At 42.6% G+C, this 57,544-nt stretch carries 57 protein-coding genes (1 of these 57 cut by a window edge); 25 read left to right on the forward strand and 32 right to left on the reverse strand.

Annotation, left to right across the window (positions count from 1 at the left end; all coding sequences use genetic code 11):
- Positions 1-130: 130 nt before the first annotated feature.
- Both ACI3E5_RS13755 and ACI3E5_RS13760 read right to left on the reverse strand, forming a co-directional pair.
- Positions 131-535 (reverse strand): MerR family transcriptional regulator, encoded by a 405-nt coding sequence (locus ACI3E5_RS13755; RefSeq protein WP_081116722.1) that lies wholly within the window; start codon positions 533-535, stop codon positions 131-133.
- 75 nt (positions 536-610) lie between these two features.
- Positions 611-1,591, reverse strand: a complete 981-nt coding sequence (locus tag ACI3E5_RS13760) for an aldo/keto reductase (RefSeq protein WP_081116723.1) — start codon at positions 1,589-1,591, stop codon at positions 611-613.
- Positions 1,592-1,762: 171 nt separating this feature from the next.
- Here ACI3E5_RS13760 and ACI3E5_RS13765 point away from each other — a divergent pair, with 171 nt between their 5' ends.
- Positions 1,763-2,167 (forward strand): HIT family protein, encoded by a 405-nt coding sequence (locus ACI3E5_RS13765; protein ID WP_179135462.1) that lies wholly within the window; start codon positions 1,763-1,765, stop codon positions 2,165-2,167.
- A gap of 67 nt (positions 2,168-2,234) precedes the next feature.
- On the opposite strand, the gene ACI3E5_RS13770 is transcribed toward ACI3E5_RS13765, so the two are convergent.
- The 3 genes from ACI3E5_RS13770 to ACI3E5_RS13780 are packed head-to-tail and all read right to left on the reverse strand — an operon-like array spanning position 2,235 to position 6,446.
- The gene (locus ACI3E5_RS13770; RefSeq protein WP_081116725.1) at positions 2,235-3,083 is read right to left on the reverse strand and encodes a PRD domain-containing protein; all 849 of its coding nucleotides are present in this window, start codon (positions 3,081-3,083) and stop codon (positions 2,235-2,237) included.
- Positions 3,084-3,103: 20 nt separating this feature from the next.
- Complete coding sequence (locus tag ACI3E5_RS13775) at positions 3,104-4,567, reverse strand: glycoside hydrolase family 1 protein (RefSeq protein ID WP_081116726.1); 1,464 nt, start codon at positions 4,565-4,567, stop codon at positions 3,104-3,106.
- Positions 4,568-4,613: 46 nt separating this feature from the next.
- On the reverse strand, positions 4,614-6,446 hold the full coding sequence (locus tag ACI3E5_RS13780; RefSeq protein ID WP_081116727.1) for a beta-glucoside-specific PTS transporter subunit IIABC: 1,833 nt from the start codon (positions 6,444-6,446) through the stop codon (positions 4,614-4,616).
- A 337-nt stretch (positions 6,447-6,783) separates the two neighbouring features.
- On the opposite strand from ACI3E5_RS13780, the gene ACI3E5_RS13785 reads away from it, so the two are divergent.
- From ACI3E5_RS13785 to ACI3E5_RS13820, 8 genes are all read left to right on the forward strand, one after another.
- Entirely contained in the window at positions 6,784-7,707 is a 924-nt protein-coding gene (locus ACI3E5_RS13785) for a dihydrodipicolinate synthase family protein (protein WP_081116728.1), read from the forward strand.
- Positions 7,697-8,356, forward strand: a complete 660-nt coding sequence (locus ACI3E5_RS13790) for an HD domain-containing protein (protein WP_081116729.1) — start codon at positions 7,697-7,699, stop codon at positions 8,354-8,356. The genes ACI3E5_RS13785 and ACI3E5_RS13790 overlap by 11 nt, the downstream gene beginning before the upstream one ends.
- Before the next feature lie 314 nt (positions 8,357-8,670).
- Positions 8,671-9,735 carry an ABC transporter permease gene (locus ACI3E5_RS13795; protein ID WP_201688910.1) on the forward strand — a complete coding sequence of 355 codons (1,065 nt, stop codon included), beginning with the start codon at positions 8,671-8,673 and terminating at the stop codon, positions 9,733-9,735.
- An 11-nt stretch (positions 9,736-9,746) separates the two neighbouring features.
- Positions 9,747-10,463: an ABC transporter ATP-binding protein gene (locus tag ACI3E5_RS13800; RefSeq protein WP_074535653.1), complete on the forward strand. Its 717-nt coding sequence runs from the start codon at positions 9,747-9,749 to the stop codon at positions 10,461-10,463.
- Positions 10,460-11,947 carry a phytoene desaturase family protein gene (locus ACI3E5_RS13805; RefSeq protein WP_005235239.1) on the forward strand — a complete coding sequence of 496 codons (1,488 nt, stop codon included), beginning with the start codon at positions 10,460-10,462 and terminating at the stop codon, positions 11,945-11,947. The genes ACI3E5_RS13800 and ACI3E5_RS13805 overlap by 4 nt, the downstream gene beginning before the upstream one ends.
- Complete coding sequence (locus ACI3E5_RS13810; RefSeq protein ID WP_081116731.1) at positions 11,937-12,860, forward strand: phytoene/squalene synthase family protein; 924 nt, start codon at positions 11,937-11,939, stop codon at positions 12,858-12,860. The genes ACI3E5_RS13805 and ACI3E5_RS13810 overlap by 11 nt, the downstream gene beginning before the upstream one ends.
- A 2-nt stretch (positions 12,861-12,862) precedes the next feature.
- Positions 12,863-13,423: a TetR/AcrR family transcriptional regulator gene (locus tag ACI3E5_RS13815; protein WP_010747950.1), complete on the forward strand. Its 561-nt coding sequence runs from the start codon at positions 12,863-12,865 to the stop codon at positions 13,421-13,423.
- Positions 13,424-13,522: 99 nt separating this feature from the next.
- Positions 13,523-14,101: a TMEM175 family protein gene (locus tag ACI3E5_RS13820; RefSeq protein WP_074535651.1), complete on the forward strand. Its 579-nt coding sequence runs from the start codon at positions 13,523-13,525 to the stop codon at positions 14,099-14,101.
- A 106-nt stretch (positions 14,102-14,207) separates the two neighbouring features.
- On the opposite strand, the gene ACI3E5_RS13825 is transcribed toward ACI3E5_RS13820, so the two are convergent.
- The 10 genes from ACI3E5_RS13825 to ACI3E5_RS13870 form a co-directional block, all read right to left on the reverse strand.
- A complete protein-coding gene (locus tag ACI3E5_RS13825) occupies positions 14,208-15,212 on the reverse strand; it encodes a sugar kinase (RefSeq protein WP_498821947.1) in 1,005 nt (334 codons plus the stop codon).
- 9 nt (positions 15,213-15,221) lie between these two features.
- The gene (gene dagF / locus ACI3E5_RS13830) at positions 15,222-15,971 is read right to left on the reverse strand and encodes a 2-dehydro-3-deoxy-phosphogluconate aldolase (RefSeq protein WP_081116733.1); all 750 of its coding nucleotides are present in this window, start codon (positions 15,969-15,971) and stop codon (positions 15,222-15,224) included.
- Positions 15,968-17,074 (reverse strand): DgaE family pyridoxal phosphate-dependent ammonia lyase, encoded by a 1,107-nt coding sequence (locus ACI3E5_RS13835; RefSeq protein ID WP_081116734.1) that lies wholly within the window; start codon positions 17,072-17,074, stop codon positions 15,968-15,970. The genes dagF and ACI3E5_RS13835 overlap by 4 nt, the downstream gene beginning before the upstream one ends.
- Positions 17,058-18,170: an amidohydrolase/deacetylase family metallohydrolase gene (locus ACI3E5_RS13840; protein ID WP_081116735.1), complete on the reverse strand. Its 1,113-nt coding sequence runs from the start codon at positions 18,168-18,170 to the stop codon at positions 17,058-17,060. The genes ACI3E5_RS13835 and ACI3E5_RS13840 overlap by 17 nt, the downstream gene beginning before the upstream one ends.
- Before the next feature lie 4 nt (positions 18,171-18,174).
- Positions 18,175-19,269, reverse strand: coding sequence for a DUF871 domain-containing protein (locus ACI3E5_RS13845; protein WP_081116736.1), 1,095 nt, complete (start codon positions 19,267-19,269; stop codon positions 18,175-18,177).
- A gap of 1 nt (position 19,270) precedes the next feature.
- Entirely contained in the window at positions 19,271-19,522 is a 252-nt protein-coding gene (locus ACI3E5_RS13850) for a hypothetical protein (protein ID WP_081116737.1), read from the reverse strand.
- A 28-nt stretch (positions 19,523-19,550) separates the two neighbouring features.
- Complete coding sequence (locus tag ACI3E5_RS13855; RefSeq protein WP_498821944.1) at positions 19,551-20,849, reverse strand: PTS sugar transporter subunit IIC; 1,299 nt, start codon at positions 20,847-20,849, stop codon at positions 19,551-19,553.
- 140 nt (positions 20,850-20,989) lie between these two features.
- On the reverse strand, positions 20,990-21,235 hold the full coding sequence (locus tag ACI3E5_RS13860) for a hypothetical protein (RefSeq protein WP_010747943.1): 246 nt from the start codon (positions 21,233-21,235) through the stop codon (positions 20,990-20,992).
- Between the two features lies 1 nt (position 21,236).
- Positions 21,237-22,541: a PTS sugar transporter subunit IIC gene (locus ACI3E5_RS13865; RefSeq protein ID WP_015509459.1), complete on the reverse strand. Its 1,305-nt coding sequence runs from the start codon at positions 22,539-22,541 to the stop codon at positions 21,237-21,239.
- A gap of 12 nt (positions 22,542-22,553) precedes the next feature.
- Entirely contained in the window at positions 22,554-23,945 is a 1,392-nt protein-coding gene (locus ACI3E5_RS13870; RefSeq protein WP_010747941.1) for a glycoside hydrolase family 1 protein, read from the reverse strand.
- A gap of 171 nt (positions 23,946-24,116) precedes the next feature.
- Here ACI3E5_RS13870 and ACI3E5_RS13875 point away from each other — a divergent pair, with 171 nt between their 5' ends.
- Positions 24,117-24,887, forward strand: coding sequence for a MurR/RpiR family transcriptional regulator (locus ACI3E5_RS13875; RefSeq protein ID WP_201705913.1), 771 nt, complete (start codon positions 24,117-24,119; stop codon positions 24,885-24,887).
- 23 nt (positions 24,888-24,910) lie between these two features.
- On the opposite strand, the gene ACI3E5_RS13880 is transcribed toward ACI3E5_RS13875, so the two are convergent.
- Together ACI3E5_RS13880 and ACI3E5_RS13885 are read right to left on the reverse strand one after the other, a co-directional pair.
- Complete coding sequence (locus ACI3E5_RS13880) at positions 24,911-25,648, reverse strand: MurR/RpiR family transcriptional regulator (protein ID WP_208769970.1); 738 nt, start codon at positions 25,646-25,648, stop codon at positions 24,911-24,913.
- 30 nt (positions 25,649-25,678) lie between these two features.
- On the reverse strand, positions 25,679-26,167 hold the full coding sequence (locus tag ACI3E5_RS13885) for a GNAT family N-acetyltransferase (protein WP_208769971.1): 489 nt from the start codon (positions 26,165-26,167) through the stop codon (positions 25,679-25,681).
- 168 nt (positions 26,168-26,335) lie between these two features.
- Here ACI3E5_RS13885 and ACI3E5_RS13890 point away from each other — a divergent pair, with 168 nt between their 5' ends.
- Positions 26,336-26,599, forward strand: coding sequence for a hypothetical protein (locus ACI3E5_RS13890; RefSeq protein ID WP_086294998.1), 264 nt, complete (start codon positions 26,336-26,338; stop codon positions 26,597-26,599).
- 116 nt (positions 26,600-26,715) lie between these two features.
- Here the strand turns inward: ACI3E5_RS13890 and ACI3E5_RS13895 are convergent, their stop codons facing one another.
- The 3 genes from ACI3E5_RS13895 to ACI3E5_RS13905 all read right to left on the reverse strand — a co-directional run bounded on the left by ACI3E5_RS13895 (position 26,716) and on the right by ACI3E5_RS13905 (position 29,119).
- The gene (locus ACI3E5_RS13895; RefSeq protein ID WP_005225698.1) at positions 26,716-26,886 is read right to left on the reverse strand and encodes a hypothetical protein; all 171 of its coding nucleotides are present in this window, start codon (positions 26,884-26,886) and stop codon (positions 26,716-26,718) included.
- 131 nt (positions 26,887-27,017) lie between these two features.
- Positions 27,018-27,893: a cation diffusion facilitator family transporter gene (locus ACI3E5_RS13900; RefSeq protein ID WP_086294996.1), complete on the reverse strand. Its 876-nt coding sequence runs from the start codon at positions 27,891-27,893 to the stop codon at positions 27,018-27,020.
- 200 nt (positions 27,894-28,093) lie between these two features.
- Positions 28,094-29,119: an NAD(P)/FAD-dependent oxidoreductase gene (locus tag ACI3E5_RS13905; protein ID WP_201688894.1), complete on the reverse strand. Its 1,026-nt coding sequence runs from the start codon at positions 29,117-29,119 to the stop codon at positions 28,094-28,096.
- A 266-nt stretch (positions 29,120-29,385) separates the two neighbouring features.
- Between ACI3E5_RS13905 and ACI3E5_RS13910 the strand changes: the two genes are divergently transcribed.
- Positions 29,386-30,111 (forward strand): alpha/beta fold hydrolase, encoded by a 726-nt coding sequence (locus tag ACI3E5_RS13910; protein WP_498821939.1) that lies wholly within the window; start codon positions 29,386-29,388, stop codon positions 30,109-30,111.
- Positions 30,112-30,113: 2 nt separating this feature from the next.
- Positions 30,114-32,660 carry a bifunctional lysylphosphatidylglycerol flippase/synthetase MprF gene (gene mprF, locus ACI3E5_RS13915; RefSeq protein ID WP_201688892.1) on the forward strand — a complete coding sequence of 849 codons (2,547 nt, stop codon included), beginning with the start codon at positions 30,114-30,116 and terminating at the stop codon, positions 32,658-32,660.
- Positions 32,661-32,726: 66 nt separating this feature from the next.
- On the opposite strand, the gene ACI3E5_RS13920 is transcribed toward mprF, so the two are convergent.
- Together ACI3E5_RS13920 and ACI3E5_RS13925 are read right to left on the reverse strand one after the other, a co-directional pair.
- Complete coding sequence (locus ACI3E5_RS13920) at positions 32,727-33,686, reverse strand: SPFH domain-containing protein (RefSeq protein ID WP_016610357.1); 960 nt, start codon at positions 33,684-33,686, stop codon at positions 32,727-32,729.
- Positions 33,683-33,958 (reverse strand): hypothetical protein, encoded by a 276-nt coding sequence (locus ACI3E5_RS13925; protein ID WP_016620494.1) that lies wholly within the window; start codon positions 33,956-33,958, stop codon positions 33,683-33,685. The genes ACI3E5_RS13920 and ACI3E5_RS13925 overlap by 4 nt, the downstream gene beginning before the upstream one ends.
- 185 nt (positions 33,959-34,143) lie before the next feature.
- Between ACI3E5_RS13925 and ACI3E5_RS13930 the strand changes: the two genes are divergently transcribed.
- Both ACI3E5_RS13930 and ACI3E5_RS13935 read left to right on the forward strand, forming a co-directional pair.
- Entirely contained in the window at positions 34,144-34,554 is a 411-nt protein-coding gene (locus ACI3E5_RS13930) for an organic hydroperoxide resistance protein (RefSeq protein WP_026008061.1), read from the forward strand.
- A 58-nt stretch (positions 34,555-34,612) separates the two neighbouring features.
- A complete protein-coding gene (locus ACI3E5_RS13935; protein WP_010747933.1) occupies positions 34,613-35,047 on the forward strand; it encodes a MarR family winged helix-turn-helix transcriptional regulator in 435 nt (144 codons plus the stop codon).
- 75 nt (positions 35,048-35,122) lie between these two features.
- Here ACI3E5_RS13935 and ACI3E5_RS13940 read toward each other — a convergent pair whose 3' ends face one another.
- The 5 genes from ACI3E5_RS13940 to ACI3E5_RS13960 form a co-directional block, all read right to left on the reverse strand.
- Positions 35,123-35,485: a hypothetical protein gene (locus tag ACI3E5_RS13940; RefSeq protein WP_074535637.1), complete on the reverse strand. Its 363-nt coding sequence runs from the start codon at positions 35,483-35,485 to the stop codon at positions 35,123-35,125.
- A 277-nt stretch (positions 35,486-35,762) separates the two neighbouring features.
- Positions 35,763-36,131: a DUF7006 family protein gene (locus ACI3E5_RS13945; protein ID WP_015509452.1), complete on the reverse strand. Its 369-nt coding sequence runs from the start codon at positions 36,129-36,131 to the stop codon at positions 35,763-35,765.
- A 679-nt stretch (positions 36,132-36,810) separates the two neighbouring features.
- Positions 36,811-38,973 (reverse strand): L-type lectin-domain containing protein, encoded by a 2,163-nt coding sequence (locus ACI3E5_RS13950; RefSeq protein ID WP_270274003.1) that lies wholly within the window; start codon positions 38,971-38,973, stop codon positions 36,811-36,813.
- Between the two features lie 18 nt (positions 38,974-38,991).
- On the reverse strand, positions 38,992-40,041 hold the full coding sequence (locus tag ACI3E5_RS13955) for a WxLIP family cell surface protein (RefSeq protein WP_498821936.1): 1,050 nt from the start codon (positions 40,039-40,041) through the stop codon (positions 38,992-38,994).
- Between the two features lie 16 nt (positions 40,042-40,057).
- The gene (locus ACI3E5_RS13960; protein ID WP_311904217.1) at positions 40,058-40,726 is read right to left on the reverse strand and encodes a WxL domain-containing protein; all 669 of its coding nucleotides are present in this window, start codon (positions 40,724-40,726) and stop codon (positions 40,058-40,060) included.
- Between the two features lie 92 nt (positions 40,727-40,818).
- Between ACI3E5_RS13960 and ACI3E5_RS13965 the strand changes: the two genes are divergently transcribed.
- A complete protein-coding gene (locus ACI3E5_RS13965) occupies positions 40,819-42,324 on the forward strand; it encodes a helix-turn-helix domain-containing protein (protein WP_270274002.1) in 1,506 nt (501 codons plus the stop codon).
- A gap of 82 nt (positions 42,325-42,406) precedes the next feature.
- Here the strand turns inward: ACI3E5_RS13965 and ACI3E5_RS13970 are convergent, their stop codons facing one another.
- Positions 42,407-43,294, reverse strand: coding sequence for an SDR family oxidoreductase (locus ACI3E5_RS13970; protein WP_201688884.1), 888 nt, complete (start codon positions 43,292-43,294; stop codon positions 42,407-42,409).
- A 572-nt stretch (positions 43,295-43,866) separates the two neighbouring features.
- Between ACI3E5_RS13970 and ACI3E5_RS13975 the strand changes: the two genes are divergently transcribed.
- Entirely contained in the window at positions 43,867-44,124 is a 258-nt protein-coding gene (locus ACI3E5_RS13975) for a hypothetical protein (protein ID WP_142437065.1), read from the forward strand.
- Positions 44,125-44,484: 360 nt separating this feature from the next.
- Entirely contained in the window at positions 44,485-44,670 is a 186-nt protein-coding gene (locus ACI3E5_RS13980; protein ID WP_201688846.1) for a hypothetical protein, read from the forward strand.
- Between the two features lie 51 nt (positions 44,671-44,721).
- On the opposite strand, the gene ACI3E5_RS13985 is transcribed toward ACI3E5_RS13980, so the two are convergent.
- The 3 genes from ACI3E5_RS13985 to ACI3E5_RS13995 form a co-directional block, all read right to left on the reverse strand.
- Positions 44,722-46,191, reverse strand: a complete 1,470-nt coding sequence (locus tag ACI3E5_RS13985; RefSeq protein WP_015509445.1) for a glycoside hydrolase family 1 protein — start codon at positions 46,189-46,191, stop codon at positions 44,722-44,724.
- Between the two features lie 91 nt (positions 46,192-46,282).
- Positions 46,283-48,184 (reverse strand): beta-glucoside-specific PTS transporter subunit IIABC, encoded by a 1,902-nt coding sequence (locus ACI3E5_RS13990; RefSeq protein ID WP_010747921.1) that lies wholly within the window; start codon positions 48,182-48,184, stop codon positions 46,283-46,285.
- Between the two features lie 170 nt (positions 48,185-48,354).
- Positions 48,355-49,197: a PRD domain-containing protein gene (locus ACI3E5_RS13995; RefSeq protein ID WP_005225677.1), complete on the reverse strand. Its 843-nt coding sequence runs from the start codon at positions 49,195-49,197 to the stop codon at positions 48,355-48,357.
- 1,062 nt (positions 49,198-50,259) lie between these two features.
- Here ACI3E5_RS13995 and ACI3E5_RS14000 point away from each other — a divergent pair.
- Both ACI3E5_RS14000 and ACI3E5_RS14005 read left to right on the forward strand, forming a co-directional pair.
- Complete coding sequence (locus ACI3E5_RS14000; RefSeq protein ID WP_142437064.1) at positions 50,260-51,123, forward strand: helix-turn-helix domain-containing protein; 864 nt, start codon at positions 50,260-50,262, stop codon at positions 51,121-51,123.
- A gap of 79 nt (positions 51,124-51,202) precedes the next feature.
- A complete protein-coding gene (locus tag ACI3E5_RS14005) occupies positions 51,203-51,385 on the forward strand; it encodes a hypothetical protein (protein ID WP_142437063.1) in 183 nt (60 codons plus the stop codon).
- On the opposite strand, the gene ACI3E5_RS14010 is transcribed toward ACI3E5_RS14005, so the two are convergent.
- Complete coding sequence (locus ACI3E5_RS14010) at positions 51,382-53,175, reverse strand: oligopeptide ABC transporter substrate-binding protein (RefSeq protein ID WP_142437062.1); 1,794 nt, start codon at positions 53,173-53,175, stop codon at positions 51,382-51,384. The genes ACI3E5_RS14005 and ACI3E5_RS14010 overlap by 4 nt on opposite strands.
- A gap of 376 nt (positions 53,176-53,551) precedes the next feature.
- Between ACI3E5_RS14010 and ACI3E5_RS14015 the strand changes: the two genes are divergently transcribed.
- The 5 genes from ACI3E5_RS14015 to ACI3E5_RS14035 all read left to right on the forward strand — a co-directional run.
- A complete protein-coding gene (locus ACI3E5_RS14015; RefSeq protein ID WP_081116754.1) occupies positions 53,552-54,853 on the forward strand; it encodes a DUF1576 domain-containing protein in 1,302 nt (433 codons plus the stop codon).
- Positions 54,850-55,200, forward strand: coding sequence for a hypothetical protein (locus tag ACI3E5_RS14020; RefSeq protein ID WP_005225673.1), 351 nt, complete (start codon positions 54,850-54,852; stop codon positions 55,198-55,200). The genes ACI3E5_RS14015 and ACI3E5_RS14020 overlap by 4 nt, the downstream gene beginning before the upstream one ends.
- Before the next feature lie 167 nt (positions 55,201-55,367).
- Positions 55,368-55,730, forward strand: coding sequence for a YxeA family protein (locus tag ACI3E5_RS14025; protein ID WP_010747916.1), 363 nt, complete (start codon positions 55,368-55,370; stop codon positions 55,728-55,730).
- 7 nt (positions 55,731-55,737) lie between these two features.
- Positions 55,738-56,490: an ABC transporter ATP-binding protein gene (locus ACI3E5_RS14030; RefSeq protein ID WP_005225671.1), complete on the forward strand. Its 753-nt coding sequence runs from the start codon at positions 55,738-55,740 to the stop codon at positions 56,488-56,490.
- Between the two features lie 13 nt (positions 56,491-56,503).
- Positions 56,504-57,544 carry the 5' portion of an ABC transporter permease gene (locus ACI3E5_RS14035; protein WP_201688842.1) on the forward strand. The gene runs 765 nt beyond the window's last position, so the window shows 1,041 of its 1,806 coding nt (coding positions 1-1,041); the start codon lies at positions 56,504-56,506; its stop codon lies off the right edge, out of view.

A 57,544-nucleotide genomic window follows, 5' to 3' on the forward strand; every position in this document is an offset into this window, starting at 1 on the left:
TTTTTTGGACTTAACTGTTATAAAATATTTTTTTGATTTAGCTAATTTTCACTTGACTCTATATAGTTAGTCTTTCTATTGGATTCCATTGAGCAGAACGTTTCAATTTCCATAGTAGCAAATTCAGTCATTAAGACTTAGTGACCAAATTGGCTTTGCGTTGACGCAGTCGTTCTTCAGTCGGCAGAACATGCTCGTCGTAATGTTCCAATTTGTATTCTAAACGTTCAACAGCTTCCGTCATATCTGAGATTTTCTCCCGCAAAACTGCAATTTGTTCGGCTAACAGCTGCTTGCGCTCAGGAACCGTCCCTCGCCCTTCTTCAAATAAAGCCAGGTAATGACTCAGGCCATCAATCGATAGTCCAGCGTTGCGCATTTGCCTAGTAAAGGTGATCCATTTTAAGTCGTCATCATCAAATTCACGAACACCGTTTTTATTGCGTTTGACCGCCGGGATCAGCCCAATTTTTTCATAGTAACGGATGGTATCAGCTGAGACGCCGCTCAGTTCACTGACTTTTTTGATATTCACGGCTTCACTTCCTTGTTTTGTATTTTTTCCTAGATCGTTTTGTATGCTACGAGCCAGAAGCCCTTTTGTTACTCATTATTCCGCTCCTACCACTGCATGAGGCAAGTAAGGCTCTTCCAAATACGCAATCTCTTCGGCAGTCAGCTTTAGATCAAGGGCAGGTAATGCATCTAATAAATGGCTTTCTTTTGTTGCGCCGATAATTGGTGCGACCACTTGTTCTTTTTGTAATAACCATGCCAAGGCGATTTGCGCACGTTTGCTTTGGTGTTTGTCAGCGATCTGTGCGACCCGCACCACGATCTCTCGGTCTTGTTCCATCGTTTTGTCGTACTTTTGATTGGCGGTTTTATCCGTTAAGTACCGTTTGGTCTCTGCACCCCAATCTCTTGTTAACCGTCCGGCAGCCAATGGGCTATATGGCGTCACGGCAATTTTTTGATCGGCACACAAGGGCATCATTTCTCGCTCTTCTTCTCGATAAAGCAAGTTCAAGTGATTTTGCATCGAAACAAATTTGGTCCAGCCATTTTTTTCAGCGACTGCTTGTGCTTTGGCAAATTGCCAAGCGTACATCGCAGATGCGCCGATATAGCGTACTTTTCCAGAAACTACCAAATCATGTAATGCCTTCATGGTTTCTTCAATTGGCGTATGGTAATCCCAACGATGGATGATATACAAATCAATGTAGTCCATTTGCAGGCGTTTTAAGCTTTGTTCGACTTGATAAAAAATCGCTTTTCGGGACAAGCCTCCACTGTTAGGTCGCTGTTTCATTTTAGAATATAGTTTTGTGGCAACCACGATCTCATCTCGTGGCGCAAAATCATTCAATGCTCGACCGACGATTTCTTCGCTCGCTCCATAAGAATAGACATTTGCCGTATCAAAAAAGTTGATACCCAGATCCAAGGCTTTTTTGATGACTTCACGACTGTCGTCTTCTTCTAACACCCACTCATGAAACCCGCTGTTGGGATCGCCAAATCCCATTGTCCCTAAACACAAAGGTGACACATCAAGTCCTGTATTGCCAAATTTTACATAGTCCATTTGTACGTCCTCCTGTTTTTTTAAGTTACACTAAGCATACAGGTTGAAGTGCACTCTAAGTCAAGCGAATCTATAAACTTTTTTTTATTTTACTGTCAATTGACTCAAAAGGACATGCTTTTTTTCGTGCGTTTCATTTCAAATCAGCTTTTGGTACACTAAAGATAAGTATTGATACGCTATCTAGCCGAGAAAAAGGAGCGAAAGATTTTGACTTGTATTTTTTGTACTGCCTCAAAACATGCGATCATTGAAAACGAACGCTTTTATGCGATCCTTGATAAGTACCCCGTCACCCCTGGACACTTGCTATTGATCCCCAAAGAACATCGAAGGGATTATTTTGTCCTCACCCAAGAGGAATTACAAGACTTGCAGGCTTTATTGCATGAAGGCAAAGCCTATTTATTGGAAACTTATCGACCAGACGGCTTCAACATCGGCTTCAATTGCGGGGAAGCTGCCGGACAGACGGTCTTTCATTGCCATTGTCATTTGATCCCACGCTACCAAGGCGACGTGGAGGAACCAAAAGGCGGCGTTCGAGGCGTGATTCCTGACAAGCAAGCCTACTAAATACAAACAAGCCGTTTCTTCCATCAAAGGGAAACGGCTTGTTTGTGTTTGTTAAAAATGAGGACGCTTAGGAATTGATCGCTGAATGATTCATCAACCGATTGATATGAACGCCTAGATAGACGATTTCATTGACAGGGATCTTCGTTTGATATTCTTTATCGATATAAGCTTTGACTTTTGTCGCGATCTCCATAGCATTTGGATAAAGAGCCCACATTTGACGGTATAGTCCTTCGTCTTCTTCTTGCAGCAGACCATCCAAAAAGAACCGGTCAACGAAGAAACGCACGTGGGTGATAAAGCGATTGTAATGGATCGAATTGGTGTTGACTTCTTGCTGGATCGAGTAGCGTACCATATTGACGATCACCCCGATCAATTTGGCTTTTTTCAACCCATCTTGATTTTCCTCGGTGTTCGACTGGGCATTGATCAAATGAAACGCGATATTGGAGGCTTCTTCTTCTGGCAGATCAATTTGATACTTCTCTTTCAACAAGCGTAGTGCCTGTTCGGCGGCTCGAAATTCCTCCGTATAGTAATTCTTGATTTCCCAATAGAGCCGATTCGTCACACTCAAGCCTTTTTGCTGACGTTCCACAGCAAAGTGCAAGTGATCCGATAAGGTAAGGTAAATCGTTGAATTTAGCGGATACGGCAGCATTTTTTGCGCCAGCTGAACGATTTCTTTGGTCATTTCAAAATAGTACAACGGAATCTCATCCACTAAATCGGCAAACTGACCCGATTTTTTTTCATCGATTGGCAGAAAAACTTGATCGATCTGGGTATCGGCTATGCTGTCGCCGACTTTCTTTCCATAGCCGATCCCCTTCCCAAGTGCAATCATTTCCTGGCCTTCCTTATCAACAAGTACGACACTTGAATTTAAGACTTTCTTGATGTAAATCATGCACTCTCGCTCCTCACTGATTATTCTGCCAAACTTGCGCCATTGGTAGCGATCACTTCTTTGTACCAATCGAAGGAATCTTTTTTCAAACGGTCATAACTCCCGTTTCCTTCATCATCGGCATCCACATAAATGAAGCCGTAGCGTTTCGTCACTTGTGACGTACCAGCACTGACCAGATCGATCGGTGCCCAAGAAGTATAACCAATCAAATCGACCCCTTCATCGATGGCTTCCTTCATTTGTTTGAAGTGTGCCTTGAAATAATCGACCCGATACGGATCATGCACTTGGCCGTCTTCAAGGACATCCACGGCGCCCATACCATTTTCAACGATCATTAATGGCACTTGATACCGATCATACAATGAAAGCAAGGAGATTTTCAAGCCTTTAGGATCGATCTGCCAGCCCCATTCAGTTGATGGCAGCTTGGGATTTTTTACCCCTAAAACCGTATTGCCCGGTGTCCGTTCGGCATTTGGATCACCTGATTCGGCCATAGACATATAATAACTAAAGGAAAGAAAATCAACGGTGTGATCTTTTAAGATTTGGCGGTCTTCTGGTGCCATTTCAATCTTGATGCCGCGTTTTTCCAGATCTTTTTCAATCATTCGCGGATAAGCACCTTTGACTTGAACATCCGCATAAAAATCATTTTCCAAGTTTTTCTTTAAGGTCAATTCAACATCCAATGGGTCACAAGTCAATGGATACGTCATCAACTTCGTGATCATACAGCCGACTTTGTTGTCGGGATTTATTTCATGAGCGATTTTTGTCACTAATGAGCTGGCCACAAATTGGTGATGGAGGGCTTGATACACGTCTTGCTCTTCCTTGCCTGCTTCTGATTGTTCTGGAATGATTCCTGCTGTTGTAAAGGGATGACGATGGATACTGTCGATTTCGTTAAATGTCAGCCAATACTCCACATACTCCCCAAATTCTTCAAAACAGACGGTTGCAAAGCGGACAAAGTCATCGATCACTTTGCGTTCCACCCAGCCATTGTACTTCAAGCTCAGCGCTAGCGGCATTTCATAGTGAGACAACGTTACGATCGGTTTGATTCCCAAACGCTGCATTTCTTGGAAGACATTGCGGTAAAAAGCGATCCCTTCTGGATTGGGTGTCGTTTCTTCCCCAGTTGGGAACAAGCGGGTCCATGCAATCGATAAACGCAATACTTTAAAACCTATCTCCGCAAATAAAGCCAAATCTTCTGGATAGCGATGATAGAAGTCGATCCCTCGGCGTTTTGGATAGATGGTATCCGTTGAATCCGCCATTGCTTCTTTGACGGCTTCAACAGTCACACTCATATGTGCTGCAAAGTTTTTCACGTCGACATGCGGTTTGTAAGTAGCCACATCCGCCACCGACAAGCCTTTGCCGTCAAGATTCCATCCTCCTTCTACTTGATTTGCGGCGATAGCGCCACCCCATAAGAAGTCCTTTGGAAAAGTTGTTTCAGTCATTTTTTCAATCCCCTTTTACATTGTTTTTGTTGCATTGCTCATTGGTTTAGACGATCGGTGCAATCGATAGAACGCCTTGTTCGTTGCGCTCATCGGTTGATTCGATCGGTTTGACAGTAAAGTTTTCTTGATTGGTGACCACACAGATCACGATTGGATCAAACCCAGCTGCTTTGATGGCATCTAGATCAAATTGGATCAGTGGTTGCCCTTGTTTCACTTGATCCCCCGCTTTCACGTAAGGGGTAAAGTGTTTGCCTTCTAATTGGACGGTATCCAAGCCGATATGAAAGAGCAATTCTGCGCCATTACGGGTTTTTAAACCGATCGCATGGTTGGTTTCAAACAACATCGTGATCTCGCCATCTTCTGGTGCGATCAATTCGCCAGACGTCGGGATGATCCCGAACCCTTCTCCGATCATACCGCTTGAAAAGACTTCATCGTTGACTTCAGATAAAGCTACCACTTGCCCATCTACTGGTTTGCTCAATACTTCGGCTTTGGGATCGGCAACCGTCGTCTTATTTTCTACCACTTTGTCCTTGAATAAGAAAAGGACAAGGACAAAGGAAACAGCAAAGGATACCCCTAACGTGACCAATGCCCACACAAGATTCATCGGGTTGGCTTCATCCACGAACATAGTGATACTTGCTAGACCAGGGCCAACTAATGCGAAGGCCTTGATGGCAAACAAACCAGCCACCGCTCCACCAACTAGGCTGGAAGCCATCACGCCGTAAAGGACTCGTTTATGCAGGATCGTCACCCCATACAAAGCAGGCTCGGTGATGCCAAAAAGGGCGGAGATGCCTGCAGAAACAGCGGTTGAACGAAGTTTTTGGTCTTTGGTCCGAACACTAACCGCAAAACAAGCACCAGCTTCTGCAATGTTATGTGCCAATGAGGCAGGCAAGTATAACAGCTCTGCCCCCATCTCACTCATGGACGAAACAGCATAGGGAATCATGGCTTTGTGCATACCAGTAACCACCATCAATGGTAAAACAGCAGCTAAGATCCCTGTTGCTACCCAACCTAAATGGGCATACAGCCAAATGATCGCTGCTGAAAAAATCGTTCCGACTTCAAAGCCTAATGGGCCTAAAATCAATAAAGCAACTGGAACCGTAATAACTAAGCTCATCATTGGAACAAAGAAGATACGGATCGGTTTTGGTGAAATTCGGGTAAAAAGCTTTTCAATTTGAGCGTAAAATAAAACCGTTAAAATTGCTGGAAATACTTGTGACGCATAGGCGATATTTTGTAAACCGAAGCCCATGAACGCTGCGCCATCTGTCAATAGTGTCGTTAGTTCAGGCAAAATCAAGGCACCGACAGCGGAAACCGCCACCAATTGGTTGACCTTTAATTTATTTGCCGTGGTGATCGCCACTAAAATCGGTAAGAAATACAATGGTGCGCCACCGATCAGATTCAAAATTTGATACGTCTGGCTCGTATTGTCCATCAATCCAGTGACAGAAGCAAGTAACAGTAAGGATTTCAAGACGCCCCCTCCAGCGACTGCTGGAATCAACGGTTGAAAAATCGAGATAATAAAATCAAGCAGGACCGCACCCCACGATTGTTTTTGTTTGCCTTCACTTCCTCCATCCGCTGTTAGCTCATGACCTAACACGTTCATCACCTCATCATACACTTCGACGACATCATTGCCGATGATGACTTGGCATTGGACATTTTGTCGCACCCCAATCACGCCATCGACTTTTTCCAAGGCATCTTTTTGTACGAGGCTATTGTCTTTTAAGGTAAAGCGCAAGCGTGTGGAGCAATGTTCCAAATGTGCGATATTTTCTTTTCCGCCAATCAACTCAACGATGGCAGTTGCCGTTTCTTTTACATTCATAATTTTCTTCTCCTTTAATTAGTTTTCCTTTGTTGGCCAAACAAAGAAAAAAGCAGGCAGCACCTACAAAAACATTCAACGGAATCCAACGATCCCTTCCATGTTTTTTATAGGTCCTGCCTGCATTACCAGTCACATGCCTGTTTTATTACTTGCATAATACCATACTTTATTTGAAAACGCAACCACTGTTTTAAAAAAATTTTCCTCAAGTCTTTTTCTGAATCTGGAAGTTTGCTACACTTAGTGGATAATCAGTTGTTCCGTCTTCCTTTGCTTGCACCAGAAGCAAGAAGAACATCGCTGGCTAAACGTATCACAAGAAAGGATGAATCGGATGACTCCATTGAATCACTCACTGCATGTTGCCGTCCCAACAGCATTTGATCATGCAGAAAGACTTGACACGAAAAGGACGATCGCTCATATCTTGCAACTGCAAAAGCAAGGGATCAAATCGGTTTTGGTGTGCGGCTCCACCGGTGAACAGCACTCATTGACCTTAACAGAAAAAAAACAGCTTCTACATGACTTAGCGCAAGAAACCAGCTGGGCAGCCGATTTCGAAGTCCTCTTCGGTTTAGCTGGCATCGTATTTCATGAAACGCTCGCGTTGGCAGAAGCAATCAGCAAAAATCCCCGAATCGATGGTGTGGTTTTAGGCTTTCCCCCTTATCTTTGCCTGACGCAAAAGGAAGCCGTCCTCTATGCTCAGGGATTGATCCATACTTGCGAAAAACCAGTTATTTTATACAACAATCCCCGCCGCACGGGCTTTGATTTATCTGCAGAAAGTCTCTTGACCCTGATCGCTAACCCTCGGGTGATCGGCTTAAAAGAAGCTGGCAGTAAGGAGCGAGTGCCTCAACTAAAAACAAAGACGGCTGCCGATTTTCGCTTTTATGCTGGTGGTGAAGCGGACTTGGCGGAAAAGGTCGCATTAGGGTTTAACGGTCTGTCATCAATGGCAGGCAACCTTTGTCCCAAGGAGATCCAGGTGATTTGGCAAGGCTTATTGAAAGGTGATGCAACGATTTCTCCGTCGAATGAATGGCAGAAAATGGAACAAGCAGCTGCTGGCGATCCAACAGATACCATCAGTTACCTTCCGTGGCTCAAGCAGCAAATCACCATTGATGGACAGCCCTTTGGCTTTTGTCGTCAGCCGCTAGGTCTAGAAACAATTGATCGGTTTGGCACTGGCTCAATTCCCCCTCATCTAGCACAAGAAAGGCAGGAGAACCAGACAAATGAAGATTGATGCACCGATTGATCCACAACTAAAGCACTATATTGAAAGCTCCATCATCCCGCAATACAACCAATTGGATAGCAGTCACTCCCCAGCGCACGTCCACCAAGTGATCCAAAATAGTTTTGAAATTGCTGAAACATTGCCCGTTGACCTGAATATCGTCTATACGGTAGCTGCCTACCATGATATCGGCTTGCTCTATGGCCGCAAAAACCACGAAAGCAATTCCCGCAAGATCGTTGAACAAGATGCTGTGTTGCCACGCTTTTTCTCTCCTCCAGTCATTTCAATGATCGGCGAAGCTGTAGAAGATCATCGCGCCTCGCTGCCCTATGAGCCTCGCTCGCTTTATGGCAAAATTATTTCCGAAGCCGATCGCGACTTAGATTTTGAGCGAATCCTCAAGCGAACCTTGCTTTTTGCTTATGAGAAAAAGCAGCTGACAGATTTAGAACAATTGCATCATGAAGCGTATCAGTACATTTCAAAGAAATACGGTCCTCAAAGTGAGCTGAAGGTTTGGTTGGATTATCGCAAAAACCAAGATGGTTTGGCGATCATCTATCAAAAATTAGCACAACCTGAAAGCTTCCGTCACTCCTTTGAAAAAATCGTGCCGTTAGTTATCGCTACAAGAAAAGAAACTGACGATTGACACTTTGATCCAGCACCAGACTTCAAATAGGAACCCTCTGATTCAGCGCCGCAGTTGTGTCTGCACTGAATCAGAGGGCTTTTACTGTTATTCTAAACGTTCTTTCTCCACTAAAATCCCCCGCCCCTTCGCTGCTCCTACGCTCCTATTCAAATCAAAGGGCAGCAAGTGGTTTTCTTCAATCAACAGACGCCCCTTCTAAATAACCTTCCTTTTTTCACCGAATTTACTCTTTGTAAGCAAGATAGTTTGCTGAAAATAAAAAAAATGGTATTTTTATTTTATCAAGTGATAAAATATTAGGAGGAATCGTTATGTTTTTGGCAATCAATGAAATACGCCATTCCAAATTGCGTTACGCCCTAGTCACAGGGGTCATGTTTTTAATCGCCTATTTGGTCTTTTTTTTAACTGGGTTAGCTTATGGGTTGGCTCAAGATAATCGGATGGCGGTCGACAAATGGGAGGCAGATCAAATTTTGTTGACCGAAGAAGCAAATGATAATTTAAACATGTCGATGCTTCCTCGCAGTCTTTATGATGAAGTCGATGCACCAGAAAAAGCAGTTTTGGCGCAAACCGCTGGAGTTGTGACCAAAGAAGACAACGGTGAAAAAGTCGATGTCACCTTTTTCGGCATTGATCCAGATCAATTTTTAGCACCCAATATTACCGATGGCGAGATGTTTGCTTCAGATGATGAAGCGGTCGCCGACAGCAGTATTGAGGAAGAATACGGGATTTCCATTGGTGACACCATCAAATTAGCAGGCAGTGACAAAAAATTGAAAATCGTCGGTTTTACAGATAACGCCCGCTTCAGTGTCGCTCCGGTCCTCTACACCTCGATCGGTGCCTATCAAGAAATTCGTTTTGAAAAAGAAGATAATTCAGAAAATGCCCGTATCAACGCGATCGTGACTCGTGGCAAAATCAAAGAAGTGCCAGATGATCTAGTCGCTACGGATATCAGCAAATTTATTAATGAATTGCCTGGTTACAACGCACAAGTACTGACCTTTGGCTTTATGATCGGGTTCTTGATCGTGATTGCTGCCATCGTTATCGGTATTTTTATCTATGTGCTAACGATGCAAAAATCAGAAATTTTCGGTGTCATGAAAGCCCAAGGGATCTCTAGCCGCTACATTGCTTTTTCGGTGATCGCCCAAACGTTCTTATTGGCAACCTCGGGTGTTTTAATCGGTGGTTTGGCAACGATCGGTACCGCCCTCGTGTTACCTGCGGCAGTGCCATTCCAAATCAATCTATTATTCTTTGCTAGTATCAGTATCATGATGATTCTGATCGCGATGCTAGGTGCTTTCTTCTCGGTGCGAACGATTGTAAAAATCGACCCATTGAAAGCAATCGGATAGGAGGAAAAAACATGAGTGCCATTGAATTCAAACAAGTCAAAAAAACATTTAAAGATGGGGACGCGACAATCGAAGCCTTGAAAGAAACCAACTTTTCAGTAGAAAAAGGCGAATTTGTCGCCATCATCGGTCCTTCCGGCTCTGGGAAAAGTACCTTTCTGACGATTGCCGGTGGTCTACAAGCCCCCTCTGAAGGCGAAGTGTTTATCAATGACGAACCCTTCAGTAATCAAAAAGAAAAGCAACGGGCAAAAACTCGTTTCAAAAAGATCGGCTTTATTTTACAAGCTTCCAACCTTGTCCCTTTTTTGACGGTCAAAAAGCAACTCCAATTGGTGGATAAGGTCAGCAAAGAACCCCAAGAGCAATCAGCTACTGAATTGTTTGAACAACTAGGGATTGAAAAGCTGCAGAACAAATACCCCGATGAACTATCTGGTGGAGAAAGACAGCGTGTGGCTATTGCCCGAGCGCTCTATCATGATCCCACCATCATTTTGGCAGATGAACCAACGGCGAGTCTTGATTCAAAAAAAGCCGTCGAAGTCGTCAAAATCTTAGCGAAAGAAACCAAAGAAAAACAAAAAGCCACCATTATGGTGACCCATGATACCCGTTTGACAGATTATTGTGATCGGGTCCTCGTCATGAAGGATGGCGTTTTAGAAGAAAAAGAACACACGAAAAAAGAAGCCGAATCAGATGATTCGCAGAAGGAGCAAGCATGAAAAAAATTATTGTTGTCGGTGCGGGCGTGTCAGGATTAGCTGCTGCTGTCCGTTTGCAAAAACTTGGCTATGACGTCACCCTCTACGAAAAAGAAGGTCAACCTGGGGGCAAAATGAATCAGATCAAGGAAAACGGCTTTACCTTTGATGTGGGCCCCACCATCGTGATGATGCCTGAAATTTATCGTGAAGTGTTTGAATTTGCTGGCGTTGATCCGAATGACTATATTCCTATGGAGAAAGTCGATCCGATGCTGCAGCTGTATTTTGCCCAAGACGAACCGCTGACCTTCTCAAATGACTTAGTAGAATTGACCAAAACGCTAGAAGCGATCTCAGAAGAAGATGCTCAAGGCTATTTTGCCTTTTTAGCAGATATTTACAAACGCTATGTGATCGCCAAAGAGTCCTTCATCACCAAGTCGTTTCGGACATGGCGAGATTTTTACAATCCCAAATCATTATGGGCAGGGTTAAAGCTGCGAACGTTTAGTGACGCCTACTCTTCCATTTCTAAATTTGTCAAAGATGATCGCCTGCGTAAATCATTGGCGTTTCAAACCTTGTATATCGGTGTCTCCCCTTACCAAGGGCCGTCCCTTTATACGATCATCCCTATGATCGAGTTGATGTATGGGGTCTATTTCATCAAAGGCGGCATGTATACGTTAGCCACTGGTATGGCACGTTTGTTCCAAGAATTAGGCGGTACGATCCATTACAATACGCCGATCGATGAATTATTGATCGAAAACAAGCAAACCAAAGGCGTTCGTGTCAATGGAGAAACGATCACCGCAGATGCCGTGATTTGTGCGGCTGATTTTCCTTATGCCATGGAAAGCTTGATTCCTGATGAATCAAAACGCGGCAAATACACCAATCAAAAAATCGCTTCGATGGATTATTCTTGTTCTTGTTTCTTGCTTTATTTAGGTCTGGACAAAAAATATGAGGATAGCGCACTCCACAGCATTTATTTTGCCAATGATTTCAAACGCAATGTAGACGATCTTTTCGAGGCTGGCAAACTGCCAGAAGATCCTTCCTTCTACTTGTATCGTCCAACCCTGAAAGATGCTTCCTTAGCACCTGATGGTCAAGAAGGTCTTTATGTTTTAGTCCCAGTGCCTGAATTATCTAAATTTGATCAATGGACGGATGAAACGATCCAAAGCTACCGCCAGCAGATCATTGGATTATTAAAAGAAAAAACGATCTTTACGGATATTGATGAACACATCGTGTATGAAAAAATGTATACGCCAGATACGTTCAATGATCGGTTCAATGCTTACAACGGTGCGACGTTTGGCTTGAAACCGACCTTGGCACAAAGCAACTACTATCGTCCCCATAATAAATTTGATTATGCAGAAGGCCTATACTTCTGCGGCAGCAGTACGCATCCGGGAGCGGGTGTGCCAATCGTGATGCAAAGTGCCAAGTTAGCTGTGGAGGAGTTGTTAAAAGATGACCGTTAAATCATTAAGCGTCTTTGATGAATACGACAACGATTTTTTATACTGTGAGGCCATCATAAAAAAGCATTCGAAAAATTTTCATACCGCCTTTTCTCAATTGCCAAAAGACAAAGCCCGCGCCGTCTATGCCGTCTACGCCTTTTGCCGACGTGCCGATGATGCCGTCGATGAAAAGCAAGACCCATTGTTGATCGAAGCCATGAAAAAACGCTTGGAAGAAATGCAAAAACAAGTATCAGACGATGCAATCGACTTGCCGCAAGCCATCCAGGAAGAAGATCCTGATGAAGCCATTTGGCGGGCATTGACCCTTTCTTTCCAACAGTTTGATCTGCAATTTCAACCCTTTTTCGACCTATTGGTGGGGCAAAAACAAGACCTTGACTTCCAGCAGCCCACCTCTGAAAAAGAGCTTTCTGACTATAGTTACTACGTAGCTGGCAGTGTAGGTCTGATGCTCTTGCCGATTCTCTCGCAAGCAGCCGCTGCGATTCAAGAGCCCGCCATCAAATTGGGTGAAGCGATGCAGCGCACCAATATTTTACGTGATATTGGCGAGGATCTGCGGATGGGCCGCATCTATTTGCCGCAAACGGTCTTGGCGCAATACAACCTTTCGCGAGAGGCTTTAGCCGCTGGCAATCAAAATCCACAGTTTATCGAGATGTGGGAACACGAGGCGCAACTGGCAGAGACGCTTTATCAAGAATCTTTTGTCATGATGCCGCAAATCGATGAAGATTGCCGTGAAGCTCTATTAGCAGCTGCTTTGATCTATCGGGAAATCTTGACTGTGATTCGCAAAAACAACTATCAAGTATTTGCTGAAAAAACAGCGGTACCGAAACAACGGAAAATCCAACTTTTGTTTACCGCGAAAAAAATGCTTCGTCAGGAACGTTGGGAGGGCTAACTTTGAACTTGCGAGAAAAAATATTACGAGTGGCAGAGAACCTGTTTATGCAGCAGGGGTATCAAGCAACTTCTACTAGACAGATCGCAGAAGCCGTCGGCATCACGCAACCCAATCTTTATTATCACTTCAAAGGCAAAGAAGCCATCTATTATGAAGTGATGGTTTCTTTGGCACAAGAGGTTTCTGGAAAGCTAAATCAGACCGTTGAAGATACTTCCTTGACGATCTCTGAAAAAATCTTGAACATGTTTCTTTTTTTAAGAAGTCGGCATCGGATCAATTTTTATATGATGATGCACGACATTCAGCATACCGTTTCTGAGGACACTTCTAAAAAACTGTACTTGCTTTGGCGGAAAAATTATAAAGAACCGTTTCTTGACTTGTTTCGTCGCAGTGATTCCAATCTCCGTTCGGATGTCGACCCAGAATTTGTCACCAGTCAATTGTTAGTACTGATGGCGGCTCATTTGGACTCACCAGAAAAAGAAGACAAGATGCCAGAAGCGATCGATTTGTTTTTATTCGGTGCACTAGGCAATGGGCCAATTGCGAAATAGCTGGAACGTTGGCTTTTGTCCCGAGAATAATCATTCGACGAATTTCTGACAATCGCGTACACTGATCCAGTAAACAGAAACTTAAAAGGATGGATGTACATGTCAAAAAATCGAATCGAAGCCTTTACCGATGCGGTCATTGCGATCGTAATGACCTTATTAGTATTGGAATTGCACCAGCCCGAAGGCGATACCTTTGCTTCTTTTTTAGGAGTGGAACAGCAATTTATTATTTATTTGATCAGCTTTGTGATGTTAGCGATCTACTGGAACAATCACCATCATCTGTTTCAAGTAGTGTCTAAAATCGACGGTTGGACCTTGTGGGCGAATCATTTGTTGATCCTGGCACTGACCCTCTTTCCTTTTGTAACGTCATGGGTCAGTCGTTATCCAGTCGCTCTTGCCCCTCAGCTGCTATACGGGGCTGTCATTTTATTGACGGATTTCAGCTATTTCCTTGTAGGAAAGTCCTTGGTGCGTGCCAACCCTGATAATCAAGCCATCGTAGAACTGTTTCGCGGATACAAGAAACTCTACTTTACGTTGTTTATCAACGTGCTGGCATTGCTCCTCGGCTGGCTGATCCATCCCCTATTCATCATCACACTGGATAGTCTCGTGCTATTGTTGTGGGTGATCCCTGAGAAAAAAGTAGAAGCCTTTTTAAAACAATAAAAACACTTGCGTCCTTCTCCTAAAAGCGGTGAATGATTGCGCAAAAGCAGCCGATTGGTGTACTTTTGCGCAGTCATCCATCAAGAGAAGGACGCAAGTGTTTTTTCTAGCGAATCAAGTCTTTCCCAGGTGCCTGTAAGACTTGTTCCACTTGTTCTTTGGTGGTTAAGGGGACATCTCCCAGCATCGTATGAGCCAATACTGCATTCGTGATAGCAAAATCAGCGGTGCGTTGGAGTGACCATTTTTCGGCGTAGCCTAATAATACGCCAGCAGCATAGGCATCCCCTGCCCCGATCCGATCCAATACTTGCAGCAGCTGCGGTGCCGTTTCATAGGCATCTTGTGCCGTAATGATCCTTCCGCTGATAAACTGCTTGTCTTCCACGGCTAGACGCCGTGTCCCGCAGAACCATTCGAGTTGATACTGGTCAATAAAGGATTGGATCAACGCAAGCTCTGCGCCTTCTGTTTCCTCTAAGGGATAAGCCAATAGCTCCTCCAAGTTACGGACAGAGCCGAAAACTAGGTCACAATAGGGTAGGATCGTTTCATACCGTTGTTTCAGTACCTCCCGATTTAATTCTTCATTCAAGCTTGGACGGAAGTTGAAATCAAAGCAGACGCGAATCTGCTTGGCATGGGCCTGTTTCGCCAAAGCCAAAGCTGTTTGCCAGGTTTTCTCAGTCAAACTAAGAGAGATCCCGCAAATATGAATGAGATCGACCGTTTCTAAAAATCCATCGATAGCATATTCTTCTGGACCAGAAACGCCAAAGGAACTATGATGGCGATTTTGATACGTCACATAGGTCGGACGAGCGCCGTAGCCGATCTCGGCGAAATAACTGCCGATATGACTGTATTTTTTGCCAACAAATGCCGTCTGGATTCCATAGGAACGCAAGCTGGCTTTTGCCGTATCTCCTAATCGGTTGGCTGGCACCTGTGTCAGCATCGACGTCGTCAAGCCGAAATGCGCCAAATTACCTAACAGATTGACCCCTGTTCCCGTAAAATCCATTCGCAAAGAGTGAGTCTGTTCCAATGTTCGATATTCTGGTGGCGTCAACCGCATCATTACCTCACCGTAAGCACCGATCCGCATCATTGATCCCCCCTATTTGGCTGCTGCCAACACCTTTTTCGTCATTTCTGCTAATGTCTGTACATCTCCAGGGCGTGTGTCCCCTGTTTCTCCATCGATGATCGAGCTGTAAATATGCGGAATGATTTTTTTCACGCCTGCATCAACAGCGATCTGCAAGATTTCTTCGAAGTTTTCTAAATCGATACCGCCGGTCGGTTCCAAATAAAAATCATTCGCAGCACAAGCCTCGGCTACCGCTTGATATTCTGCTTTATGAGCCAACCCTTTCATTGGAAAATACTTGATAGAACTAGCGCCCATGTCTTTTAATAAAGCGATCGCTGTTTCGACTGGGACTTCTGCAGCTGGAGTTTGTGAACTCAATGGACCAGTCGCAATATTGACATAGCCGACTTTTCCCGTTGGTGAAACCAGGGCATTGACGATCGTTTCAGATTGTCCTAGCAAAGCTCGTGAGGTCCCCGCTCCCGTGAACACTTGGTTAACATGCTGTGGTTGAAGAACAGCGGAAATTCGGGAGACCATTTCACTTTGATTGGGGTCGCCAGCACCAAGCCCTACAGAAAGGGCATTATTTGTTGCCGCTTGGTAGTTCTTCATGTCAGCGATAGCCGCCTCGTCACTATCATAGTTTTTTGATAAAACACCTAGGACGATGTTGCCCTCTGCTGCTTCGTAACAAGCTTTCGCATTGTCGATGGAGTTTGCTAACACATTTAGACAGACACGGTCAGCGAAATAATTGGGTGAAGTTTTCATTTTTTGGTTGCTCCTAACATAATTTCTTGTAAGCGATCAGTAATCACTGCCATTTCTTGTTCATTGACTGCTCGGATATCAAATTCAATAATGCCGTTATTGGCTTGGTATTCACGGGTATAAATCGCTGGTTCTCCCGCTTTTAGCGCGTCAATCACTGCTTTGGCACTTGGTTCTTTCACTTTGACACTCGCTCGATAAATGTCTCTGCCGGCGCTGTCTTGAACGATTTTTGCTTCGAAACCAGTGATTTGATTGATTGCCGCAATAAATGGTTGTAGGCGCTCTTGCATCGAAGCGCCAGATTCTGTTCCCTCCGCTAGATAATCCGTCACGGCTTGAGTAAATCCGAGAATATTGTCTTTACCGATTTTCATTGCTCGACCAATACCTTTGGATTGCAGGCGCACCCAAGAGACATAGGGCTGCTTGCCGATCACTAAGCCAGCACTTGGTCCTGACAGTGCTTTCGCACCTGAATAGATCACTAAATCAGCACCAGCTTGGGTATAGGCAAACAAATCTTCCTCAGCAGCCGCATCAACGATCAATGGAAGATCGTGTGCCTTGGCAACTTGGGCCGTTTCTGCTACCGTCAGCATACTTTTTTGAACGGTGTGATGACTCTTTATGTAGAGGATTCCCGCCGTTTCGGGCGTAATCATCTGTTCAATGTGCTCGGGTGTGCACATATTGGCATAGCCTGCTTCTACGACTTTCCCGCCGCCTTGCGCTACCATCACTTCCACCGGTGTGCCATAATCTACGTTGTGGCCTTTGGGCAAAATGATCTCCCGCTTGCTGATTTTCTCACTGTATGGGTGGTACAAATGATAGCTGTCTCCTTGACCGATGAGTGCCGCCACTGATTGGGCGATTCCCGCTGAAGCGGAAGAAACGATCTGCGCATCTTCCGTTTTCAACAATTTTGCTAAATAGGCACCGGTTTTTTCTGCTAGATCTGCCATTTCAAAGAAATGCTCCCCGCCATAGCGCTGGGCTGCAAGCACACTTTCGCTGACTTTCGAGACACCAAGAATCGTCATTTTGCCAGAAGCATTGATGACTTCTTTCAAGCCTAATTCTTCAATATTCAGTGTCAAAAAGTTTCCCTCCTATCACCGCTTTTTGCGGCACGATCTGTTGTGTCGTGATTCGGCGATTGCCGTTAGAATCCGTCAATTCCTTTTCGCCCGCTTCAAAGCGGAAAATCGTAAAATCAGCATCATATCCCAATGCGATCTCGCCTTTGTTTTGTAAATGAAATTGCTTCGCAGGGGCACTGGTCACCTTTTCGATGATCTCACGCCAATCATACCCTACGACCGCTAATTTTTCCATAGTCGTCGCTAAATCAAAGACTGGTCCATTGGTACGATTGCGAATGTAGATATCCGTACTAATGGAAGAAGCCTTCAGCTGATTGGCAAAGGCCGTCTCCGCCACATCAAAATTGAAACTGTCTGTCCCATGACCAATATCGAAGACCAAGCCTTTTTCATAGGCAGCAAAGACGAAAGGCTTGATGGTTTGGTTCGTCTGATCCAAAATCCCATTGGCTTTGCCGTTAAAGCAATGGGTCACCACATCGCCTACTTCCAATTCAGCGAGAATCTCTGCTAAATTCGGTGGTGCTGAGCCGATGTGAACCATCAGAGGCAGCGGTTGATTTTCAGCCTGGATCGCTTTCGCTAATTTCAACGGTGTGATGCCATTTTCGCCGATCACCGTTTTGCTCATTCGGGCTTTGATTCCGACGATAAAGTCAGGAAACTTCTGCAGCGCTTCTTTGACCAATTCTTTTTTGACTTTTGACAGATCCGCAAGTTCATCCTGCTCTACGATCCCCCATTTGGAAATATTGACTAAAGCAAAGACATTGGTTTTGGCTTCTTTGGCTAAATCATAAAACCGATGGATATTTTCGGCGCCAGTCGTCCCCGCATCGATAACGGTCGTGACGCCTTGTTTGACACCGATCTCGTCTGGATAATCATAATAGAGCGTCATTTCCTCGAAACAATGGACATGGTCATCGATCCAACCAGCTGACAAGAACTCCCCTTCTGCTAAGGTCAGCTCTTGTTTCGCCTGCTCCTGCAATGTGGGTGCCAGAGCAGTGATTTTGCCGTCTTGAATCCCAATATCAAATACTTCTTCATCGATTGTGCGAGCTTGACGAATAATCAAATCAAACATCTTGCTACACCTTCCTCTCTGTGAAAGTGAATTTCGACCAAGGATGGATAAATGGCAGCAAAACTAACTCTTGTTCGACGATTGAACCAATTTTATTTTTTCGTGGATCTGAGTGAGGCTCCAGCACTACTTGCAGCTCGTTTTTGTACTTGCCAAAACGATCATTGCCGATCACAACATCCCCTCGTTGAAAGACTCCTTCGTGGTCATGAGCAGGATTGTCATGGTTCTTATACTTTTTACGAACTTCTGTGGAACGGATCATCCGGTCAGTGATGTCGCCTCGGCGGTAATGCTGCTCGTCAAGGGCGATTCGGCGTTCAACTTCATTGATTTCAGGCACAAATTCAATAGCAAATGCCGTCTGGTAGCGATCAATCGCTCCTAGTGCCGCCAATTCTGCTTCCGAAGCATAAGCATTGCCGATAATGACATCATCGATCAACCCTGTGGCAAACAAATGTTTTGCGGCAGTTTCTACAGGCATTTTCCGGTGCATTTCTAAGGTCGGTAAGCCATCATTGATATCCCAAGGTCCGATCGTTCCCGTTTGAGAAGAGATAAATGCGGCGGTTCGAATGCCTTTTTCCTTGAAACGACGACTGCATTTTTCAAAGAAATCATAGGGCAAGGCAGTCCCTTCTTGCGGATAGAAATTGTGGCAGCCGTATAAGTAAGGAATGTTGGCTTGATAGGTCAATATATTGTCTAAATACGCCACATCATTGCTCATATTCAATTCAACAGCTAAGCCAAAGGGATTGTAGGTCAACATCGCTTCTTTATTGCCGTCAAAGCCTAAATCTAAACGAATTCCATCGGCACCTAGTTCATGGAAAAAGGTCAAATCATCATAGGAGATGCCTAGTTCAGAAAAGATGGCTGGTGCCACGTCTAAAATCGTTTCATAGCCTAATCCTTTGGCAAAATCAATCAACGCTTTAAATTTTTTCTGCACGTTTTCTTTGCCGTCACTCACTTCCAGCATACTCATAAAAATGCGGCTAAAGCCATAATCATGGGCTAATTGCAGATAGGCTTTGTCTGTTTCAAAATCACTGTGATCGGGATACACCGATACTCCTAGTTGTCTTTTCAACTTATCTCATCCTCATTTCTTCATAAAAAGCAGTAAAACGTGTCAGTAAAAGCGAACTGCAAACAATCGTCGCCGTTATCGTCAAAAATGGTCCCCACGGAAACTGACGGCTCAGTAGGATCACTGCAGCAACGCCAAGAATCCCGAACAAAAGCATCCGCCAAAACGGCACTTCTTTAATTTTTTTCCCTTGTGCTGATTTTGTTAACCAAATTTGACAACCAAAAAATAAACAAATGGCATAAATCCCCATGTTTGCACCTCACTCTTTTTTGTCTTGCTTAAGCGGCAGTTTCTTCTTCTTGTTCGCGGGCAATCTGCTGTTTCTCAAAGACTTTAAAGAATGGGTAGTAGATTGCGAGTGTGATAAAGAAGTTGACGAGCACTAAAATCGCTGCTGCGATACTCCAGTCCGTACTCATCCAGGCGGCGATTGGTGCTGGAATGGCAAACCCAAGTCTGGCAGCCATCATCGGTACGACACCCGTAATAGTCGCGAAGTAAGAAATCGTTGTCGTAATCAATGGTGCCACCAAGAACGGAATGCCTAAGATTGGGTTCATTACGATCGGTGCACCGAAAATCACTGGTTCATTGATATTGAATAAGCCTGGCAAGATGGACAAACGGCCCAATTGTTTCAAGTATTTTGATTTGGAGAAGAAGAACAAAACGACCAACGCTAAGGTCGTACCGGCTCCACCGATCCAGACGAACCATTGTAAAAATTGTTCCGTAAAAATATTAGGCAATTCATGCGCATTGCCAGATGCTTGGAACGCTTCCATATTTTCAGCAATGGAAATATCCCAGAATGGACGAATGACAGGACCCATGATGGCTGGTCCATGAATCCCCAGTACCCAGAAGAAACAGATCAAGAAGACAGTCAATAAGCCACCAAACAAGCTGTTACCAGCTAGCACGTCTTTTAACGGCATCAACAAGTTACTTAAAAAGCCATTGATGTCAAAGCCTAACATATGACGGATCACCCAGAACAAAATCAGGATCGCTCCTCCAGGAATCAACGCCATGAATGAATTCGTCACTTCTGGTGGCACGCCATCTGGCATTTTGATGGTAATGTTTTTTACGATAAAGAAACGATAGATTTCAACGGACAAGATTGCCGTGACGATCGCGCCAAACAAAGAGCCTGAGCCTAAGTTTGCCACATTGATATAACGTCCCGCATCAATGATGCCTTCCACAGAATCGAAGACTCGCAACGGTGGTGCAGCGGTTACAAGAAAGGACATCGTTGCTAAGATACCCGCAGTCAATGAATCCAGCTTGTAGCTTTTGGCTAGCGATGAAGCAATCCCATACGTTGCATACAATGCCAATAATCCGACTGTATAACGAAAGGGAATATCCAAAACTTCCCGATACGGTTCGATCACCGCAGCGACTGATTCGATGGGAAAATTCAGCAAGATCGTGAAGAAAGACCCAACGATCGTTAACGGTAACGTAGCGATGATCCCCTTACGAATCGCTACCATGTGCCGTTGCATCCCCACTTTATTTGCAATCGGCATCAACTTCTGTTCAATAAATTCTACAAACCCTTTCATAATTGCCTCCTTAGTTTATAACATTATAATGTTTATACAAGGATAATAGCACAGAGGATCTGGGTTCGTAAATAGTTTTTTAAACAGTAGATAGAATAATCTTTTCGCAATAACATTTCCTACAGTAACCATCAAGCGTCCTATCGTTGTCCTTTCGGTCGATACTGATACATAAAACGATTTTGGATGACGGTACAATTGATAATAAGTAACAAAATGAAAACTGGTGCCAAAGGAGTGCGGATCAACAAGAAAAACAAACTGAGTAAGAAAAGTAAGGAAACAAGTAATAGTTTCCAAAAAGCCAGCGTGATTTTGGCATTATTTTTTTCTAAAAGAAGATGGGTCAGAAAAATCAAGAGCAAACAACTCACTACTAGAACCATTCTACTCACCTTCTTTAGCTGTTTCTAGCTCTTGCGCCACTTGAAGTTTCTCAAATGCTTTAAAGAATGGATAGTAAATCGCTAATGAAACGAAGAAACAGACGAAGACCATCAAACAAGCAACCCAATTCCAATTTGAGGTAATCAATGCGCCAAGAGGTGCGGGAATCGAAAATGGTGGTTTGACCATCATCTTAGGCATCCAATCTAAAGCGGTAACGATATAGACTAAGATAGTATTAGCGATTGGCACAAGAATAAACGGAATTGCCAACAGTGGATTCATCACAATTGGTGTCCCAAAGATCATCGGTTCATTAATATTAAAAATCCCTGGTAGAATGGAAAGACGACCCAATTGTTTTAAATAGTTTGAACGAGAGAACATAAACAAAACAACCAATGCAAGCGTTGATCCAGTACCACCCATTTGCGCATACCATTGATAAAATTGTTCGGTAAAAAGATTTGGTAGATCAAAGGCAGACATACCGTTTTGGAATAATTCCGCATTTTCTAAAATTGCTTGATCCCAAAATGGACGAATGATGGGTCCTAAAACGGCATGGCCATGAATACCCAATACCCAGAAAACGCAGATAACAAATTGTGTGATGATACCGCCAACCAAATTATTGCCTGTTAAGAAACCTTTTAAAGGAGAGATGGCGATCGTCAGTAATCCATTTAAATCGAAGCCGAAAAAGTGGCGCGGAATCCAAAAGACTAAGATAACCAGCAAGGTTGGTAGGAGTGCCGCAAAGGATTCGCCTACAACAGGCGGTACGCCTTCTGGCATCTTGATTTCCAAGTTTTTTGCTTTTGTAAAATGATAAATCTCTACTGAAACTAGCGCCGCAATGATCGCACCGAATAATCCTTGTGATCCAAGTGAAGCGATGGGTAAATACCTTCCTGCAAGTACGGCATCTCCTGTCGTGCTGATGCCTTCCGCCAAATTGATCGGAACGACCATTAAAATCGTCGCTAACATGGATAAAAACCCACTTGTTATTCGATCGAGTTTGTAACTAGCACCTAAGTTGGAGCCAATCGTAAATGAGGCATAAAGAGACATTAGCCCCACCGTAAATCGAAAAGGAATGTCAAGTGCCGGCAAATAAGGAGCGACCCATTCGGTATAACCAGGAATCGGCAAATTTAAAATAATGGTGAAAAAAGAGCCAACGATCGTGAGCGGCAAAATAGAAATCAACCCATTTCGAATTGCCTGCAAGTGCCGCTGCTGTCCAATAGCATTGGCAATCGGTAATAACTTCATTGCAACCGAGTCTAAAACTTTCATTATAAAACCCTCCTAAAATTCGTTTGAAAAACCATTTTTTTGAATCACTTCTTTAAACCATAGACCAGACTTTTTCATCGTTTTTTCTCCCGTTTCTAAATCCAGACGATAAAAGCCATAGCGATTTTTGAACGCATTCTGCCAACTCCAACAGTCCACAAATGTCCACATGTGATACCCCAGACAGTTACTCCCCTCCATCATTGCTTGATGAAGCTCAATTAAATGCTCTTTTAAAAAAGCAATTCGGTAGTTGTCTTGCACTTGCCCCCCTTCGATAAATGTTTCTTCTCCCTGGATTCCGATGCCATTTTCTGAAACAAACCAATCAATATTCCCATATTCTAACTGGATTTTTTTAGCGATATCATACAAGCCATGAGGATAAATTTCAATCCCCCTTGAAGTATTCATTCTTCTGCCAGGCATCTCGTAATCATCGTAAAACCATTCTGGTGAGAAAACTCCCTCGGGATTAGGCAAAGATTCTTTGGCTTTCACTCGCCGTGGACGGTAATAATTGATTCCTAACAGATCAATCGTTGTTTCAGCAATCAAGGCAAGATCTTGTTCTTCCACTCGTGGCATTTGGTTGTAGCGCGTTAAAATAGCCTTTAACTCCTGCGGGTAACGACCTTTTAAAATCGCTTCATTAAGCGAGCGAGTATAGAAGAGGTCTGCCATTTCCGCTGCTTTTAAGTCGGCAGGATGCTGGCTTCTTGGGTAAACTGGAATCACATCCATAATGATACCGATTTTTCCTTGATATGTTCCTTGTCGAAAGACCTTAACTGCCTCACAGTGAGCAAGGATGATATGGTGAAGTACTTGCGCCGCTCGTTTAAAATCAACTACATAAGGATAGTGTCGGTCATGCAAATAGCCGGCTTCTGCTGGAATCATCGGCTCATTAAAGGTAAACCAGTACGCAACTTTCTCATGAAATAGATCAAAACAAATTTTTGCATACGCCCGATACGCTTCGATGACCTCACGATTTTCAAATCCGCCGATTTCTTGTAATTTCATTGGCATGTCAAAGTGATAAAGATTGATAAACGGTTTGATGCCTCTTTGATTTAACCCATCAAGCATTCTGGTATAAAAGTCAACAGCTTCTGGATTAACTTCCCCTGTACCTTCGGGAATAAGACGTGACCAAGAGATCGAAGTCCGAAAAGAATTAAAAGAAAGTGCCGCCATTCGATCCAAATCCGCTTCCATTTCCTGATAAAACCTTGATGTATGTTCTGTTGTAACTCCTTCAAAAAACCGATGGTTATAGTTTTTTGATGCATAATCCCAAATGTTTTCTCCTTTATTGTCTCCAGCAATCGTTCCTTCTGATTGTGTCGCACTTGTTGCTGCACCCCAGAAAAAGTCCTTCGAAAAATTATACGCCATGTCGCCCTCCTACAATTCCTTTTTTACTAAGCGAAGCATCCGCTTACATTATTGAACAACGAAAGTATAGCATGAAGTAAAATCAATATAATGTTATAATCCAAAATAGAAAACGTATTCATCCCTTGTCATTTGTTCCACAAAAAAAACACTTTGTTACGGAGGTGCATCATGCTTTTTCTTGACTACAATCCTGAACTTACTGCACTAGAATACGAGGTTTACCGATTTGTATCAAAAAACTTGGCTTCAGTGTCTAAAATGAAGATGAAAGAACTTGCCAAAGAGACTCATACCAGTACTGCTAGTATTAGCCGCTTTTGCAAGAAATTTGAATGTAATACGTTTACTGAATTTAAGATCAATCTGCGCTTTTACTTAGATTCTCTCGTAAAATCTAAAATATCCGATAGTGATGAATCCCAAACAATTGACTTCTTGAAGCGAGTAAACCAGCCCTTTTTATCTGAAAGAATCGATCGAGCAACAGAGATTCTTAAGAACAAAAGCTTCGTGCTATTTATTGGATCAGGCTTATCTGAAACGATTGCGGAATATGGCGCACTCTATTTTACTGACTTGGGAAAAACGGCATTAAAAGTTGACGATCCCTCAAATTATCCTATCGACTGGTTTCCAGAAGACATATTGTGCAAAACCGGTATCATTGTTTTGTCTATTTCTGGGGAAACACAAGAAATGATTCGATACTTACAAAAGTTAAATCAAAAAGATTGTCAGATTATTGCCATCACGAATACTGAAGATTCAACCATCAGCCAGTTATCCGACTTAACGGTGCCCTATTACATCGAAAGAGAGACTATTTATAAAGCCAGTCAGAAAAAAGAGAAAACCATCGAACTGACTTCTCAATTACCAGCAATCTATTTAATTGAAAAAATTGCCAAAAGAATACGCCTATCAGAAGAACTTCTCTGATAGGCGCAGGTAGTTTCATTTATTCAGCGATCTTCACAATCTGTAACTAAATCAAATAAAAGTTCCACCAAATAAATGGCTGGAATTTGTGAGGACAATGAATCAGCTGCTTGATTATCGGAAAAATAATAAGCAAAGTTTCGCTCAGAAAGTTTGGCAATTGACGTTGTTGAACGATTTGTTAGTGAAATGGTCGAAATTCCAGCGATGGTACATTCAGTAATCAAGGATTCAAGGAATGGATCGGCGCCTTTATTAGAAAAAACCAGCAACGTGGCTTCGCTACTTAAGGTTCGCCAAACAGATTTAATCGGTGCTGCTTCTTCCTCTACGCTCACGATCTTATCTAAACGTGCAAACTTTTGTTGGGCATAGGTCAAAGCAAATGTTGATTCCCTGTCACTGGCTAAGATCAAAAGTTTTGTTTTGCTTATTCGTTTAGCAATCGTTAATAATGTTTCTCGATAGAAGGATTCATCCATACGTTCAAAAAAATAGTGCAGGGCTTTTTTATCTTGTTTGAATAATCGATCAGTCTTTCCTTGTTTCTGTAACGTCTTTTTCAGCTTGATTTTAAATTCTGAAAAACCTTCGCAATCAAATTTTCGACAAAACCGTAGAACAGTCGTTGAGCTAGTTTTTGTTGCATCCGCCAACTCACGAATAGACATCGAACAGACTTCTGCTTGATGATTTAATACGTACTGAAATAGTTGCCATTCTTTCTTACTAAATGACTTATTCTCGGCAGTGAGTTCCATCAGTTTTCTCCTTGCTGCGCACCTTCGCCTTCAAATCATCTTCTTCTCATAAATAAAATCATCCATCACAAACCCCGAACCAATCGCAACGGTGCGTTCAGAAACACGCGTAAAGCCGCGATGCTCATAAACAGCGATCGCCTGCTGGTTTTGTTTGTTGACGTTTAAATGCAGCGTTTTGCCTGAGGCGATCTCCTCATACCAATCAAAGACTTGGCTGGCATAGCCTTTGCCTCTAGTAGATTGATGGAGATACAATTTACTTAAATAAATCTGTTGCTGCGTTTCTTCATACGCTGTATATCCTACTACTCGGTCTCCTTCTAATAACAAAAGATAGACTGCTCCTTGCTGGACTTCGTTTTGAATCGCTGCTGGTGATTGATAATGAGCCAGCATATACGCGACTTGGTCGGACCCAATGATTGGTGTAAACACTTCTGGCCAGATTTCTTTGATCAAACGATCCAACGTTTGGAAATCTTCAGGTGATTGAATGATTTTTTTTGTGATTGCCATAAGAACCCCTTCTTTCTGCTGCACGAAAAAAAAACTCGTTTTTAAATATCTCTATTATAAGGGATAAGAAAAAAAAAGAAAGGGCACGTGGAACAAAGACCCCAAAACGTCTCAAAAGATGATAAACTAGAAGTGAAAAAATGGTGACGAAAAGGAGGTAGCAACACGATGCAGCTCTTGCAACTACTTTTACTGGCAATCATTTTTGTTTCGTTCTTCATGGCGTTGATTGGCTGGGTTTTATCGATGACCAATGGCTTGATCTTCTCTCGTTCTCCTCAGCAATTTAAAGCGCATGCCCATGATCCTAACTATGAAAAAGAACGACAAGCAGGCAAGCGCTTGAAAGAGATTATATTCCGACGCATTGTTCCTCTAGGAATAGCCTCTTTGATCGTCTATGGGTTAATCGCACTATTAAACGTCCTTTAAAAGTTTTTAAAAAGACTCAAACAAATTAAAAAACAACCGGCATCTTTTCCTGTTGATCAATGCGCCTTTCGCTTTCGCTGGGGGGAACATCAATGCATAAGATGCCGGTTTGTTTTTTATTTACTTACTGCTGCTTTTGAGGCTTGAACTTTTTTCAGTAAAGCGAAGAGGACTTGGCTATCATCAATAGCCGCAATATATTGTTGGCAAAGTGCCATCATTTCTGTTTCATCCATTTTATCTAAAGAAATAACTAATTCATTTTCTACTACCTGCTTATTATTCATAGGGCTCCCTACTTTCTTCCTTTGTTACCTCTAGTTTGCCATGAATGAGCAGGTTCCGTAAGAACTTTTCAGTTTACAAACAGGAAACGGGTGGTTTACATCCTTGTCCTATCAAGGTTTTGCCAGAAAATTTATTCGGTAGCAGGCTCGATGTGGATGTCAGTATCAAACACCTGAAAACGATCAGCTAAGAGATCTTCAATAGCATCTGCTACGTTATGACTCTTTTCAACCGTCAAAGATTTGTCCATCGTCACGACGACATCGAGAAAAACATTGGCGCCATACATTCTTCCTCGAATCGATTTGACAGATTTCACTTCAGAAAAACCAGCGATTGCCGCTTCATACTCCACGACTAACGATTCATCAAACCCATCAGAAAGTGAAAAGGCACTCTCACGAAAAATATCGACGGCGGTTTTGATAATCAAAAAAGCTACCACGATCGCAGTCAAACTGTCCAACCAACCGATACCAAATGAGGCGGCAAAAATAGCGATCGCCGTTCCAATACTCGTCCACGCATCGCTGCGGTTATCTTTAGCAGCTGCTAGCAAAGCGGAGCTTTTTACGCGAGCGGATAATCGCTTATTATAGTAATACATGCCATACATCAAAATAGCTGAAATGATACCGACGACTGCCGCGATCATATCGGGACTTTGCGTTTCTCCGAGTAGAATCGTTTGAATGGAGGACCATAACACCTGCAGACCGACCGCCAGCATAATCAAGGATGTTACCAGACTTGCCACATTTTCTGCTTTCCAATGACCATATTTATGGTCTTCATCTGCTGGCTTTTGAGCCAAACGCAAACCAATCAAGACAGCGATCGACGCTACGATATCCGTCGCATTGTTCAACCCATCTGCCCATAGTCCTTCAGAGTTTGCCAAACGACCGATGGCAAGTTTGGCGATGGAAACCAAAATGTAAGCAACGATACTTAAGATGGCGCCTCTTTCTGCTTGTTTTAATTCTGCGTATCTTGTTTGATTCATGTCATCCCCTCCAAATAGTCAACTTGAAAATAATAGCTGAAATTTTCACAATTTGCATCATTTATTTGAGAGATTTTATTTTTTAGGAGCGGCAAACATTCACTTCTAGTGAAACGAATTTCTGTTCTGAGGATACCAAAAAAGCAGGACCCACTAGGGACTCCTGCTTTTTCTAATATTTCTTTCACAAAGAAGTATGGCTACTCATTCACCAACAACTGGCGATTTCTTTCACTGAATTTCTCGTTGTGGGAGGAAACCATCGCCTGTGGGACACTGGTCGGCTCTAAATAGTGTTTGATTTGGTTGACTGCTTGCGCAGCATCTTGAAAGGCTCCCGCCAATAGATTCACTTTGCCTTTGAAATAATGAATGTCGCCAGCTGCAAAAACACCTGGATGGCTAGTTTTTGTAGGAATCTCGCAATTGAGGTAAAAGTCTTCATGGCGTGCCAGATCAAAGGAAACTTTATCTAACAAGCCACTGTCACGGTCATACCCGTGTTGGATCAGTAGATGATCGCATAAAAAATCGATCGTTTCATGGTTGGCACTGTTTTTTAGTCGTAGAACCATATTGAATGTTTCTGCTTGATTCACCCCATCGATGGTGTGATTCATCAGCACTTGAATCCCTTCTGCTTTCATCTTCTTTACTTGTGCTTCATGGGCTTTCAATTTTTCTCCTCGGTAACACAGGGTGACTTTGGCACCATAAGACACTGCTTCGATCGCATAATCCACTGCCGCATCACCGCCGCCAGAGATCACTAGATGCTTGCCTTGGATCGCTTGCTGGTCAGGAAACTGATAGTGGATATAGTTGTCGACATTATTATGGATGAAACATGGCAATTTTTGCGGAGAAACGACACCGCCGCCGATACAGACTAAAACGGTGCGTCCAAGATGGGTCCTCCCTTGGTCATCCACTGCATAAAAAAGGTCGTCTTCCTTGGTCAATGCGATGATTTTCGTTTTCAGATAGACCGTTGGATCAAACAACTTGGCCTGTTCAATCAAGTGTTCTTTGACTTTCTTCCCCTTGGTTGGCGGTAATGCACCCACATCCCAGACCATTTTTTCAGGATAGAAATTGATCTTCCCGCCTAATTCGGCTTGTGCTTCAAACAATACGACCGATAGATCACGTAATCCAGCATAAAAACTCGCATAGAGCCCAGTGGGTCCTCCGCCGATAATCAGAACATCTGCTATAGTGGTCATTGGCTAGCCTCTCCTTCGTAAATGAAAATCATTCTCAATTAGTTAGTTCGATTATAGACAACGATCGTCCATTTGTAAAGAATTTTCTGAAAACAAATTAATTATGTTTACCAATTATTTTTCTTTACATTGTAAAGAAAAAAGCCTTTTCCTGAACTTCTGGTAAAAAAAAGATGAGCAGATTGTTATTTTTTCTCATTTTATCTAGTGATATATTTGTGATCGTCCCTGACTTCAAGGTATACTCTTAGAAAGTAGGTGAAAAAATGGAAGTTGAAAAATATTACGCGCCCTTACCGGACGGGTCTGTCCTCTATTACGAGAAAACCGGTTCAGGACGCCCTCTTTTTTTACTGCACGGAAATGGCGGCAGCAGTGCCTATTTCTCAAAGCAGGTCGACGCCTTGCGTCAAAAACATCAACTGTATTTAATCGATAGTCGAGGGCATGGCAAATCCACTAATACGCAGAAGAAAATCGATTTTTTTAAAATGGCAACAGATCTTTTAGCAATTATTCAGCAAGAAAAGCTAACGAAAATCGCCTTACTAGGATTTAGCGATGGTGCCAATCTGGCGATGGTCTTTTGCCATCTCTACCCAGAGCATGTCAGCTGCATGATTTTAAACTCTGGCAACACGGAACCGCGAGGTGTGAGGCTCTTTTCTCGAATCGGAAGTGTCTTGCAATATCTGATCGTTTGGCTTTGTTCCCCATTCTCCAAAGGCATGCGGGGCTTTCTGCCTATTTTGGGATTGTTGTTTCGTCCAATCGGTTTATCTACAGCCGATTTGAATCACCTCAGTGTGCCGACATTGATTTTGGTCGGCAAACGTGATTCGATCAAGCTTTCCCATTCTTTTTATATTGCAAACAGTATTCCTCAGTCCAATTTTATCGTCGTCAAAGGACAAGGACATAGTTTTGCACGAAAAAATCCAGAAGTATTTAATACGAAAGTTTTATCTTTTTTAGAAAAGGTCGGTGAATAACTATGAGAATCTTTACTTGGCTCCGCGACCACCGTTCACTGTTTAAAACCCTCTTCTTAATTGCAGTCGCCGTGATCGTGTTCGGCGAGCTGCTTTCTTTAAGCAAGACGATCTCGATTGATCAACTAAAACAATTGTTTGCGCAGCTATCCCTTTGGCGAGTGGCTTTAATGGCTGTCATTGGCTTACTGTGTGTTTTTCCCATGGTCTTATATGATATCGTCTTGAATCGCTTGCTAGGGGACAAACCTGATCGCCGTTATTTACTAGAAACCAGCTGGATCATCAATACCATGAACAATTTGATCGGCTTTGGCGGTTTCATCAGTATCGGGTTACGGTCGGAATTTTATGGCAAAGGAAAAAAAGGCAAAGACGTTGCCCAAGCAATATCGAAGATTTTTATCTACTTGATGTCTGGTCTTTCGATTTTATCGCTTGCAGCGCTGGCATTCGTCCTCTTCGGTCCCACGACCGATTATCTCCAACAGTATTGGATCTGGCTTTTAGGCGGCAGTCTTTATTTTCCAATCGTCTATGCGCTTAGTTTTTCCAAAAAAAATGCATACTTAGGTGGGCTGCAACGACGTGATCGTCTGCAGCTGATCGCCGCTTCCTTATTGGAATGGCTAGGTGTTTTTGCCGCCTTCTTTACGACGGGTCTGTTGATGGGTCTCTCGGTCGATGTGTTTCAACTGTTGCCGCTTTTCATCGCTGCTTCCGTGATTGGGATCGTCTCGATGATTCCTGGCGAACTGGGAACCTTTGATGTCATGATGATTATGGGAATGGGTTCACTACAGATTCCCCGTGAAAGTGTCATTGCCTGGCTCTTGCTGTTCCGTCTGTTTTATTACATCATTCCCTTTTTGATCGGTTTGCTTTTTTTCTCAAAAAATGTCGGTGTCTCCCTCAACCAGCGCTTTTCTGGTATTCCAAAAAGCTTGTTGTTGGAAGTGTTCCACAAGATCGAAGTGTTGCTGCTTTATCTGACTGGAACGATGTTGGTGCTTTCCGCCACGATCCCAGAAGCCTTTGATCAAATCAAATGGTTAGCCCACCTCAATCCGATTCGCTTGAATTTTGTGATGCAGTACCCGAGTATCTTTCTCGGCTATCTCTTTTTGATCGCCGGTCGCGGCATCTCTGCCCGTGTCAGTCGCGCGTATATGCCGACGCTTTTGTTGATTGCAGCAACGATCGGCTATGCTATTTTTGCGGGTTTCCGCTTTTCGACCATGCTGTTTCTTCTATTATTACTGGCGATCATGATTTTTTCAAAAAGCGAGTTATTCCGAAAACAACTGGTTTTCGCTTGGGAATGGCTAACGATCGATGGGTTGCTGATTGGTTCGTTGACGATCCTCTATGTCATTATCGGGGTCTACAATATGCCCCATATCAATCGGCATCCGACACATCACCATTCGATGGATTTTTTGCTTTTCCCTTCTGAAAAATTATGGCTCCAAGGCTTCGTTGCGATTTTATTCGTCGCCGTTGCGATGCTGTTGTTTGCACGCTACTTGATGGGACCAAAGCACCAACTCGGCGTCAGTGCCGCCACCGATAAAGTGAAGCATGTTTTGAACACTTATGGCGGCAATAGCGACAGCCATCTTGTCTATTTAAAAGACAAGCAAGTGTACGTTTATCCAGAAATCGGCGAGCCGACGGTCTTTTTTCAATTTACGACCTTTAATAATAAATGCTTAGTCATGGGTGATCCTTCTGGGAAGCAAGCAGACTTTCCCCAGGCACTGGAAACCTTCCTAACAGAGATGGATCAGTGGAATTACTTGCCAGTCTTTTATGAAAGTAGTGAAGAAATGGTGATGCTGCTGCATGAATTCGGGTATGACTTTATCAAATTCGGTGAGAAAGCCTATGTGGATCTGCCTAGTTTCACCCTCTCAGGAAAGAAAATGAAGGGACAGCGGGCTTTGAACAACAAGATCACCAAAGAAGGCTTTACCTTTGATGTGCTCACCCCACCCTTTTCAGCCGAAACCTTTGCAACACTTAAGGAAATTTCTGACAACTGGCTAGATGGACGGAAAGAAAAAGGGTTCTCCCTTGGATTCTTTTCAGAATCCTATCTGAGTACCGCACCAATTGCAGTCGTCCGTAATCAGCAACAAGATATCGTCGCGTTTGCCTCCTTTATGCCAACCTATCAGACAGGCTTAGCTTCCATTGATCTGATGCGTCACGATCCTGAAAAAGCCCCGAACGGAACGATGGATTTCTTGTTTATTCAGCTGTTTGACTATTTTAAAGAACAAGGCTACCAACAATTCGATTTAGGCATGGCACCGTTAGCCAATGTTGGTACTTTCCGCAGTAGTTTCTTGCAAGAGCGGATCGCCTATCTCGTTTACACGTTTGGTTCTCGCTTCTATTCTTTTGAAGGGCTACGAGAATACAAACAGAAATATGCCGCTTCTTGGTCCCCTCGCTACATCTTATATTCTCGGGACAGTTGGATCGGTTATGTCATGATTGCTCTGTTGATCGTCGATAATCAAGCGGCGGACAAAACGAAGTAAAAAAGCTCAAATGCGCCGGTTTATTCTCGGTGCATTTGAGCTTTTTTCATTTGTTGCGCTTAGAAGTTATTCTGCTGATTTAGATGGTGCGTTTTCCCAAAGTTGTTTGACGACTGGAATATTTCCTAGTTCCGTCATATTGGATGGCAGAATGACCGTGTTGGTATTGCTGTTGACCACGTCTTTAAAGGCTTCGATCCCTAGATAAGATAAGGAGCGCTCGTCTAGCTGGCTTTCTTTGATTGCTTCATTGATAGCTAAAATCCGTTTGCGTTCAGCTTCAGTGATTTTCGCGATTCGTTCCGCTTCTGCCTCAGCATCGATCCGTACACGTTTTGCCCGCGCCTCTGCATCGATTTGGGTTTGTTCTGCCCGAGCTTGCGCGTCGATCGTCATTTGAGAAGCTTTGGCTTCGGCACTTAAGACTGAAGAAGATTTCTCCCCTTGGGCTCTTGTGATCATGGATTCTTTGTCTCTTGAAGCTGTGATCAATTTATTCATTGATTCAATGATTTCTTGGGAAACTTTGATTTCCCCGATATTGATCCGGTCGATCGCTAACCCATAGCCAGCAGTGATGTCTTTGATCGAAGTAAATAGAGCCACGTTGATTTCTTCAGTTCCATTTAAAACTTCATTTAAATCCATTTTCCCGATGATTCCCCGCAAGTTCGATTGGGCATCTTGGATCATTGAAACAACGGAGTTTTCATTTTCGTAGACAAAGGCACGCACATCTGTGACATGGTATTTGATTGCTTCATCAATTTGAACGATTACATTATCTTTTGTGATTGCACTTTGGGGTTCGATCTCCAGAGGAATCTGTTTCAAGGACACTCTTTCTCGAACTGTATACAAAATCGGAACAAGAAAATGAAGCCCTGGTTCCAACGTTCGAACGTACTTCCCAAAACTTTCGACAACTTTGACTTCCCCTTGACGAACGATCACAGCAGTGCTTGCGATCAGCCAAATCAGAATCACTAATACGAAGATAACTAAAATAATTTGGATAATGATCATTGTAAAAACCCTCTTCCATTTTCAAATAATGTATTGTTTACACGGGTCAATAAGACACCGTTTTCAACCCCGATAATCTCTAACATGACATTTTCAGCAGGAATCCCTGCAATCACCCGATATTCTGTATAGGTGCCATAAAGCCGGATATAGCCTGAATAATGATCCGTCAACGATCGAAAATAGCGCCCTACCGCTCGTTTTTCCATATAATCTACGATGATTTTCACCCTCTTTGCCTTCATGCAGTAAATTTGAAGCTTCAAACTCATTTGTTAATCTATTACAAGTGTTACTAACTATGATAGCACGTTTCACCCAAGAGAACAGTAAACTTATGCAGATTCCGCTTTTTTTTAGAAAAAAAACATAGAACGAAAACCAATTCCTTGCATTTTCTCATTAAATTTCATACAATCTAATTGTACAAAATATAAAAAATAGGAGTGAAGAAATGATGAAAAAAATGTATTCTACTAAAATGATTAACACTGGTGGCCGTTCAGGAGAAGTACACAGTCCCGATCATTCATTTGAGCTAAACATCACTGCACCTGGCAAACGTGTTGAAAATGCCACCAATCCAGAACAACTTTTTGCGGCTGGGTTTAGTGCTTGTTTCAATAGTGCCCTTGAATTAGTGAAAAGCAACAAAGGAATCGACGGTGCTTCAACTGTCAGTGCACAAGTGACTTTATACGCAGAAAGTGAATCAAGCTTTGTTTTAGGCGTTGAGATCGAAGGTCAAATCGAAGGTTTATCAACAGAAGAAACACAAGAATTGCTTGAAATCGCTCATACCGTATGTCCTTACTCAAAAGCTACAGCTGGCAACATTGAAGTGACTGTCAAAGCCGTTAGCGAGTAGACTTTCGTTGAAAAAACAGCTATGATAAGAGGCGGATGTTAGAAAAAGGGGTGAAAACATGAATGTCTTAGCGTTAGAAAACCAATTGTGTTTTCCTCTATACGCCGCTTCAAAAGAAATTATCAAACAGTACAAAGACTTACTGGACCCGTTGAATTTGACCTATACCCAATATTTAGTGATGTTGGTGTTATGGGAAGATGAAGCGATCAGTGTCAAAGAATTGGGGAAGCAATTATGTCTAGATTCTGGTACACTGACACCGGTTTTAAAAAAGCTTGAAGCAAAAGGATACCTAGTAAGAAATCGAAATCAAGACGATGAACGTTCCTTGCGGGTCACTTTGACTGATTTAGGCAAAGGACTCCATGAACAAGCGCTAGAGATCCCCTACAAAGTAACTGAATTCTTGCCCCTTGAACCGGAAGAACTGTCAGTCCTCCACGAATTGACGACCAAAATGGTCCAAAAATTTCAAGAACAAGAAAAATGATCCGCTGTTTTCACAGTGGATCATTTTTTTATCTTTTAAACCTTCACTAACAAACAGCGAAGAAAACGGGATGACCTACGAAGCTTTGGTTTTCAATTCGCCAATAACACTTCGCAACTGAGTTAATTGTTCTGGGTCTTCAATTTTTTTGATCGCAATTTTTACCAGTTCAAAAATTTGTTCCTCCGTCAAACCACTTTGCAAAATCTCCAATTCGGTGACGGCTGGTTGGAAACGACGAGCCAAAACTGACCCACTCATCTTGATACTTGCGATCTCAAGTATCCCTTTATTGACTAACTTACGAATCACTGACAATGACGTGTTGCGATTCAAGCCGAAGCGTTCACTAAATTCGGTACAGCATAGCGGCTCATCCACAGCCCAAAAACAAACTAAGACTTCCCACTCTTTTTTTGAAAAACTCAAGTAATCCATAACTGCTCCTTTCCATGCCAATCAGGCTGGTTCTTATTTTCTAATCAAAACAATCGCAGCTATTGACATAAGCTATCTATCCTCTTCATTTTACGATTGTTTTTTCTTTCACTAAAAGGATTATATACCAATAATAATCTATTTTATTCATAATTTCAAAATAATTTTTATTTTAATGATAAATAACACGTTTAATTCACCTTCTTCTCCATAAAAAAAAAGCGACTAGATGCGCTAGTCGCTTTCTTTTCTATAAAGTGATCTTAAGAAGAACCGCTTATTGGATGTTGAAGATCAGGCTTTCGTGCTCTTTTTCTTTTAAGGAATAGCCACAAAACTCTTTATTCAAATTCGGATAATCGCGTTCGATCATCTGAATAACCTCGATTTCCGTCAAAAATTTGTCTTCCGACAATTGCAGCGAGTTCAACAAGACAAAGCGTGAATCATAGCCTAAAATCTCTGGCATCAATTGCCAAAAATTTGAGTGATCAATTTGTTGGATCGTTTCTTCAAAGTTAGCAATCAATTGTTGTACATGATCATAGACTTTGGGATAATCAGATTTTAACAAATCCAACAGTGCTTGATCGACCACCTTATCCAAATAAGCCTTTGTATCCGTATAGATTATTGAAGAAATCACTTATTTCATCAATCCTTTCATTCAAATGCCATATTCGACATCGTCAAGGATGGCTCCCTGTTCCTATATATAGCATACTATCGGTGATTTTCGTTCTCAGATTAAGGACAGAATCAAGAAAAAAAGGAGAAGTCGTTTTTTTGATTCCTCAATCTTACTCCACAATAGCAAAATTTTGCTGAACTGATAAGCAAAGCGAATCAGCAATATCTGAAAATGAGAAATTTGTCAGATTTCCCTCCTTTTTTAGATAGATTGCCTCTCTTCTATACGAAAAATCAGCCGCCAAGGATCGCATCCTTTAGCGCGATCGATTTGAAACAAACAACCAGCAGCCCTTATTGCCCTTCACAAAAAACGGAGACAGCATAATCTCAGACAGAACCTTCAGCAACATGTATAATTAAAGTAGAAAAAGTCATCAAAATAAACGAGACGAGGAGTGGAGCAAAGATGAAGAACCATTGTAAATGCGGCAAGAAGTTAACTGGCAATGAAAAAAGCTGTCCGGACTGCAAACGCAAAAAACAGCAAACTTTAGATTCCTTGGAAAAATTCGTTAAATACGGCAGTTTTGCTTTAGCAGGCCTATCATTAGTTTTAAAAATTGCGAAAAGTCGACAAAGTTAGCAGTGATCGATTGAGAACTTTAATAAAAAAAACGCCGTAATGGCGTTTTTTATTTGTCTACAATCGTACTCTCCAACTGCCAATTGACCGTACCTGAATAGGTACCAGGTTCTATTAAATCCAATTTGGGAACAAAGCGAAAGTAGCAATCATATTCCTGAAGATCCAGAGTTAAGTCCGTTGCTCCTGTTGGCTGCTGTTGGAAAATCACTTGTTCTTCAGAAGTGACAGAAGCCACCAGCTGATTGGTCACCGGATCATAGAGGACCAATTGGATTTCCTCCGCTAATTGTTGCTGATTTTGCATAAAATCAGTCATCTGGCCGCTTAACTGCCAGGTCCCTTCGCTGGTATTGCTGACAGACAAAAGGGCTTCTTGATCAAAAGAAATCGTTAAATAAGCAAAGCCATCGTCTCTGATGGATCGTGCGAGTTCATTCAAGGTCACTGCCGCTGTGATTGAAGCAGGCGCACGCTCAAATACCACGATCCCTCGAAAGTCAATGCCATAATAACGTGTCTCCGATCGATTGCCTTCTGTATCGATCACATAAGACGCAAGATAATAGGTTGTGCCCGGTTCTAGATCTGAGGTGTCTAGTGCCAATGTATCCGACAATGGCTCCGACAATGTTCCCCGTTCAACCAACGCAGCTTCAGAGAAATCCGTTTCGGTGATTGTCTTATCCTCCGTAAAGAAATCCGTGACATATATTTTGGCTTGGGTCGAATTTTGGTCATCAATCGTGATCGGTATGTAGGAATTGCGCTTTTGCCGCACGATCTGCAGGTCTGCTTTTGCTTCTGCCAATGACGCCGAACCTGTTGAAAGAGTCGGTGGAAAGGATCCGGTCATTTGATAATAATGAGTTTCTGGATCACCTGATGTCATACTGGAAACAAAAGCATTTCCATTAAAAACAGTTTGGACAGGGATGGCTACATCTAAATTCTGATCGAGCGGAGCTTCTGTGTAATTGACGGAAAAGTGAACGATGTATTCATTCCCTTTGACCATGTCGGGCAGTGTCACAACCAATTGTCCATTTTCAATGGCAAAGGGCAAGGCAGTTCCGCCTTCAGGCATGCCATTAACCATGATTTCACTGGCTTTCCCAAAATAAACCGCCTCGGGAACTAATGATAGTCCTTCTGGAAAAAGCGATGAGAGCAAGATTCCCGATTCCAAGTCAGCTAGATCACTGGTGCTTTTATAGGAGAGATAGGTCGCATAAGTAATGGTTTTGCTATTGTCGACAGTGGCTGGCTGGGCAAGTGTCGTACCAGTATCCAACAATAGTTTGACTGGGTCTTTTTCAAAAACACCGGTTCGCATATCAAGTTCTACTAGTCCTTCAACATCGACAAAGGCCACAGCTTTTTCTTGAACATAGCCCCCGTTTGCACCTGTAAAACCAAAATAGACCGGTGCACTATTGGTGAGATTCAAATTCGATTTGAAGGTGTCATCAACAGGAACCGTCACATCAACACCGAAATCTGGTACGGTGTAACGTAACATTTGCGTTGGCTGATCAAAGGCTACTGTAAAAATATGCCACTGACCATCGGAAATATCTGGTACGGATACCGTATCTCGATGGTTTAAGACTTTGTCAATAATCAGCCAACCATCGGTGGTATATGCGTCATTTGAACCTGGAAAATTCCAAGCGATATGATGGCCGGAAGGAACATCGCGATCCAACATACTCCCTCCAAGGGCAGTAGTAACATTGTTATGATACGTGTCAAATTCAATCGCAAAACTTTGCGGAATAGCCCCTGAACTTAGCGGATCAGTCCCACCTATATCCGCCCAAACTCCAATGGTTGGACCTGCTTGGCTAGCCAGCGCATTTAATCCGTTACTTTGCATCACAAAAGCTAATCCATCACTGTCCGTTGCTGTATTATCAATATAAAAAGCCATTTCTAAACGAAAAGATCGAGTAAAAGAAACTGGATTATTAAACCATACTCCACCACTAGAGTAAGTGGTAGTTCCATCATTGATCTGAACATAATTGAATCCTGACTCTCCTTGTGGCGAACCCGCTTGCCCCACAGGAGTGATCAAAGAGTCGTCAATCGCCAACGTAGGAAAATCCGGAACAGATACCACAGCATAGATTGTCTCTTGCCGCCAGCCCAGCAGAAAGAAACTAAAAAGAAGTACATAGAACCATCGTTTAATGCCAAACTTTTTCATCGCTCTTCCCTGCTTTCTTTATTCTGATTCTTCTTGCATTACCGGTGCATTATCTGCTTCTGCTTTTTTGCATCGCTTGTACAAAAAGAACAAAAGAAGCAAGACAAGCAGGAAGAGTAGTATCCCTAAAGCATAGAACCAGTACTGTTTTTGAAGATACGCTGCACCTAACGTTGTCTGACGGTTGACAAGGTGGGCTTGCTTGCGATCAACCACCACCGAATCCTCAAACACCCACGTTCCTTTAGGCGCATTCAACTCGATCCGTAACAGATAGGCCCCCGGTTCGAGAATGTTCTGATCAAAGGCACTAAACAGCTCCAAAACCGAATTTGGAGCTATTTGAAAATTCTCTGCAGAAAAACCACCAACTTTGTTGCTGCTGTCTTGCTCACGTATGATCGTTTTCACAGATATTTTGCCAAATGCTGTGGGCTGACTATTGCGGATACTGCTTTTGAGAGCAGCAGAACCATTTCTTTCCACCGCCTCAGAATTGATCAAAGACAATTGGGGATCAGGCAAGGTTGCCACATTCTGACGCAAGCGGACCCCTTGCTGAATTTTGTAGTTGGCTTGCAGATTTGTTTGCTGGCTTTCAGTTGTCTCTGATGGTTCTTCTTCAAAGGCAAACACACCAAGTATTTCTCCTGCAAAATCTGTTCCTTTCAATGAAAGGGTAAAATAAACCTGATAGCTTTCTCCAGGATCAAGCTTGATCGTCTGCCTTGGATTTTCAATCAATTCACTAAAAGAGATTCCTTGATTCTCTTCGGCGGTCTGTTCTGCTTGGTACGCAATGATCCCGGTAGAGGCCGTATAACTATTTAGTGCTGTTGCTTTAATGGTCAACGGGTCTGAACTTGTATTATGAAGGGCAACGGTCAAATTCTGTTCGGTCTCATGATTTACCAGTAAGTCGAAATAACTGACGTCACTGACTTGATTTTGGGGAAGTTCAGGGGTTACAGTGAACCGTGTGGTCTGTGCATGACCGGTGACTTTCGTAAAGCAACACAAACTGATAAAGAAACTAATGAGTACGAAGCACTTGATTTGTTTTTTCATTGTCGCCCTTTCCTTGCTATTCTGCTTGATAGGTGTTTGATAAGGTCCAAGTGATCGTTCCACTATAAGTGCCGCTGTTCACATTTTGTTTTGGTACGGTTAATGAAGCATTGGAAAAGTTAAAGTCATTGGTTGCTAAGCCAGTTGTGCCATTAGCAGAAGCAATCAGCGTTGGGTCTGTTGCCCCTACCATCAATTCGGTGCCCGATACTAGCGTTGCATCGCCTGAAGCCGTTGTACCATTTAAAGTGACTTTGGCATTTACCAGCTCGTTATCGCTAGCATTCGTCATTTTCGATAATTGCGCTGTCAACTGCCAGCCAGCTTGATTCGGTCCACGGTAATCCGTGATCGATGTCACTTCATTTGACGTTGTTTGAATCACTTGTTCATCGGTAGCGATCTCTTGGATACTGCTTGTACCGAAGTTAAAATTGCTCACCTGATCCAGTGACAAGATTCCTTGTTCGATGGTTAGAGTTGCTTGACTCGTCATTGAAGCCGTTGGATTCGCTTCTGCTGCAGCTGCCGCAGTTGGCGCCATTCCTAAACCCATTCCGACCAAACTTAACATTACTGCCTTTTTGTTCATTTTCATCTCTTCCTTCACTTTTTTTAATGAGAAACCGAGGGTAATCGAAAAAAACAGCCTTAAAAAATAATAATTTAATTGGTGTTTTTTCATTCTATTCTCATCTATCATAAGTATAATCCATCATGGTTATCATACGGTTCACAGATTTAGCGTAAAAATAACGCCAAAAAGGAGAATCCCTTATGTATCGAGAATTCATTTCTCCCGCAGAAGAAAAGAAATTAGAGATTTTCAAAGTTGTCTGCAATTCCAACGGAGTAACATTGGTCCAACTATCAGAAGTTTTGAATATCCCGCAAAAAAGCCTGCAAAAATATATTTATTTTTTAAATGAAGATTTGCAGTTGCTCTCCCCTCACCTGCTTCTATCAAAAAATCATTACAATCAGTATTTTGTTGATCGAGCAGAGGATGATGAACCTTTCTATGCAAAATTGATGTATCATTATTTGCTCAACTCCACACAATATACCTTAATCCACTACTTGATTGGGCGCCCGCAAATGACCTTGACGCAATTATGTTTGGATTTGCATGTCAGCCAATCGCATATGTATCGGTTGATCAAGAAAATCAACCAACTATTGGAAAAATTTCAAATCCAAATTCGAACAGACCTGAATAACCGCATCGTTCTTGCTGGAAAAGAGCTTGATATCCGTATTTTCACCTACAGTTTCTTGACCCAAAGTGCGCCTGCTGATTTGTGGCTATTGCCGAGTGTTTCCCATAAAAATGTCGAAGAATTTACAGCGTTCTTTGCTGTTTCTCACTTTGATCCGTTGACGAAAAATAAACTCGCTGCATTTTGGCAAGCAGTGGTCAGCCGAACGATCCAGAAAAAATATTTGCCAGTGATCCCTGAAAAATACATGGGATTGATGAATTTTTATTGTTTTTTACCAGAGGAAATCCTCGAATCGCTTTTTTTGAGTGCCGATTATGCCTCAGAAAAGACGCTTCAGTCAGAATATCTTTACTTAAATTTCTTTTTGCATGTGTTTTTGCCAGGAGTGATTCCCCAAGCGAAAAATCAAGCGATCATCCAAGAGATCAAACATTCTGATACCGATCTTGTGCGCTTTTTCACTGCAATGATCAAAGACTGGCACGATACTTTTGCTCCAAGTCAAGAAGTCGCCGAATTTGAAAAACTATTAAGCAGCTGTCTGCTGGTCTTCAATCTATCGATCATTATCGGCATCGATCTTCTGGAAGTGTGGCAGCTCGAACACCAACTGTTGACCGAAAACACTCCTTCGAAAGACAAAACCTATGAAGCAATCTGCAAGCTTTTACTGACCCATGTTGAAAGGTATCCATTTGCTGACTTGGATAAAGAGTATTTTGAACAGACACAGTTGCCTTATCTTGCGCATCTCTTGTATTTGGAAACACAGATGAATACGCCCCCGACCGTGTCGGTCTATATTCAAACGACGATCCAATACCGCACGAAGCAAATGATCGAGACAAGGATCCATTCGATTTATTCCAAAGCATCAGTGACTTTTATTAACCAGATGGAAGCAGCCGATCTATTGATCACCGATAGTTATGAAGAAGTGATTTTTTCCGAAAAATTAGTCTTACTGTCTAACCTGCAAGCCGAACAAGAGTGGGCAGCCGTTTTTGCAAAGATCAATCAACTGATGATGTCCAAGATGTTTGCCAAACAAGGAAAGTAAGCTGCCGATTCCATTTTCATCCCAAAAAAAAGCCCGAGCATCTTTGCTCGAGCTTTTTTCCTACAAATTTATCCAGGGATTGTTAAGCGAAGAAGCTACCACCCGTTACACTGTACACTTGACCAGTTACATAGCTTGCTTCATCAGAGGCTAGGAAAACGTAGACTGGTGCTAATTCGACTGGTTGTCCAGCACGTTTCATCAATTCTTTTTGACCAAATTCTGGGATCGCAGATTGTGGTTGTCCACCAGAAATTTGAAGTGGCGTCCAGATTGGACCAGGCGCAACGGTATTGACCCGAATGCCTTTTTCACTTAATTGCGCAGCTAGCCCTTTACTAAAGGAAGTAATGGCACCTTTCGTGGCTGCATAGTCTAAAAGATGGGCGCTTGGTTCCGCACTTTGGATCGAAGTGGTCGTGATGATGCTTCCACCAGCTGGTAAGTAATCCAATGCTTCTTGGACTGTCCAATACATCGAGATGATATTCGTTGTAAAGGTGTCTTGAATTTGTTGCGTAGTCAACTCTTTGATGTCCTTCACTGCTTGTTGCATCCCAGCATTTAGAACCAACGTATCTAACCCGCCTAATTCTTTGGCTGCTTCATGAACCAATTGACGAGCGAAGGTTTCATCTTTCAAGTCTCCTGGGATCAAGACGGCTTTGCGTCCAGCTTTTTCAATGACTGCTTTGACTTCTTGCGCGTCTTCTTCTTCAAAAGGAAGATAGTTGATTGCAACATCGGCGCCTTCTTTGGCAAAAGCGATCGCTGCTGCTCGACCAATACCAGAATCACCACCGGTCACTAATGCTTTGCGTCCAGCTAATTTGTCTGAACCTGAGTAGCTGTCTTCCCCGCAATCAGGTACTGGCTGCATCTTTCCTTGAATCGCCGGTGCTTCTTGCACCTGTTTTTCAAATTTGCCATCATAATACTTCGTTAACGGATTGTTGATTTTTTCTGACATGCTCGTTTCCTCCTTGATTATTTCTACTTCTTATTTGTCATCGTTTGTTATGACCTTACTTAAAAGTGTAAAGGAAGATGGAGGGAATGAGAAACGAAACGCTCACCAGAAAAAAAGCATCCGTAAGAAAACAGATGCTTAGTAAAACGAAAATGCTTCATGACTCAGTAGTGAGAACGCCCCCAGGCATCTCATCATTCTGCTGGGAAATCGTAGTGAAGTTTCTGTGTGCAGTGGTTGATTTTGCTATTTTTCTAGCAGTTCGAGGAGTGCCCGACGAAAGGCCTCCATCTCCTTTGCGGTCTGTAGAAAAACATCGGGATGACTGTGGTGGCTGTCGATCATCCAGTGTTTGGTGTCTGTAATATGTGCTGAAACTTTCTAAAGTAATAAAAAGCATGCTCGTTTTCTAAAAAAAATGCTGTTTATTCGCGGCACTAAAAACATTAGCGGGTCTTCACATACCCTTCTGATTATTAACTATTTTTTTCACAACCAATGGATATTATTTTAAAAAAATGAATATTTACGTTATCCTTTTACTCAAATAAGAAAGAATGAGGAGAGATAAAATGATCCAACTTGCTCGTTTGATCTTTTGGGTACCAGTCATCTTTTTTTCGTTAGGTTTGGTCTTCCTAACGAAACGACTGCCGCGTTTCACATGGGTTTCTTTAACGATCACTGTTTCTTTGATCATCTTTGTTTGTAAAATCTTAGAATACTCCTATGTCATGACAGATATGAAACTAACCGTTTATTTTATGGGTTTCTTGATTTCTGCTAGTCTGCTTGGGTATATTTTTTATTTGCGTAGTAGAAAACGTTGACTGCAGTTGCGCCTGACTCGCGCCAAAACACCCTCTTAATGCCTTTTGACTACGAACAAAGACGAGCTATACCTAAGAAACAGCTCCTTTCATCCCCTTCGTCAGGATTGCGTCTCATGATCCCCTTTCGAGGGGATTTTTTTATTATTCATCCTCACTCATTCTTATTCAGTCTGCTTTGATAAAAAAACACTTTTCGCCGATCACTGCGTGCCAAGCCTTTCTCTCTGATTCCTTTCGTTGTGACACTTGCGATCCCCTAGAACACATTGCCTTCCTAAATAATTAAATATATAATAAAATTGTAAATTACCACATCATAACAAAGAATCATCAAACCTCTTGAAAGGAGCGTTTCCTATGAACTGGCTGACCTTTGTCGTCCAACCACTGACCCTGCTATTTTTTCTCACGGTTTTTTCCCTTGTGTATTTGATGCCCGAAGCCGTTGTGCCTAAGCCCAAAATGAAAAAATGGGCGTTGACTGTTTCTTTGATTTATCTGGCATGGCAGCTGCTGATTCCCTTTTTCTTCTTTGTTCTCTAAACACAGCAAAAAAAGCGGCTCTCACAAAAGAGAGCCGCTTTGGTTTAGTTTTTAATCCTGTAACAAACTACCGCCATTGGTGGCAATGACTTCTTTGTACCAGTAGAAACTATCTTTGCGGGAACGGTCAAAGCTGCCGTTTCCTTCATCATCCGCGTCTACATAGACAAAGCCGTAGCGTTTCGACATTTCTGACGTGGAAGCCGATACTAAGTCGGTACAACCCCAAGGCGTATAGCCCATCAATTCCACACCATCTTCGATCGCTTCATACATTTGTTCGATATGCGCCTTCAAATAATCGATGCGATAGCTGTCATGGATCGAACCATCCTCTTCCACCGTATCCAAGGCACCTAAGCCGTTTTCAACGATAAACAACGGTACTTGGTAGCGGTCGTACAAGTTATTCAAAGTCACACGCAAGCCGATTGGATCGATTTGCCACCCCCAGTCAGAGGCTTCCAAGTAAGGGTTTGATTCGCCTAAAGAAAAGTTGCCAGCAGTTGCTTCGCCGCCTTCTTCAGGATTGTGGCGAGCAATAGAACTCATGTAGTAAGAAAAGGACATGAAGTCGACAGGGTATTGCGCAAGAATGTCTAAATCGCCGTCTTCGAAGGTCACTTCGATGCCGTTTTCTTTAAAGAAGCGCTTCGTATATGCGGGATACTTCCCACGAACTTGGACATCAGAGAAGAAGAGATTCTCGTGGTCACGCTTGATTTCTTCCATCACATCTGCTGGATTTGGTGTAGCTGGGTAAGCTTGCATTCGTGCCAACATCATCCCTACTTTGATGTCAGGATTGATTTCGTGGGCAAATTTTGTTGCTAAACTAGAAGCCACAAATTGATGATGCACGGCTTGATACATGTCAGAAAGGTTTTGTGTGCCGTCTTCGGATAACAAGGCACCACCAACATAGCCAGAGATCCCCATGATATTGATTTCATTGAAGGTCAACCAGTATTTGACTTTGTCTTTGTAGCGGGTCAACACAGTTTCTGCGTATTTGACGAACAAATCGATCACTTGGCGATTTTTCCAGCCGCCATAGTTCAACGCGATCCCGATAGGTGTTTCGTAGTGAGAGAGGGTCACTAAGGGTTCGATCCCGTATTTCGCACACTCATCAAACACATTGTCATAAAATTGCAAGCCCTCTTCATTTGGCTGAGCATCGTCACCATTTGGAAAAATTCTTGACCAAGCGATGGACAGACGGAAGGTTTTGAAGCCCATCTCTGCATACAAGGCGATATCTTCTTTGTAGCGATGGTAGAAGTCTGACCCCCAACGTTTTGGATACAAGCCTTCTTTGTCATTTAAGGCAAACAAAACTTTTTCCCGTGTCATTGGTGCAGCAAATTCTGCCATGTTTTTGCGGTCTTCTGGTTTGACAGCGATCGCTGTATCAGATGTCGCTGGACCACGTCCGCCTTCGTTCCATGCTCCTTCAAATTGGTTGGCTGCAGTGGCGCCGCCCCATAAAAAGCCTTTTGGAAATTGTTTTTCTGTCATGATTAGCCTACTTTCTTTTTCTTTAATGATCGACACAGCAGATCAGCAAGAAAGCATTCTTACTGATCCAGCGACGTGCCGTTAAACGCATTTATTTTACGACTTCGATCAAATCGTCCTGCGCTGTTACTTCTTTTGACTGTGTCGTTTGGATGTCACTGTAGTCGTTAGAGTTCGTGACGATGACTGGTGTCAGCAAGGAATAGCCTTCCGCACGAATCGCTTCTGTATCAAAAGAAATCAATTTTTGACCAGCTTTGACTTTGTCTCCTTGGTTGATGTAGGCAGTAAAGTGATTGCCTTCAAGTTCTACCGTATTCATGCCGATGTGGATCAATAGTTCTGTTCCATCTTCTGTCACTAAACCGATGGCATGTTTTGTTGGAAACAAGATTTTGACTTCTGCATCTGCTGGCGCAGTGATTTCACCGATCGCTGGTTCAACTGCGATCCCTTTTCCCATAGCACCTGAAGAAAAGACTTTGTCTTCCACATCTGCTAAAGCAACCACTTGACCGGTTACTGGGCTTTTGACTGTTTCGTCTTTGACGCTGGCAGAAACGGTTTTTGCTTCTGGCGCTGGCGCTGCTGGTGTTGCTTGACCGTCGACTGGTGAATCAACAGTTGTATACAATGTTGGTACTTTCAACAACATCATGATGATAAATGACGCTACGATCGCAATCACTGTACCAATCGCCAAGTGGATCACACTATGGAAGCTGCCTGTTGCTGGATCGATATATGCAGGATACAAGAAGATCCCCATACCACCCATTGCATAACCAGTGACGTTAAAGATTGACAAGTAGATACCGACGAAACCTGAAACTAAACAAGAAACGATAAATGGTGTTTTCATTGGCAACGTGTACCCGTAGATCGCAGGTTCAGTCACACCGAAGATCGATGAGATCAATGCTGGCATTGCGCCTTGTTTGACTTTTGGTTCTTTCGTTTTCAACCAAATCGCTGCTAACACACCCGTTTGCGTGAAACATGGTAGCACTGCTGCGGTCAAAATAATCGAAGAGCCGTTTTGCGCCATATCCATGATCGCCAATGGCACAAGACCCCAGTGAAGACCAAACATAACTAATACTTGCCATAATGCCCCTAAAGCAAAGCCGTAAATAATTGGGCTGAAATCATACACTGCTTGGAAAGCAACACCGATCCAGCTAGAGGCTGTATTTGCGACTGGACCTACTACAAAGAAGGTCAACGGCACAGTGATCAAAATCGTTACAAACGGAACCACAAACATTTTGACTACGTCAGGTGTGACTTTGCGCATAAACTGCTCAATTTTTGAAGCGACAAAAATCGCTAAAATAATTGGCAATACGCTGTTGAAGTAGCCGCCTGCTGGCAAGGTCAAGGTTAGACCGAAGACTTTGCTCGCTTCAGCCACACTTTCTGCTAAGCCAGGATAGACCATCGCACCTGCGATCGCTAATGCTGTATAGGTGTTCATCTTGAATTTCTTCGCTGCAGTGACGGCTAAGATCATTGGTAAGTATTGGAACAAACCATCGCCTAGAGTATTCATTACTACATAGATACCATTGGTCGCTTCCATCCCAGTTGCTGCCAGCAACGCCGTGATCCCTTTTAAGATACCGGCTGCCGCTAATGGACCTAAGAACGGTTGGAACAGGCTTGAGATAACATCGATAAAGCGGTCAAACAAGCTGCCTTTTTGCCCGTCGCCTTCATCGATATCAAGACTGCCACCATCGGCTAATCCGCCGACTTTCAACACTTCATCATAAACATCTGGCACATGATTGCCGATAACGACTTGGTATTGTCCGCCTGCTTTGACGACGGTCACGACACCGTCACGTTTTTGCAAATAATCAGTGTCCGCTTTGCTTTCGTCTTTTAAGTGGAATCGTAAGCGAGTCACACAGTGTTTTACAGATGAGACATTTTCTTTGCCACCAACGTGGGCCAAAATGTCTTGCGCTAATTCAGTATATTTTGCCATTTTGATTGCTCCTTTTTTATTGGTCATTTAATAAAAATAAAAAGACCAGCCATTTCTACAATAAACAAGCATGAGAGATCCCCTAAAAAAAGAGTGACAGGTTTCCTCATCGAGTATTGTAAGAAAGTGCAGGTCTTGCCAGCCGAACTGTAACGAATCCATTTCCATTCTTAGGTTAATTTTGAGTGAGCGGCTAAGTTACCGATATGCAGAATCAAATACATCAATTCCATATCGTTGACATGCCAGCCCTTTTGTTCAAATAAGTATTCTTTGATCGAATCTGCGGTTTCTTTTTCTTTTGGATAGCTGCTGAAGGCCAAGGCAATCATTGGATTTGCCAATACTGGCTCTTCTTTTTCTTGACTTTGTCGAATTAAATAATAGCGAATGTGGGTCACGAACCGTTGGAAGTAGGAAGAATTCTCATCAAACTCGATGTTCATGCTGTACTTAACGATCCGTAAAATATTGTTCGTCAACTCGGTGTGCTCATAAGCACTTTGATTGGCGCTTTTTTCAATTTGCGCATTGACGAAATGCAAAGTGATAAACGCAGCTTCTTCTTGTGAAAAATCGGGATACAGCTCTTTGCGGATCAACTCGACCGCTTGGACACTGACCGCATATTCCTTGGCATAAATTTTCTTGATTTCCCAATGCATGGGATTGGTCAAAACAATTTCTTGCTTTTGACGACTGATGGCAAACAAGATATGATCCATCAGTGTGAAATAAACATTTGGATTGAAATCGGTTCCAACACTATCCCGAAAAAGACGCACGATTTCATAAATGACGGCCATTTGTTTTTCGTCAGCCTTCGTCATGACTTTCGACATATGTTCCACTGTCAAATCATCTTCTGGATAGTATTTTTTTTCGATTCGCTCAGCTGGAATCGGGTCACCCGGTTTCGTTTGAAAGCCGATCCCTTTTCCCATTAGGATCACTTCAACTTCATCTTCTTTTGAAAGTACAACATTGTTGTTGATCCTCTTGATAATCTTCACGAACGATCCTCCTTGATCAGCATAGCCCGTAAAAAACGTTGCATCCTTTGACGTCTATGCAGAAGGTCTTGTATTTTTTTCTTTCTCTGACGTGCCGTTAAGTGACGAGGTGATTGACTGCTCTAGAAAGTGTTGCAGGCTATCGTCAAACCTAGCTGGCAGTTCATTGCGTTTTACTTCTCCCCTCCTTTGCTGATCAATGACTGGACCTTACCTTGGAACCGGTTCTTTTTTTAGCTATTAGAAATAATGGAGCAAAAAAAGAAGACCAAAGCAAAAAAGTGTACAACCCAAGAAACTTTGGGTAATCAACGCACTTTTTTCCTCTGGTCTTGCCTGCCGAACAGTAACGAATCCAGTAATGAGAACACTCTCATGTTCCGTTGAGATAATAGTACTCATTCTGAGAAAAAATGTCAACACTTTTTTTGCAAACGTTTTTCTTTTTTCGTTTTCGGCTTCGTTTCACTCTGATTTGCTCGTAGTTTTCTTAATGATAGTGAGGGGTTTTTCTGTATAAATTCTCTGTAACAGCTTGGGCATTTTTTATCCAACAGCACACAACACAAAAAACCGTAATCTTCGTACATTACGGTCATAGCTGGAAGTATGATGCTTGAAAGACGATCAATCACAAAGAATCAGAAAATTGGGGAAGGTCTGGTGCATGACAGACATTCAATGTGACTGACCGCTTTTAGCGATTCATGCGCTTCATGACTTCCACAAACGAAAAGGTGTCTTTGAGAGGGGGAAGCAATCAAATAACCTTTCGATTCTTCAAGATGTTGCTCGATCCTGCGATAAAAACCGCAGAGAGCGAGGAAAATGCTGTTCCTATCATAAAGGAAACAGTCACAAGACTTATCATTGAAAGGTCAACGATAAGGTTTCGCAGAAAAGGCAGTACTAGTTTTTAAATGGGTTGATTTCCCAAGGGCCGAATGGTTCAAATTCCATGAAAAACTACCTCCTTTATTATTTGCTATACCTTATTATATTTGATAACATGTTATTAAAATCACATTGTTCAGAAATGCGTCACAATTAAGGAGGTCCCCCATGAAACAGCAAGGCTCTTTAATCAAAAAACTGCGCACAGATCGCAAAATCTCGCAAGCCAAGCTTGCCGAAGGTATTTCCTCACGCACCACCCTTTCTTCATTCGAAAATCGTAAAACAAACCTCTCATCACAAACCCTATTTGACTACTTAGACAAAATGAATATTACAGTTCATGAGTTCAGTCTGTTGATCGACAGCGAAGTCACGGATCAGAAACGTCAGCTGGTGCAAGATTTCTATACCCGATACTATGAGCGAACACTGACTCTCGATTACTTGGCTAACCTAGAAAAACGCTACTTTGAGACACAAAATTTTTTCTATTATTCTTTGTATGTCCAAGGATTGCTGCTGCTCAACCGTGAAGCATTTCTGATGAATCAAGGAGCTTACACCCAAGAAGTGGAACTGGTAAAGCAATACTTGTTTGATATCGAAACCTGGGGGCGCTTTGAGTTAAATTTATTCTCAAATTTGTTATTTATTTTTGACCAAGAAACAATCAGTTATTACTTAGATCACGGGATCAAAAAAATCCTTCGCTACGCCAATGATCCATTTTATGCAAATCTGTTAAGTGTCGTGATCCTAAACGGCTGTGCCTTTGCCAGCGAAAATAAAGATGCCTATCTGCTTAACAAGTTTCTGCTCTTGTCTGAACCACTACCCAATACACCCCTCTATTTTTATTTAAAAATCCATCAAGTGCTGTATCAGGAAATTTACTCGTATTTACAATCCGCTCAGTTGAACAAAGAGATTCTTAAAAACACCTTAGTCGTTATTGAACAAGCGGGTTACCAGAACCATAAAGACGATCTCCAACAGTTGCTTGCTGCTGTTACCAATCGGGCGATTTAGCCGCTTATTAAATGGGCATTTATGTAATGTTATCTATCAAAAAAAGCTGATCTGTCAACGGAGCTCAGCTTTTTCGTCAATGTCATTCCAACCCGCCCACGAAACAGCCGCTCAAAATGAAGGGGTCAACATGCGACTTGCTTCTTCCGTCTGCATGGACCAAGAAAAAAACCAGTTAGGTTTTAGACCTAACTGGTTTTGTTTGGCAAAAGCAACGAGCATGCTGCTGCCGATTCATTTGTGTAATTTACTAACCGATTAACGAGATTCTGAAGTCACACCGATGGTTGCCCATGGGTTATGATCGGCGTCAAATGCCCAGGTAAAGTTTGCGACACGATCAGAGATCGGTAAGATTTGATTCCGATACAACGTTGGGATCGCAAAAGCTTCTTCAATCGCATATTCTTGCCATGCATCAAAAGCAGCCTTCCGTGTTGCTTCATCAAAGGAATCGATTGAATCGATCGCAGCTAACAATTCAGTATTTTCATCTGACTCAAAACGAGTGTAGTTAAATGCTGAATTTGGTCCCCATAAGCTGGTTGGTGATGGATCTGAACCAGTAGACCAAGCAGCTTGGAAGACATCGATATCTGGATCATCGTTTTTCAGCTTGTCGTAGAAGGCTTGGAAATCGATCAAACGACCTGTTGAATATTGAACATCTAAACCGATCTCTTGCCATTGTTGAACATAGTAGTCCGCCAATGGTTGGGCAACTTCCCCACCAGACATTGACGCAAAGTTGATGGTCAATTTATTGCCATCTGGATCTTCCCGGAAGCCATCGCCATCCACATCGATGAAGCCAGCGTCATCTAGAAGTTGATTTGCTTTATCCATATCTAAATGGTATCCTTCGGCATCACTATTGTGCAACGTACCATAAACAGGTGGGATCAATGTCGAAGCATTTGAACGCAAGCCGTGGTAGAAACGCTCACCGATCGCATCATTGTCGATGGCGTAGCCCATTGCTTGACGTAATGCTTTGTTCGCCATTTTTGCATTTGGATCAAAATCAACACTATTTGTTTCATCATTCCATGAACCTAAACTAAAGCCAAGATACGTGTAAGATTGTTCTGGACGACCTAACATTTGGTAGCCATCCATGTTTTGATACGTATCAAAGGTATCTGTTGGCATTTTTAAGACTAAATCGTATTGCTTCGCATTTAATGCTTCATTGATTGAAGCAGAAGGGACGTTACGCATCACGATTTTTTCTAAGGTCGGTGTATCGCCATAGTAATATTCATTCGGTACATATTCCACCGTTTCACCTGGTACGATATTACTCATTTTGTATGGGCCAAAACCGATTGGATTGGTTCGAACGGGATCACTTGAAGGCATATCTGCTACTTCAATGCCTTCAAAGGCATGTTTCGCTAGTGCAGAATGCCAGATCGCTCCACCGGATTGCTGCATACCTGGATGCATTTCTTTAAACTCGATTTCAACGACTTTGTCGCTGACTGCTGTGATCCCTGAGATCGTATCGGCATCGCCGCTGTGGTATTCTTCCATCCCAACGATATTCGTAAAATCATTGTTGTAACGAACGCCGTCATAGTCTTGATGTCCGATGACTTCATAAGAGAAGATTACGTCTTCAGCCGTTACATCAACCCCGTCAGACCATTTCAAATCCTCACGCAAAGTGATCGTTGCTTTGTTATTATCGACATCTAATTCTAAATCAGCTGGTCCACCATTTACAACTCGAAAATCTTCATCTTGTAGGAACAAATATTCATGGCTTGGCAACATGAAGTCACGGTCATAAGCATCCCGATAAAACTCCCATTGAAACAACCCTTGGAATTGCGTATCTGTTACTACCGCAACATCTAAGACGCCCCCATCGATCACTTCATCGTTATTTTCAACTGCAAGCTGCAAATCATTGATATCAAATCCAGCTGCCTCAGTTGATGATTCTTGTGTATCTGTCGAACCTGTTCCACCTCCGTTACTTTGTCCGCAAGCCCCTAAAACAAGCGCTGCCAATAAAGTAATCATGCCAAACTTCGTTTTCTTCATACTCTTCCTCCTTATTTAAATCCCTTCCTCGTGATTCAGTGACCACTCGATCTTCGAATAAAAAAACCAAGCAAACAGTTTTTTTATCTTAAAATGGCTTTTTTATTAGAAAATCTGAACGAGATTAACTAAATTATAACAATTTTCGTAAAATTCTTTCTGTCAATAATTTCACCGATTGATGAAATTATTGAAAAAAGGGCGATTCTCCTTGATACATCGCCGTTATTTTTATTCGCATTTTCTTAAATTTTTCTTTTTCTCCCTTTTTTGGTTCTCATTTCTCTTCTTCTCCCGCTACTTAAAACTGTCAAAAAATACTTTTTTGTCGCTAAAAGGTGTGATACTATGAAAAAAAGGAGCGTTCAATGAAACTATGGCAGATAAACGAGTTTTCTTACAAACAAAATCGAAACCCTTTGCACCTATCTCACAGCTCTTAACCCAGCGCTTGCTTTTGGCGTATAGCATCGTCTTGATCCTCATTGGCTTGGTTGCTTCCCCTCCTCAAGCTTTGTGGCAAGGCTCGCTGGCAATCTTAAATGCCCCAAGCAATTTGATTTCTGATTATTTTGCGATCGGCAATCTTGGAAGCGCCTTTTTAAACAGTGGCTTATTGACATTGATCAGTATCCTCCTTGCGAAAAAGCAAGGAACGATTATTAGTGGACCAATGATCGCTGCTTTTTTTACCATATCTGGCTTTTCTTTTTTTGGAAAAAACATCTTTAACTCGATTCCCATTCCACTTGGTGTCTATTTATACTCTTACATACAGCAACGCCCCGCAACACAATATTCACTGGTTGCCTTATTTGGCAGTGCCGCCTCGCCGGTGATCAGTTACTTAGCATTCGGTTTAGGGTTGCCTTTACCCGTCGGGATCGCTTTTGGTTATGGCATCGGTCTATTAATCGGTTTGGCGCTCCCTCCTCTAGCAGCTCAATTTTTACAATTCCACCAAGGTTTTTCTTTGTATAATATCGGGTTTGCTGCTGGCATCATCACTATGTTTTTCACGAGTTTTTTACGCCTGTTCGACTTGGAAGTCTATTCAAACAAACAGTTGACGACGGAGTATCACTATTATCTGACTGGGTTCTTGCTCATTCTTTGTCTTGCTATGTTTCTTATCGGTTATCTTCTAAATCAGCGATCCCTCAAAGGCTTGCCTGAGCTTTTTCAAACGTCAGGGAAACTAATGACGGACTATGTCACGATTTTTTCCCTTGGGGTCACGATGATGAACATGGCGATGATGGGGATGTTGATGCTGTTCTTTGTCTTCTTCTTACAAGGCGAACTATCTGGTCCCCTTTTAGGCGCAATACTGACCGTAATTGGCTTCAGTGCATTCGGGAATCACTGGAGAAATAGTTTGCCTGTCATGATTGGGGTGGTTTTAGCAACCAAGGTCGGTTTGACCTCTGATGTCTCGACCTTCAGTTTATTGCTGACAGCGATCTTCGGCACCAGTCTAGCCCCCATCAGTGGGTATTATGGTCCAGTTGCTGGCGTAATCGCTGGGGTGGTCCATGCAGCCTTGGTCACAAATATCACCTATTTACATGGAGGATTGAACTTATACAATAATGGCTTTTCCAGTGGATTTGTCGCGGCAGCAATGGTACCATTGTTAGATGAATACCAGCAAATCAGAAGGCGGAGAAGAAAATGATTGAAAAAGAACGGGCACGGCGAATCGTCGATGAAGTGGTCACCTACTTTTTGTCTCATGACTGTCAAAAGATAATAAGTGAGATGGCCTTTGAAGCAGAGGGGTTTAAAGCAGTTGTGCAAGGTCAATTTCCAGAGCAGCCCTCTGATTTAGAACATTTTATCGACATGCTCAACACACCAAGAGATAGCACGTTAGAAAATTATTATGTGGAGCTGTTAGGCGGTCATCAAACGATCCATGAAGAAAAAGATTACTATCTATTAGGATTAATGATCGACGAAGCCGCCATTATGTATGACGAGGGCCAACTAATCGTTGAACTATTTCGCAAAAAATACAATTGAAGAGTAACCAGCAGGAAACGTTTCTGATATGTGGATTCCACAATTCAGAAACATTTTTTTTTCGTTTGTCGTGACAAAAATGAAAGTTTATTGATAGATTTTTCACACTACTTTTCAGAAAACCAGCGTTATACTTTCATCATAATAAAAAACGAGGTGACCGATAGATGAAAAAACTTCTGATTGGACTTGCAGCGCTCCTCCTCATAGGGTTCGGCGCATTGCAAGTCGCACAAACCGTCATCATGGGCGGCGACAGCTACTACGTCCAAATCACTACAGATGGTGAAAAGACGACTTCTAAGGATGACAATGGGAATGTCTATACTCAATACCACTACGAATTGCCAGGGTATGATGAGAACGGCAAAAGCAAAACCCTTGATTTCAACGGTTTCCAAGAACGACCATTGCGCAAAGAAGCCTATTTAAAGCTTACTTGGAACGAAAAAAAAGGGGTAACTGGCTATGAAGAGGTCAAAGAAAAAGACATCCCAGCCAAAGCATTAACCCAATTAAAAGGAGCGTAACGCAACGATGGAAAAAATTATTCAAGCAAATGAACTGACCAAAGTATACGGAAAAGCCAACGAAAAACAAACCGAAGCCTTAAAAGGTATCAGCTTTGATATTGAAAAAGGCGAATTCATTGGGATCATGGGGGCTTCTGGTTCAGGAAAATCCACCCTACTAAACATTCTTTCAACATTGGATCATCCGACAAAAGGTGCCATTCGCATCAACAATAGCGACATCACCAAACTAAAAGGCGATGCCTTGGCAGATTTCCGCAGCCGTGAAATCGGCTTTATTTTCCAAGACTTCAATCTGTTAGAAAACTTAACGGCTTCAGAAAACATCGCTGTGCCGTTGTCTTTACAAGGAGTCAAACCAAAGATCATCCAACAACGGATCAAACGAGTCGCAGAACGCTTGTCCATCACACATATTCTCGACAAATATCCAGCAGCGATCTCTGGTGGACAAAAGCAACGGGTGGCAGCCGCTCGAGCCTTGATCACGGAACCAACGATCCTTTTTGCGGATGAACCGACAGGTGCCTTGGATTCAAAAAGTGCTAAAGACTTATTGAATATGATGGACGACTTGAATACCAATGACCAAGTATCGATTTTATTGGTCACTCATGATCCCCTTTCTGCCAGCTATTGCCAACGTATTTTGTTTATCAAGGACGGAAAGATCCATCAAGAAGTCAAACGTGAGGATCAAAGCCGCGAAGCATTTTACCGCCAGATCCTTGTCATTCTAGGAAACTTGGAACAATAAGGAGGAAGAACACATGCTTTGGAAACTATCACTTACCGGGATCAAAGCTCGGTTGAAGGATTATATCGTCCTCTTTTCTGGTTTAGTCATGGCTTCAGCCATCTTTTATATGTTCGAATCAATGGCAAGTAATGAAGCCTTTTTAAAAAGCAACTCGATCATCAGTATGGTGGTCTTTATCTTTCGTTTTGGTTCGGTCTTATTAGGGATCATCACCTTTGCCTACATCTTATACGCCAATTCTTTCTTGATGGCGATGCGGCAAAAAGACTATGCCATGTTTATGATGTTAGGAGCCAAAGGACGAAAGATCGCCCAAATGATTTTTATCGAAACCTTTATGGTAGGTATCGTTGCCACCGCCGTCGGCTCTATCTTAGGGATCGGCTTAGCTAGTGGTGTCAATACTTTGCTAGTCAATCAATTAAACTTGCAGATCACCCATTATGCAGCATTTAGTCCAGAGGCATTGATCGTAACCGTCGTCTTCTTCTCGATTCTCTTTTTGATTGCTGCCATCTTCAATGCACGGGCAATTGCCAAAAAATCGATTTTAGCATTATTACGAGAAACAAGCACGCCGGCACAAGTCAAACAACGGCCATTCTTGCTCTTCTTGCAAACCATTTTAGGTCTTTGTTCCTTAGCCATCGGCTATTATATGATGAGCGATTTGATGACCTTCCAATTGATCGGGATCGGCATCGCCCTTGTCACGATTGTTCTTGGCACATACCTAGTCTTTCGTTCGGTGATCATCGCTCTTTTATCCCTATTAAAGAAGAACGATACGATCGCATTGAAAAAGTTAAACAATTTCACCTTGTCGCAATTAAGCTTTCGGATTCGTGAGTATACCCAGATGCTTTCGATGGTGGCGATGCTTTTTGCTCTAGCATTAGGTGCCTTGACGGTTGGTCTTGGCTTTAAAAACGAGATCCCTATCTTGGCAAAAACTGTTGCCCCTTATGACTTGTATTTGAACAATGCCCAAAACGCCTCTGACGAAAAAGTCAATGCGTTAAACCCGACCCTTGATGTGACCTACAGCATG

Origin of the sequence: Candidatus Enterococcus avicola (assembly GCF_047470845.1) — a bacterium.
GTDB lineage: Bacteria > Bacillota > Bacilli > Lactobacillales > Enterococcaceae > Enterococcus_D > Enterococcus_D casseliflavus.

Excerpts from the sequence above, each read along its gene's own strand:
- ACI3E5_RS13760 (WP_081116723.1), bottom strand. The coding sequence starts at position 1,591 with ATGGACTATGTAAAATTTGGCAATACAGGACTTGATGTGTCACCTTTG.
- ACI3E5_RS13770 (WP_081116725.1), bottom strand. The coding sequence starts at position 3,083 with ATGATTTACATCAAGAAAGTCTTAAATTCAAGTGTCGTACTTGTTGAT.
- ACI3E5_RS13775 (WP_081116726.1), bottom strand. The coding sequence starts at position 4,567 with ATGACTGAAACAACTTTTCCAAAGGACTTCTTATGGGGTGGCGCTATC.
- ACI3E5_RS13780 (WP_081116727.1), bottom strand. The coding sequence starts at position 6,446 with ATGAATGTAAAAGAAACGGCAACTGCCATCGTTGAGTTGATTGGCGGA.
- ACI3E5_RS13785 (WP_081116728.1), top strand. The coding sequence starts at position 6,784 with ATGACTCCATTGAATCACTCACTGCATGTTGCCGTCCCAACAGCATTT.
- ACI3E5_RS13790 (WP_081116729.1), top strand. The coding sequence starts at position 7,697 with ATGAAGATTGATGCACCGATTGATCCACAACTAAAGCACTATATTGAA.
- ACI3E5_RS13795 (WP_201688910.1), top strand. The coding sequence starts at position 8,671 with ATGTTTTTGGCAATCAATGAAATACGCCATTCCAAATTGCGTTACGCC.
- ACI3E5_RS13800 (WP_074535653.1), top strand. The coding sequence starts at position 9,747 with ATGAGTGCCATTGAATTCAAACAAGTCAAAAAAACATTTAAAGATGGG.
- ACI3E5_RS13805 (WP_005235239.1), top strand. The coding sequence starts at position 10,460 with ATGAAAAAAATTATTGTTGTCGGTGCGGGCGTGTCAGGATTAGCTGCT.
- ACI3E5_RS13810 (WP_081116731.1), top strand. The coding sequence starts at position 11,937 with ATGACCGTTAAATCATTAAGCGTCTTTGATGAATACGACAACGATTTT.
- ACI3E5_RS13820 (WP_074535651.1), top strand. The coding sequence starts at position 13,523 with ATGTCAAAAAATCGAATCGAAGCCTTTACCGATGCGGTCATTGCGATC.
- ACI3E5_RS13825 (WP_498821947.1), bottom strand. The coding sequence starts at position 15,212 with ATGATGCGGATCGGTGCTTACGGTGAGGTAATGATGCGGTTGACGCCA.
- dagF (WP_081116733.1), bottom strand. The coding sequence starts at position 15,971 with ATGAAAACTTCACCCAATTATTTCGCTGACCGTGTCTGTCTAAATGTG.
- ACI3E5_RS13840 (WP_081116735.1), bottom strand. The coding sequence starts at position 18,170 with ATGTTTGATTTGATTATTCGTCAAGCTCGCACAATCGATGAAGAAGTA.
- ACI3E5_RS13850 (WP_081116737.1), bottom strand. The coding sequence starts at position 19,522 with ATGGGGATTTATGCCATTTGTTTATTTTTTGGTTGTCAAATTTGGTTA.
- ACI3E5_RS13855 (WP_498821944.1), bottom strand. The coding sequence starts at position 20,849 with ATGAAAGGGTTTGTAGAATTTATTGAACAGAAGTTGATGCCGATTGCA.
- ACI3E5_RS13860 (WP_010747943.1), bottom strand. The coding sequence starts at position 21,235 with ATGGTTCTAGTAGTGAGTTGTTTGCTCTTGATTTTTCTGACCCATCTT.
- ACI3E5_RS13865 (WP_015509459.1), bottom strand. The coding sequence starts at position 22,541 with ATGAAAGTTTTAGACTCGGTTGCAATGAAGTTATTACCGATTGCCAAT.
- ACI3E5_RS13870 (WP_010747941.1), bottom strand. The coding sequence starts at position 23,945 with ATGGCGTATAATTTTTCGAAGGACTTTTTCTGGGGTGCAGCAACAAGT.
- ACI3E5_RS13875 (WP_201705913.1), top strand. The coding sequence starts at position 24,117 with ATGCTTTTTCTTGACTACAATCCTGAACTTACTGCACTAGAATACGAG.
- ACI3E5_RS13880 (WP_208769970.1), bottom strand. The coding sequence starts at position 25,648 with ATGGAACTCACTGCCGAGAATAAGTCATTTAGTAAGAAAGAATGGCAA.
- ACI3E5_RS13885 (WP_208769971.1), bottom strand. The coding sequence starts at position 26,167 with ATGGCAATCACAAAAAAAATCATTCAATCACCTGAAGATTTCCAAACG.
- ACI3E5_RS13890 (WP_086294998.1), top strand. The coding sequence starts at position 26,336 with ATGCAGCTCTTGCAACTACTTTTACTGGCAATCATTTTTGTTTCGTTC.
- ACI3E5_RS13895 (WP_005225698.1), bottom strand. The coding sequence starts at position 26,886 with ATGAATAATAAGCAGGTAGTAGAAAATGAATTAGTTATTTCTTTAGAT.
- ACI3E5_RS13900 (WP_086294996.1), bottom strand. The coding sequence starts at position 27,893 with ATGAATCAAACAAGATACGCAGAATTAAAACAAGCAGAAAGAGGCGCC.
- ACI3E5_RS13905 (WP_201688894.1), bottom strand. The coding sequence starts at position 29,119 with ATGACCACTATAGCAGATGTTCTGATTATCGGCGGAGGACCCACTGGG.
- ACI3E5_RS13910 (WP_498821939.1), top strand. The coding sequence starts at position 29,386 with ATGGAAGTTGAAAAATATTACGCGCCCTTACCGGACGGGTCTGTCCTC.
- mprF (WP_201688892.1), top strand. The coding sequence starts at position 30,114 with ATGAGAATCTTTACTTGGCTCCGCGACCACCGTTCACTGTTTAAAACC.
- ACI3E5_RS13920 (WP_016610357.1), bottom strand. The coding sequence starts at position 33,686 with ATGATCATTATCCAAATTATTTTAGTTATCTTCGTATTAGTGATTCTG.
- ACI3E5_RS13925 (WP_016620494.1), bottom strand. The coding sequence starts at position 33,958 with ATGAGTTTGAAGCTTCAAATTTACTGCATGAAGGCAAAGAGGGTGAAA.
- ACI3E5_RS13930 (WP_026008061.1), top strand. The coding sequence starts at position 34,144 with ATGAAAAAAATGTATTCTACTAAAATGATTAACACTGGTGGCCGTTCA.
- ACI3E5_RS13935 (WP_010747933.1), top strand. The coding sequence starts at position 34,613 with ATGAATGTCTTAGCGTTAGAAAACCAATTGTGTTTTCCTCTATACGCC.
- ACI3E5_RS13940 (WP_074535637.1), bottom strand. The coding sequence starts at position 35,485 with ATGGATTACTTGAGTTTTTCAAAAAAAGAGTGGGAAGTCTTAGTTTGT.
- ACI3E5_RS13950 (WP_270274003.1), bottom strand. The coding sequence starts at position 38,973 with ATGAAAAAGTTTGGCATTAAACGATGGTTCTATGTACTTCTTTTTAGT.
- ACI3E5_RS13955 (WP_498821936.1), bottom strand. The coding sequence starts at position 40,041 with ATGAAAAAACAAATCAAGTGCTTCGTACTCATTAGTTTCTTTATCAGT.
- ACI3E5_RS13960 (WP_311904217.1), bottom strand. The coding sequence starts at position 40,726 with ATGAAAAAACACCAATTAAATTATTATTTTTTAAGGCTGTTTTTTTCG.
- ACI3E5_RS13965 (WP_270274002.1), top strand. The coding sequence starts at position 40,819 with ATGTATCGAGAATTCATTTCTCCCGCAGAAGAAAAGAAATTAGAGATT.
- ACI3E5_RS13970 (WP_201688884.1), bottom strand. The coding sequence starts at position 43,294 with ATGTCAGAAAAAATCAACAATCCGTTAACGAAGTATTATGATGGCAAA.
- ACI3E5_RS13975 (WP_142437065.1), top strand. The coding sequence starts at position 43,867 with ATGATCCAACTTGCTCGTTTGATCTTTTGGGTACCAGTCATCTTTTTT.
- ACI3E5_RS13980 (WP_201688846.1), top strand. The coding sequence starts at position 44,485 with ATGAACTGGCTGACCTTTGTCGTCCAACCACTGACCCTGCTATTTTTT.
- ACI3E5_RS13985 (WP_015509445.1), bottom strand. The coding sequence starts at position 46,191 with ATGACAGAAAAACAATTTCCAAAAGGCTTTTTATGGGGCGGCGCCACT.
- ACI3E5_RS13990 (WP_010747921.1), bottom strand. The coding sequence starts at position 48,184 with ATGGCAAAATATACTGAATTAGCGCAAGACATTTTGGCCCACGTTGGT.
- ACI3E5_RS14000 (WP_142437064.1), top strand. The coding sequence starts at position 50,260 with ATGAAACAGCAAGGCTCTTTAATCAAAAAACTGCGCACAGATCGCAAA.
- ACI3E5_RS14005 (WP_142437063.1), top strand. The coding sequence starts at position 51,203 with ATGTCATTCCAACCCGCCCACGAAACAGCCGCTCAAAATGAAGGGGTC.
- ACI3E5_RS14010 (WP_142437062.1), bottom strand. The coding sequence starts at position 53,175 with ATGAAGAAAACGAAGTTTGGCATGATTACTTTATTGGCAGCGCTTGTT.
- ACI3E5_RS14015 (WP_081116754.1), top strand. The coding sequence starts at position 53,552 with ATGGCAGATAAACGAGTTTTCTTACAAACAAAATCGAAACCCTTTGCA.
- ACI3E5_RS14020 (WP_005225673.1), top strand. The coding sequence starts at position 54,850 with ATGATTGAAAAAGAACGGGCACGGCGAATCGTCGATGAAGTGGTCACC.
- ACI3E5_RS14025 (WP_010747916.1), top strand. The coding sequence starts at position 55,368 with ATGAAAAAACTTCTGATTGGACTTGCAGCGCTCCTCCTCATAGGGTTC.
- ACI3E5_RS14030 (WP_005225671.1), top strand. The coding sequence starts at position 55,738 with ATGGAAAAAATTATTCAAGCAAATGAACTGACCAAAGTATACGGAAAA.